A 57,671-nucleotide genomic window follows, 5' to 3' on the forward strand; every position below is an offset into this window, starting at 1 on the left:
AGACGTCGATCGTCTGGCCTTCAGCCAGGGTCACAACAGCCTTCTTCACGTCCTTCTGCTTGCCGACGAAACCGCGGAACCGCTTGGTCTTGCCCTTGCGCAGCAGAGTGTTGACAGCCGTGACCTTGACGCCGAACAGCGCCTCGACAGCAGCCTTGATTTCCGGCTTCGTCGCCTGCTTGGCGACATTGAAAACAACCTGGTTGTTTTCGGAGACCAGCGTGGACTTTTCGGTGATCGCCGGAGAGACGATCACATCGTAGTGGCGAAGATCGGTCACTTGAATCGCTCCTCTAGCGCTTCAACCGCAGCCTTGGAAAGCACGAGCTTGCCGCGGCGCACGATGTCGTAAACGTTGATGCCCTGGATCGGCAGAACATCGATGTTCGGGATGTTCTGAGCTGCGAGCTTGAAGTTGCCATCAAGTTCTGCGCCGCCGATGAAGAGGGCGTTGGTCAGGCCGAGCGTCTCGAATACGGACGCGAGAGCCTTGGTCTTGGCTTCAGCGGCAACCAGGTTGTCGATGACGATGACGTCATCGGCCTTGATCTTGGCCGAAAGGGCGTGGCGAAGGCCGAGTGCGCGAACCTTCTTCGGAAGGTCGTGCTCATGGCTGCGAACGACCGGGCCGTGAGCCTTGCCGCCGCCGCGGAACTGCGGAGCGCGAGCCGAATGGTGGCGGGCGCGGCCCGTACCCTTCTGCTTGTACATCTTGGCGCCGGTGCGCGAAACTTCAGCGCGGCCCTTTGCCTTGTGGGTGCCCTGCTGCTTCTTGGCAAGCTGCCAGCGAATGACGCGGGCGAGAATGTCTTCGCGGGGCTCGAGGCCGAAAATCGCATCAGAAAGAGAAACCTTCCCTGCGTCTTTTCCCTCGAGGGTCTTGACGTTGAATTCCATTGGTCCGGCTCCCTTACTTCGCTGCCGACTTGACGGCATCGCGCACGATGATCCAGGCACCCTTGGAACCGGGTACTGCACCCTTGATCAGGATCAGACCGCGATCTTCATCGGTCGAAACCACTTCCAGGTTCTGAGTCGTTACGCGCGTCTGGCCCATGTGACCAGCCATCTTCTTGTTCTTGAAAACTTTGCCCGGATCCTGGCGCGAGCCGGTCGAACCGTGCGAGCGGTGCGAAACCGACACACCGTGCGTGGCGCGGAGACCGCCGAAACCGTGGCGCTTCATGGCGCCGGCAAAACCCTTACCGATCGTCGTGCCCGTCACGTCGACGAGCTGACCGGCTGCAAAGTGACCGGCTTTAAGCTCCGTGCCGATCTCCAGAAGATTGTCTTCCGAGACACGGAATTCCTGAAGCTTCGCCTTCGGCTCGACGTTGGCGACAGCAAAGTTGCCGCGCATCGCCTTCGACGTGTTCTTCACCTTCGCCTGGCCGGCACCGAGCTGAACTGCGGTATAGCCATTCTTTTCGACAGTACGCGTGGCAACGACCTGGACGGCCTCCATGCGCAATACCGTTACCGGGACATGCTCGCCGGCGTCGTTATAGACGCGGGTCATTCCCACCTTCTGTGCAATCACACCTGAACGCATCGGTTCAATCCTTCCAACTCAGCTCGAGCAAGCTCAGAGCTTGATCTCAACATCGACACCAGCGGCGAGATCGAGCTTCATCAGCGCGTCCACCGTCTGCGGGGTCGGGTCTACGATGTCGAGAAGGCGCTTGTGCGTGCGCATCTCGAACTGTTCGCGGCTCTTCTTGTCGATGTGCGGGGACCGGTTGACCGTAAACTTCTCGATGCGGGTCGGAAGCGGAACGGGGCCCCGGACGCTTGCACCGGTGCGCTTCGCCGTCGACACGATCTCGCGCGTAGAAGCATCGAGAATCCGGTGATCGAACGCCTTCAGGCGAATGCGGATATTTTGGCCGTTCATTCGACGTTATCCTTGTGTTTGTTTTCCACGCATCTCTGGGCAAGACACGGGTTGTTCTTTCTTCCTAAGGCGGACCACCGGTTTCAAAGATCGAGAGGGCGCCGATAGCGGAACCCTATCCAGTCTTCAGGGCCTTCTAGCCCACCTTATTGCTTGTTTACTCGCCGCTTTGTCATCCAAAGCAGTGCGCAAATCGCGCTCGCGCGCCATTTGCTATATTTCTGTGTAATAAGCAAGCGGCTTGCGCCGCCTGCTTCATAATAATGTCATCGAATCGGCCACTCCGCCGGAGCGGCCGAAGGAATTACTCGACGATCGAGGCAACGATGCCGGCGCCGACGGTGCGGCCGCCTTCGCGGATGGCGAAGCGCAGCTTTTCTTCCATCGCGATCGGAACGATCAGCTCGACGGCAACCGTGACGTTGTCGCCCGGCATGACCATCTCCGTGCCCTCAGGCAGCGTGACGATGCCGGTCACGTCAGTCGTGCGGAAGTAGAACTGCGGACGGTAATTGGTGAAGAACGGCGTATGACGGCCACCCTCTTCCTTCGTCAGGATGTAGGCTTCCGCCATGAACTTCTTGTGCGGCTTGACAGAGCCCGGCTTGCACAGGATCTGGCCACGCTCGACACCGTCACGGTTCACACCGCGAACCAGCGCGCCGATGTTGTCGCCGGCCTGGCCCTGATCGAGCAGCTTGCGGAACATTTCAACGCCGGTCACCGTCGTCTTCGAGGTCGCGCGGATGCCGACGATCTCGACTTCTTCGCCAACCTTGACGATGCCACGCTCGACGCGGCCGGTCACGACCGTGCCGCGGCCCGAGATCGAGAACACGTCTTCGATCGGCATCAGGAACGGCTGGTCGATCGGACGCTCAGGCGTCGGGATGTAAGAGTCGACCGCAGCCATCAGCTCGCGGATCGCGTCTTCGCCGATCTTCTTGTCGCTGTCTTCGAGAGCGGCCAGCGCCGAACCCTTGACTACAGGGATATCGTCGCCCGGGAAGTCGTAGGACGACAGCAGTTCGCGAACTTCGAGCTCGACCAGTTCGAGAAGCTCGGCGTCGTCAACCTGGTCGACCTTGTTCAGGAACACAACGATCGCCGGAACGCCGACCTGGCGGGCCAGCAGAATGTGCTCGCGCGTCTGCGGCATCGGGCCGTCAGCGGCCGAGCATACCAGGATCGCGCCGTCCATCTGGGCAGCACCGGTGATCATGTTCTTGACGTAGTCGGCGTGGCCGGGGCAGTCGACGTGCGCGTAGTGGCGGGCCGGCGTCTCATATTCGACGTGCGCCGTCGAAATGGTGATGCCACGGGCCTTTTCTTCCGGAGCAGCGTCGATCTGGTCGTACGCCTTGAACTCACCGAAGTACTTCGTGATCGCTGCCGTCAGAGACGTCTTGCCGTGGTCAACGTGGCCGATCGTGCCGATGTTGACATGCGGCTTGTTGCGCTCAAACTTACTCTTTGCCATTTTCGGCTCTCCGTTTTGCTAGTCCCCGAGGGGTTCTAATTCTTGTTATCGGTCAATTGGTATTCCGGTCACTTCTGACCGGAATACTTTGCCTGGATTTCTGTTGCGACGTTCGACGGGACCGGCGAATAGTGATCGAAGGTCATCGTGTACTGGGCGCGGCCCTGAGACATGGAGCGCAGGTTGTCGACGTACTTGAACATGTTCGCGAGCGGGACGTTCGCGTTGATGACGACGGCGATACCACGGCTTTCCTGGCCCTGGATCTGACCGCGACGGGAGTTCAGGTCGCCGATGACGTCGCCGACATAATCTTCCGGGGTCACGACTTCGACCTTCATCATCGGCTCGAGCAGCTGAGCGCCGGCCTTCTTGGCTGCTTCACGGAAGCAGGCACGCGAGGCGATTTCGAAGGCGAGAACCGAGGAGTCGACGTCGTGGAAGGCGCCGTCGATGAGGGTTGCCTTGACGCCGAGCATCGGGAAGCCCGCGAGCGGGCCCGAAGACAGGACGCTTTCGATGCCCTTCTGGACGCCGGGGATGTATTCCTTCGGGACGGAACCGCCGACGATCTTCGATTCGAACTTGAAGTCGTCGCCATCCGGGTTCGGTTCGAAGATGATCTTGACGCGCGCGAACTGGCCGGTACCACCGGACTGCTTCTTGTGCGTGTAGTCTTCTTCGTGCTGGCGCGTGATGGTTTCGCGGTAGGCAACCTGCGGCGCGCCGACGGTTGCTTCGACCTTGAATTCACGACGCATGCGGTCGACGATGATGTCGAGATGCAGTTCGCCCATGCCGGCGATGATGGTCTGGCCGGATTCCTGGTCGGTCTTGACGCGGAAGGACGGATCTTCTGCAGCCAGGCGGTTGAGCGCGAGGCCCATCTTTTCCTGGTCGCCCTTGGTCTTCGGCTCGATGGCGATCTGGATGACCGGCTCGGGGAATTCCATGCGCTCGAGGATAACCGGCTTCAGCGGATCGCAGAGCGTGTCGCCCGTCGTGGTTTCCTTGAGGCCGGCAAGAGCGACGATGTCGCCTGCGAAGGCTTCTTCGATGTCTTCACGCGAGTTGGAGTGCATCTGCAGCATGCGGCCGACGCGCTCGCGCTTGTCCTTGACCGTGTTCATGACCGACGCGCCCTTTTCGAGCTTGCCGGAGTAGATGCGGGCGAAGGTCAGCGAACCGACGAAGGGGTCGTTCATGATCTTGAATGCGAGCATGGAGAGCGGCTCGTTGTCATCGGCATGACGCTCGATGTCAGCTTCCGTCTTGAAGTCGATGCCCTTGATCGCCGGGATGTCCATCGGCGACGGCAGGTAGTCGACGACGGCGTCGAGCAGCGGCTGCACGCCCTTGTTCTTGAAGGCGGTGCCGCAGAACATCGGGTGGAACTTGACGTCGATCGTGCCGCGGCGAACGAGCTCGCGGATCTTGTCGTTGTCGGGCAGAACACCTTCGAGATAGGCTTCCATCGCGGCTTCGTCGATGTCGACGACCGTTTCGATCAGCTTTTCGCGATATTCTTCAGCCTTGGCCTTCATGTCCTCGGGGATCTCGACGACATCCCACTGGGCGCCGAGCGATTCGTCGCGCCAGATGAGAGCGTTCATCTCGATCAGGTCGATGACGCCCTTGAAGTCGCTTTCCGCGCCGATCGGCAGCTGCATGACGACAGCCGTTGCGCCGAGGCGGGTCTTGATCATCTCGACCGAGCGGTAGAAGTCGGCACCGGTCTTGTCCATCTTGTTGCAGAAGATCATCCGCGGGACATTGTACTTCTCAGCCTGGCGCCAGACGGTTTCCGTCTGCGGCTCGACACCGGCGTTGGCGTCGAGCAGCGCGATGGCGCCGTCGAGAACGCGCAGCGAACGCTCGACTTCGATGGTGAAGTCGACGTGGCCGGGGGTGTCGATGATGTTGAAGCGGCGCATCTTGCCGTCACGGCCCTTCCAGAAGGTCGTGGTGGCAGCAGAGGTGATCGTGATGCCACGCTCCTGCTCCTGCTCCATCCAGTCCATGGTGGCTGCGCCGTCGTGGACTTCGCCGATCTTGTGCGACTTGCCGGTGTAATAGAGAATACGCTCGGTGGTCGTGGTCTTGCCGGCGTCGATGTGCGCCATGATACCGAAATTACGGTAGTCTTCGATCTTATATTCGCGAGCCATTGTGGACTGCCTTTCGATACCGTTCGGAATTACCAGCGATAGTGCGAGAATGCACGGTTGGCGTCAGCCATCTTGTGCGTGTCTTCGCGCTTCTTGACGGCGGAGCCGCGGTTGTTGGACGCATCGAGCAGTTCACCGGACAGGCGATCGATCATGGTGGTTTCATTGCGCTTGCGGGCGGCGGCAATCAGCCAGCGAATGGCGAGAGCCTGGCGGCGCTCCGGACGAACATCGACCGGCACCTGATAGGTCGCACCACCGACGCGGCGCGAGCGGACTTCAACGTGCGGAGCAATGTTGTCGAGCGCAGAATGGAATACCGTGAGCGGCTCCTGCTTGGACTTGCCCTGGACGACGTCGAACGCGCCATAGACAATGTTTTCAGCAACGGACTTCTTGCCGTCGAGCATGATGGCATTCATGAACTTGGTGACGACGAGATCACCGAACTTCGGATCCGGATTGATCTCGCGCTTTTCTGCTTTATGACGTCTGGACATAGTTTTCGTCTCTTCAACCGTTAAGGCGCTTCATCACGCGGAGGACCTCGCGCAGCGCCGAATTATTCAAAACCGAATTACTTCGGACGCTTCGCGCCGTACTTGGAGCGGCGCTGCTTGCGGTTCTTGACACCCTGGGTATCGAGAACGCCGCGGATGATGTGATAACGGACACCCGGAAGGTCCTTGACGCGGCCGCCACGGATCATGACGACAGAGTGCTCCTGAAGGTTGTGACCTTCGCCGGGGATGTAACCAATGACTTCGAAGCCGTTGGTCAGGCGGATCTTTGCGACCTTACGCAGAGCCGAGTTCGGCTTCTTCGGCGTGGTCGTGTAAACGCGCGTGCAAACGCCGCGCTTCTGCGGGTTCTCCTGGAGTGCGGGAACCTTATTACGCTTTACGTTCGCCTGGCGAGGCTTGCGGATCAGCTGGTTTACGGTAGGCATTCAACCATCCCTTACGTTTATCTCAGTACCCTTGCGGGCTTGAACTCGCGCCGTCTCCGGCAGTGACGCATGCTTTCCGTCAATGCGCAAAATATGGCCCGATCCGCTTCCGCAGATGGACCACAAGGAGCAGAGGACGCATAAATACGCGTCGTGCGTGCAGCATCATGACTTCAACGTGCGTTTAGAACCTTGTTTGAGGTGAACTTCAGGGCGCGTCGCCCCGAACAGCCAAGCCTCACATGGGATCTGATGGCCGGGGTACTACTGGTTTCCACCCCTCTCGTCAAGGCCGGTTAAGAAATAAACTCGCCGTATCGCCTTGATCTCAGGGCCTAACGGCCTGATTTCATCCTTCTAGACGAAATGGCGGCCATGTACCAAGATAAAAACTTGGGCATCGCGGCAAAAGCAGTTAAGGAATCAGCAATTGCGGCGTGCGGCCCTCTCAGAAGGATTCGAGCGACCGAATCGTCAAAGAGCCGAAGGACAGGCGATGATTACGACACCTGATAACGACAACAATTTCGACGGGCCGATGATCTTCATCATCATCGGCAAGGGCTACGAGTCCGACGACAGCGACGGCATCGACCTGCACATCATGCTGAAGGCGCCCGACGACGACACAGCGGTCCGCGAGGCTTTGAACGCCCTTGCCGAGGAAGGCTTCATCGAGGCCGATCTCGACCAGATCGGCATGCTGACCGAGGTGCCCGCCGAGGAGCCGCACGCCTCTGCCTACCAGGGCGCCGTCGATGGTGAGGTCGCGATCATCCGCTTCAACTGACGGGAGCCGCCGCTGACGCTGCGGGTCGCTAAAGGCAGCATAGGCGGGAGCAGCTCCCTCCCCCAGACTGGCCCCCAAGACTGGCCCCAAGACTGGCCAAACCAGACCAAAAACGAAAACCGCCCGGATCGCTCCGGGCGGTTTTTCAATTCCTGGGCCACCGGGTGGTGGGCAACGGCCGCGGATTATTCCGCAGCCGGAGCCTTTTCGACCATGTCCTGCAGCATCGGCGTGGCAACGGCAGCACCCGTGCCCTTGCGGCGCTCCTCGAGGATCAGCTCGTCGCGCGACGTGGCGATGCGGCGGATCTGGGTCATGGTGCCGCCGGTGCCGGCCGGGATGAGACGGCCGACGATGACGTTTTCCTTCAGACCCTGCAGGCCGTCGGTCTTGCCGGCGATCGCAGCTTCCGTCAGCACCTTGGTCGTTTCCTGGAAGGATGCGGCCGAGATGAAGGACGGAGTCTGCAACGACGCCTTGGTGATGCCGAGAAGAACCGGATCGCCGTAGGCGGGCTTCTTGCCCTGCTCGATCAGGTGATCGTTGACGTCTTCGAGCTCGATCCGGTCGACATTGTCGCCGACGATATAGGTCGAGTCGCCTGCATCGGTGATTTCCACCTTCTGCAGCATCTGACGGACGATCACCTCGATGTGCTTGTCGTTGATGACAACACCCTGCAAGCGGTAGACTTCCTGGATCTCGTTGACGAGGTAAGAGGCCAGAGCCTCTACGCCCTTGATCGCCAGGATGTCGTGCGGAGCCGGGTTACCGTCGAGGATGTAGTCACCCTTTTCGATATAGTCGCCTTCCTGAAGGTGGAAGGGCTTGCCCTTCGGGATCAGGTATTCGACAGGCTCGACACCGTCTTCCGCCGGCTCGATGATGACGCGGCGCTTGTTCTTGTAGTCGCGGCCGAGGCGGATCGTACCATCGATCTCTGCGATGATGGCGTGGTCCTTCGGACGGCGGGCTTCGAAGAGCTCGGCAACACGCGGCAGACCGCCGGTGATGTCCTTTGTCTTGGCGCTTTCCAGCGGCGAACGCGCAAGAACGTCACCCTGAGAGACCTTGGTGCCCGGCTCGACCGACAGAATGGCGTCGACCGAGAGCAGGAAGCGGGCGTCGCCGCCACGCGACAGCTTGGCGACATTGCCGCTGGCATCCTTGATGACGATCGCCGGCTTGAGGTCCGAACCGCGCGGGGTCGAACGCCAGTCGATGACCTGACGCTTGGTGATGCCGGTGGATTCGTCGGTCGCTTCCAGAACCGAGAGACCGTCGACCAGGTCTTCGAACTGAACGGTGCCAGCCACTTCGGTCATCATCGGACGGGTGTAGGGATCCCACTCCGCCAGACGCTGGCCGCGCTTGACCTTGTCGCCTTCGTCGACATGCAGCTTCGAACCGTAGGCGACACGCTGCGAGGAGCGCTCCACACCACGCTCGTCCAGGATCTGGACGGTCATGTTGCGGCCCATGGCAACGAGGTTGCCATCGGAGTTGCGCAGGATGTTGCGGTTCTTGATCTGCACCGTACCTTCGTACGAGGCTTCCAGGAACGACTGGTCGACCACGGTTGCCGTACCGCCAAGGTGGAAGGTACGCATGGTGAGCTGGGTGCCCGGCTCGCCGATCGACTGAGCAGCGATGACGCCGACGGCTTCGCCCATGTTGACAGGCGTACCACGGGCCAGGTCGCGGCCGTAGCAGACCGAGCAGACGCCCGTCTGGATTTCGCAGGTCAGCGCCGAGCGGATGCGGATCGACTGGATACCGGCTTTCTCGATCTCGATGACATCGGGCTCGAGGATCATCTTGCCGGCATCGACGAGGCGCTCACCCGTGACCGGATGATCGATATCGTCGAGCGCCGTGCGGCCGAGGATGCGGGCGCCGAGCGAGGCGACGACCTGACCGGCATCGACGATGGCGGTCATGGTGAGGCCGGTTTCGGTGCCGCAATCGACGTGCGTGACGATGCAATCCTGCGCGACGTCGACGAGACGGCGGGTCAGGTAACCCGAGTTGGCGGTCTTCAAGGCGGTGTCTGCTAGACCCTTACGGGCGCCGTGCGTCGAGTTGAAGTACTCGTTGACGGTCAGGCCTTCCTTGAAGTTCGAGATGATCGGCGTCTCGATGATTTCACCCGACGGCTTGGCCATCAGGCCGCGCATGCCGCCTAGCTGGCGCATCTGGTTCGGAGAACCGCGGGCGCCGGAATGGCTCATCATGTAGATCGAGTTCATCGGCTTCTGACGGCCGGTGTTCTCGTCGAATTCGACCGCCTTGATGCGGGCCATCATTTCTTCGGCGACCTTTTCGGTGGCCTTGCCCCAGGCGTCGACAACCTTATTGTACTTTTCGCCCTGGGTGATCAGGCCGTCATTGTACTGCTGCTCGTATTCCTTCACCAGGCTTTCGGTGTCGGCAACGATCTTGGCCTTGGCATCCGGAATGACCATGTCGTCCTTGCCGAACGAAATGCCGGCGCGGCAGGCATGGGAGAAGCCGAGCTGCATGATGCGGTCGCAGAAGATGACCGTGTCCTTCTGGCCGCAATGGCGGTAGACCGTGTCGATCATCTTGGAGATGTTCTTCTTGGTCATTTCCTGGTTGCAGATGTCGAAGGGCACCTTGCCGTTCTTCGGCAGCAGTTCGCCGATGAGCAGACGGCCAGGCGTCGTCTCATAGATCTTCGAATAGGGCTTGCCATCCTCGTCGACCGACTTGAAGCGGCCGCGGATCTTGGTGTGCAGCGTCACGACCTTGGTTTCGAGGGCGTGATGCAGCTCGCCGAGGTCGGAGAAGGCCATGCCTTCGCCCGGTTCGTTCTGGTTCAGGATCGACAGGTAATAGAGGCCGAGAACCATGTCCTGCGAGGGAACGATGATCGGCGCGCCGTTGGCCGGATGCAGGATGTTGTTGGTCGACATCATCAGCACGCGGGCTTCGAGCTGGGCTTCGAGCGACAGCGGCACGTGAACGGCCATCTGGTCACCGTCGAAGTCGGCGTTGAAGGCCGTGCAGACGAGCGGGTGCAGCTGGATCGCCTTGCCTTCGACCAGGGTGGGTTCGAAGGCCTGGATGCCCAGGCGGTGCAGCGTCGGCGCGCGGTTCAAGAGAACCGGATGCTCGCGGATGACCTCGTCGAGGATATCCCAGACCTCGGGCTTTTCCTTTTCGACCAGCTTCTTGGCCTGCTTGACGGTCGAGGAGTAACCCTTGGCGTCGAGGCGGGCGTAGATGAACGGCTTGAAGAGCTCAAGCGCCATCTTCTTCGGCAGGCCGCACTGGTGCAGCTTCAGTTCCGGACCGGTAACGATGACCGAACGGCCGGAATAGTCGACACGCTTGCCGAGCAGGTTCTGGCGGAAGCGGCCCTGTTTGCCCTTCAGCATGTCGGACAGCGACTTCAGCGGACGCTTGTTGGCGCCGGTGATGACGCGGCCGCGGCGGCCGTTGTCGAACAGCGCGTCAACCGATTCCTGCAGCATGCGCTTTTCGTTGCGGATGATGATGCCGGGCGCACGAAGCTCGATGAGGCGCTTCAGACGGTTGTTACGGTTGATGACGCGGCGGTAGAGATCGTTCAGGTCCGACGTCGCGAAACGGCCGCCGTCGAGCGGAACCAGCGGACGCAGGTCCGGCGGAATGACCGGAACGACCTTCATGATCATCCATTCCGGACGATTGCCCGACTCCATGAAGTTCTCGACGATCTTCAGGCGCTTCATCAGCTTCTTCTGCTTGAGATCCGACGTGGTGTCGGCAAGCTCGGAGCGCAGGTCGCCGGCGATCTTTTCGAGGTTCATCGAGGCCAGCATCTCGTAGATCGCCTCAGCGCCGATCATCGCGGTGAACTGGTCTTCGCCATATTCGTCGACGGCGAGCATGTACTCTTCTTCCGAGAGGAGCTGGTGCTCCTTCAGGGCCGTCAGGCCCGGCTCGGTGACGATATAGTTTTCGAAATAGAGGACGCGCTCGACATCCTTCAGCGTCATGTCGAGCAGCGTCGAGATGCGCGACGGCAGCGACTTCAGGAACCAGATATGGGCAACGGGAGCGGCGAGCTCGATATGGCCCATGCGCTCACGGCGAACGCGCGACAGCGTCACTTCGACGCCGCACTTTTCGCAGATGATGCCCTTGTACTTCATGCGCTTGTACTTGCCGCACAGGCATTCGTAGTCCTTGATCGGCCCGAAGATGCGCGCGCAGAACAAACCGTCGCGTTCCGGCTTGAACGTACGGTAGTTGATGGTTTCCGGCTTCTTGATCTCACCGTAGGACCAGGAGAGGATCTTCTCCGGAGACGCGATCGAAATCCGAATGGAATCGAAATTCTGTGCAGGCACCTGCGGATTGAAAAGATTCATGACCTCTTGGTTCATGCCTGTCTCCTTCATGGGCTAAAGCGCCCTCAAAATGCGATGGCCGGCGGCAAATTCCCGGGAGCCGCCTCCCTCGCTTAAACGAGAATAACCGCAAGATGCGGCGAAACTTCCCTGCAGGGCCGATATGGATACGGCGCCCGGCGGGACCGGCGTGCGCCGCATTGGCAGCGCACGCCCTATCAGGTGCTTACTCGGCCGCGTCGGGCAGCTGCGCTGCCTGCGCCTCGTCAAGCTTGGTGTTTTCGAGCTCGACGCTAAGGCCCAGCGAGCGCATTTCCTTGACGAGAACGTTGAAGCTTTCCGGAATACCGGCTTCGAACGTGTCGTCTCCGCGGACGATGGCTTCGTAGACCTTGGTGCGGCCGGCGACGTCGTCCGACTTCACCGTCAGCATTTCCTGCAGCGTGTAGGCCGCGCCGTATGCTTCGAGCGCCCAGACTTCCATTTCGCCGAAGCGCTGTCCGCCGAACTGCGCCTTGCCGCCCAGCGGCTGCTGGGTCACGAGCGAGTAAGGTCCAATCGAGCGGGCATGGATCTTGTCGTCGACCAGGTGGTTGAGCTTCAGCATGTAGATGTAGCCCACGGTCACCTGGCGGTCGAACTGCTCGCCGGTACGGCCGTCATAGAGCGTCGACTGGCCGGTGTCCTTGAGACCTGCCAGACGCAGCATGTCGTTGACGTCGCCTTCGTTCGCGCCGTCGAAAACAGGCGTTGCAATCGAAACGCCGCGCTTCCACTGGTCGGCGAGACGCAGAACGGATTCGTCGTCGAACTCGTGGACCTGTTCGGCCTTCGGACCGTCACCGACGACATCGCCGATGGTCTTGCGCAGCGGCTCGATGTTGCCATTGGCCTTGTATGCCTCGATCAGTTCGCCGATCTGGCGACCCATGCCGGCGCAGGCCCAACCCAGGTGGGTTTCGAGAATCTGGCCGACGTTCATGCGCGAGGGAACGCCGAGCGGGTTCAGAACGACGTCGACATGCGTGCCGTCTTCGAGGAACGGCATGTCCTCGACAGGCACAATGCGCGAGACGACGCCCTTGTTCCCGTGACGGCCGGCCATCTTGTCGCCCGGCTGGATCTTGCGCTTCACGGCGACGAAGACCTTGACCATCTTCATGACGCCAGGGGGCATTTCATCGCCGCGCTGGACCTTCTCGACCTTGTCCATGAAGCGCTGTTCAAGGCGCGACTTGGATTCGTCGTACTGGCCGCGGAGCGCTTCGAGCTCGCTCTGAACCTTCTCGTCCTCGACGGCGAACATCCACCACTGCGAGCGGGGATATTCGGAGACGACGGCGTTCGAAAGCTCGGTGCCCTTCTTGAAGCCCTTCGGGCCGGCGATGGAAGCCTGGCCGCGCAGCATGTCGATCAGACGGCCGTAGACGTTACGGTCGAGGATCGCCTGCTCATCGTCGCGGTCCTTTGCCAGACGCTCGATCTCTTCGCGCTCGATCGCCATCGCGCGCTCGTCCTTCTCGACGCCATGGCGGTTGAAGACGCGCACTTCGACGATCGTGCCGTAAGTGCCGGGCGGCATGCGCATGGATGTATCGCGCACGTCGGAGGCCTTTTCGCCGAAGATGGCGCGCAGAAGCTTTTCCTCAGGCGTCATCGGGCTTTCGCCCTTCGGGGTGATCTTGCCGACGAGGATATCGCCCGGCTGAACTTCGGCGCCGATATAGACGATGCCGGCTTCGTCGAGGTTCTTCAGCGCTTCTTCCGAAACGTTCGGAATATCGCGGGTGATTTCCTCAGGGCCAAGCTTGGTGTCGCGCGCCATCACTTCGAATTCCTCGATGTGGATGGAGGTGAACACGTCGTCGGCTACGATACGCTCGGAGAGCAGGATCGAGTCTTCGTAGTTGTAGCCGTTCCAGGGCATGAACGCGACGAGCGCGTTGCGGCCGAGCGCCAGGTCGCCGAGATCGGTCGACGGGCCGTCGGCGAGAATGTCGCCGCGGTTGACGACGTCACCGACGGTGACCAGCGGGCGCTGGTTGACGCAGGTGTTCTGGTTCGAACGCTGGAACTTCTGCAGGCGGTAGATATCGACGCCGGATTTGCCGGCTTCGAGGTCTTCGGTGGCGCGGATAACGATACGCGTCGCGTCGACCTGGTCGACCACGCCGCCGCGGCGGGCGCCGATGGCGGCACCCGAGTCACGGGCAACGACCGGCTCCATGCCGGTGCCGACGAACGGGGCTTCGGCGCGCAGCAGCGGCACGGCCTGACGCTGCATGTTCGAGCCCATGAGGGCGCGGTTGGCGTCGTCGTTTTCCAGGAACGGGATGAGCGCGGCTGCGACCGAAACGACCTGCTTCGGCGAAACGTCCATCAGGTTCATGCTGTCGCGGGGTGCGAGCATAACTTCGCCGGCATGGCGGCAGACGACGAACTCATCGACGAAGGAACCGTCGGCGTTCATTTCGGCGTTGGCCTGGGCGACGTAGTACTTCGCCTCTTCCATGGCGGAGAGGTAGAGCACGTCGCTCGTCACCCTGCCGTCGACGATGCGGCGGTACGGGCTTTCGATGAAGCCGTACTTGTTGACGCGGGCAAAGGTCGCAAGCGAGTTGATCAGACCGATGTTCGGGCCCTCAGGCGTTTCGATCGGGCAAATGCGGCCGTAGTGGGTCGGATGAACGTCGCGGACTTCGAAGCCGGCGCGCTCACGGGTCAGACCGCCCGGGCCAAGAGCCGAAAGACGGCGCTTGTGGGTGATTTCCGAGAGCGGGTTGACCTGGTCCATGAACTGCGAAAGCTGCGAGGAACCGAAGAATTCGCGCACCGCGGCAGCCGCCGGCTTGGCGTTGATCAGATCCTGCGGCATGACCGTGTCGATCTCGATCGAGGACATGCGTTCCTTGATCGCGCGCTCCATGCGCAGCAGGCCGAGACGGTACTGGTTTTCCATCAGCTCGCCGACCGAACGGACGCGGCGGTTGCCGAGGTTATCGATGTCGTCGATCTCGCCCTTGCCGTCGCGCAGTTCGACCAGCATCTTGACCACGGCCAGGATGTCGTCCTTGCGCAGGATGCGGACGGTGTCTTCGACGGTCAGGTCGAGACGCATGTTCATCTTGACGCGGCCGACGGCGGAGAGGTCGTAACGCTCCGCATCGAAGAACAGCGAGTTGAACATGGCTTCGGCCGATTCCATGGTCGGCGGTTCACCCGGACGCATGACGCGGTAGATGTCGAACAGAGCGTCCTGACGGTTCTCGTTCTTATCGGCCGAAAGCGTGTTGCGAATATAGGCGCCGACATTGATGTGGTCGATGCCGAGAACCGGGATCTCGTCGAAACCGTTCGCCAGGATGATACCGAGCGTCTTCTCGTCGATTTCGTCGCCGGCTTCGAGATAGATCTCACCGGTGGAGTAGTTGACGATGTCTTCGGCGAGGTAGTTGCCGTAGAGGTCGTCGTCGCCGGCCTTAAGCGCCTTCAGGCCCTTTTCGGACAGCTGGCGCAACAGGCGCGGGGTCAGCTTCTTGCCGGCTTCCACGACGACTTCGCCGGTATCGGCGTCGACCATCTCGGTGATCGCCTTGGCGCCCTTCAGCGTTTCCGGCTTGAAGGGAATGCGCCAGCCGTCGCCGGCGCGCTTGTAGAGCGACTTCGTGTAGAAGGTGTCGAGGATTTCCTCGCCATCCATGCCGAGCGCCATCAGCAGCGACGTGACAGGGATCTTACGGCGACGGTCGATACGGGCGTAGACGATGTCCTTGGCGTCGAATTCGATATCGAGCCAGGAGCCGCGATAGGGGATGACACGGGCGGCAAAGAGCAGCTTGCCGGAAGAATGGCTCTTGCCCTTGTCGTGGTCGAAGAAGACGCCCGGCGAACGGTGCATCTGGGACACGATGACGCGCTCGGTGCCGTTGACGATGAACGTGCCGTTGTTGGTCATGAGCGGCATGTCGCCCATGTAAACGGACTGTTCCTTGATGTCCTTGATCGACTTCGCGCCGGTATCCTCGTCGATATCGAACACGATCAAGCGCAGCGTCACCTTCAGCGGCGCAGCATAGGTCAGGTCGCGCTGACGGCATTCGTCAACGTCGAACTTCGGCGGCTCGAATTCGTAGGACACGAATTCCAGCATGGAAGCGCCGGAGAAATCGGTGATCGGGAAAACCGACTTGAAAACGGCCTGAAGGCCCTCGTCGGGCCGGCCGCCTTTCGGCTCTTCAACCATCAGAAACTGGTCGTAGGACGCCTTCTGAACCTCGATGAGGTTCGGCATTTCTGCGACTTCGGGGATCTTACCAAAAAACTTGCGTACGCGCCTGCGACCGTTGAACGAAAGGGTCTGAGCCATCGTCGCTCCTTCAAAATCTTGCACCCGGGCCTGCAACGGACGGGAACCGATGGCCAGTCGATCCCGTCTATCAATGGGTCGTTCAATCTCGTCAGACACCCGAAAACGCTCAGCTCGGATTGCTGTGCTGCCCTCGGTGCGAGACTATCCTTTTGAAGAACCCATTACCCAAAAGCCGGTTTGACGCGGCTTTTGGGTAATTCGTTCAGAAAAACGGCAAATGGGAGGCAGCAGAGACTGCCTCCCAAAAGCGTTTCAAGATTACTTGACGTCGGCCTTGGCGCCAGCGTCTTCAAGCTTCTTCTTGATGTCAGCGGCTTCAGCCTTGTTGACGCCTTCCTTGACAGCCTTCGGAGCGCCTTCGACGAGGTCCTTGGCTTCCTTGAGGCCGAGACCGGTGATGGCGCGGACTTCCTTGATGACGTTGATCTTGTTGGCGCCGGCGTCGACGAGGATAACGTCGAATTCGGTCTTTTCTTCTTCAACGACAGCCGGGCCAGCACCACCAGCAGCGGCAGCAACAGCTACCGGAGCGGCAGCGGAAACGCCCCACTTTTCTTCGAGAAGCTTCGACAGTTCTGCAGCTTCCAGAACGGTCAGCGAGGAGAGGTCGTCAACGATCTTTGCGAGATCAGCCATTTTACTAGTTCCTTTTGTTCGGTTCGAACCGGTTGATTATAAACAGCGAAAAACCGCCTTAAGCGGCTTCGTCCTTCTTGGCGTAGGCCGCAAACACGCGGGCAAGCTGGCTTGCCGGTGCTGCAACAACCCCAGCGATGCGGGTAGCCGGTGTCTGGATCATGCCCAGCAGCTTCGCACGCAGCTCATCGAGCGAAGGCAGGGTCGCAAGCGACTTGACTGCATCGGCGTTGAGCGTGGTTGTTCCCATGGCGCCGCCCAGAACAACGATCTTGTCGTTGGTCTTGGCGAAATCCATGACGACCTTCGGAGCGGTGATCGGATCGGTGCTGTATGCAATCAGCGTCTGACCCTTGAAGAGATTGGTAATCCCTTCCGCTTCCGTACCCTGAAGGGCAATTTTGGCCAGGCGGTTCTTCGCGACTTTGACGGTACCGCCAGCTGCACGCATCTTCGAACGAAAATCGTTCATCTGCGCGACTGTAGCACCAGCATAGTGGGCCACGACGACTGAGCCAGAAGCCTTGAAGACTTCGTTCAGTTCCGTGACGAATTCGCGTTTTTCCGCTCTTTCCACTGCCTATCTCCAGTTGGCGGGACCGAAAACGGGCCCGCCGGGTTGCCTTTTGCCTCCCGGGATCATGCGAGATCCCAAGCGACGCTTGAGGATCCTGTCCCCCCGCGCTCCCGCGCCAATCAAGGCTAAAGAGGCACAAGGCATCCAAGGCTCGAACCGATTTCCTAGAAGCGAACTTCATGAAATTCGGGTCTTACCCGTCTCATGCAGGCGAAGTGATTAAGGGAAAACCACCTGCAATCTCGGACAGGATTCCGGATTTCTCCGGAATATCCGGCCCCTTGCGAGGCCGGAATTCAGTGACCGGACCGAGGTCCGGCAATCAACTTATGCAGTCGGACCTGCGGTGACCGAGCCGACTTCGATCTTGACGCCCGGGCCCATGGTCGACGAAATCGCGACGCGCTTGACATAGTTGCCCTTGGCGCCAGCCGGCTTCGCCTTGATGACGGCGTCAGCGAAGGCGCGGATGTTTTCTTCCAGAGCCTTGGCGTCGAAAGAGGCCTTGCCGATGCCGGCATGGACGATACCAGCCTTCTCGACGCGGAACTCGACAGCGCCGCCCTTGGAAGCCTTGACGGCTCCGGCGACATCCATGGTGACGGTGCCGACCTTCGGGTTCGGCATCATGCCGCGCGGGCCGAGAACCTTACCGAGACGACCGACCAGCGGCATCATGTCGGGGGTGGCGATGCAGCGATCGAATTCGATCTTGCCGCCCTGGACGATTTCGACGAGGTCTTCAGCACCGACGATATCGGCACCGGCAGCCTTGGCTTCATCGGCCTTGACGCCACGTGCGAAGACGGCAACGCGAACCGTACGGCCGGTGCCGTTCGGCAGGTTGACGACGCCGCGAACCATCTGGTCCGCATGGCGCGGATCGACGCCGAGGTTCATCGAGACTTCGATGGTTTCGTCGAACTTGGCGACAGCCCGTTCCTTGACCATGCCGATAGCCAGGGAGAGAGCATAGAGCTTGGTGGGATCAACACCTTCGTTGATCTTCTGCGTGCGCTTACCAGCCATGATCTTAACCCACCACTTCCAGGCCCATGGCGCGGGCAGAGCCCTCGATCATCGCCATTGCACCTTCGATATCCGCTGCGTTCAGATCCTTCATCTTGGCTTCTGCGATCGTCTTGATCTGAGCCTTGGTGAGGGAACCGGCCTTCGGACCCTTGCCCGGGGTCTTGGAACCGGACGTGATCTTCGCTTCCTTCTTCAGCCAGTAGCTGACCGGAGGCTGCTTCATCGCGAAGGTGAAGGACTTGTCCTGGTAATAGGTGATGACGACCGGGATCGGCATACCCTTTTCCATTTCCTGCGTGGCGGCATTGAACGCCTTGCAGAATTCCATGATGTTAATGCCACGCTGACCAAGCGCCGGACCAATCGGCGGGGACGGGTTAGCCGATCCTGCCTTGACCTGAAGCTTGAGCTGGCCTGCAACTTTCTTAGCCATATCTCTCTGCCTTTCATGAACAGCCGGTTGCCCGGCCCGTGATGCCGGATCTCTCCGGCGGCTGCGGTTGCGTGGTGCGGATCATTAGGGTCCGGCTAAGACCCCTCACCTTCCACGCGGGTGCGGACAAGGTCCGCAGGAAACCGGCCGCAAGGCCTGCTTCCAATCTCTTACAATCAGACCTTCTCGACCTGAGCGTATTCCAGCTCGACCGGCGTTGCGCGGCCGAAGATCGACACTTCAACCTTCAGGCGCGAACGCTCTTCGTCCACATCCTGAACCGTGCCGTTGAACGACGCGAACGGGCCGTCGGAAACGCGTACCTGCTCGCCGATCTCGAAGGTGATGGAGGCCTTCGGCCGCTCGACACCTTCCTGGACCTGGCCGAGAATGCGCTCAGCTTCATAATCCGGAATCGGAACGGGCTTATTGTCGGAGCCGAGGAAACCTGTGACCTTCGGCGTATTCTTGATCAGGTGGTAGGCCTCGTCCGTCAGGTTGGCGCGAACCATGACATAACCAGGGAAGAACTTGCGCTCGCTGTCGACCTTGCGGCCGCGACGCACTTCCACCACCTTTTCGGTCGGCACGAGGATCTTCTCGAACAGGTGCTCAAGCCCCTTCTGGCGAGCCTTGTTCTCGATGTCTTCAGCGACCTTCTTTTCAAAATTTGAATATGCGTGGACGATGTACCAACGTGCCGCCATTTTCATCTCCACCCGTATCAGTTGCCGGTATTCAGCACGAAGCTCAGAACCCAGCCGATCAGCTGGTCAGCGGCAAAGAAAAACAGCGCAGCGAAAACCACCATCACAAGCACCATAACCGTCGAGATCATCGTCTCGCGGCGCGACGGCCATGTAACTTTGGACGTCTCGGAGCGAACCTGCTGCAGAAACGCAAATGGATTGGATTTGGATGCCATCGACTGCCCACGCAATTACGGCGCGTAAAGCTGAAACTATCAGCCCCACGCACCGCGTGTCTGTTGAACCCTAAATAAACACCGATTTCCGAATACACAAGAGGGAAACCGAAGTTTAACGAAATTAGTCATCACCCATCAATCCCCGGCCGGAATGCCGCGAGCATGTCCGCGCTGTCCCGCATCAAGGAAAATGGCAGGGGCAGTAGGGCTCGAACCTACGACCTGCGGTTTTGGAGACCGCCGCTCTACCAACTGAGCTATACCCCTTCATACCGATCATTCAGCGCCGGGCCAAGGCCCGCAAATCGCTGCTGAAAAGCATGGCGCACCCTTTAAGACGACGACGGCGGATTGGCAAGCACGATTTTCGATTTTCATAGCCATTCTGCGGATATGCGAGCGATCGGCCTGCTCATCGCGCCGAAAGGATCCGTTCAGACCTTCACATATTTCCGCCAATCGTGCTCTTCCCTAAACCCCAGCATCTCGCGAATCTTGCGGTTGGAGAGCAGGCCTTCATATTCACCGATCTCGCGGGTGAAGGGCACGTTCGGAAAGAATCGCTTGGCAAGCTCCTTCGACGGCGTGTTGGCCGAGACGGTGTCGTTGGCCGCGTTGAACACCTGATAGCCGAGACCGTCCTTTTCGATGCAGAGATGGCAGATCTGCCCGAGATCGCGGGCATCGATATAGCTCCAGGCGATGCGCTTGCGCATCTCGGGATTGGCGAAATAGGTGGGGAACCGCTCATATTCGTGCGGCTCGATGACATTGCCGATTCGCAGCGCATAGATGTCGAAGCCCGACCGTTCGGCAAAGGCGCGGGCCGTCTTTTCGTTGACCACCTTGGAAAGCCCGTAGGAATCCATCGGATTGACGTCGTAGTCTTCCTCCAGCGGGAACTGGTGAAAATCGCGGTGGCCTTCGGCGAAGCAGACGCCGTAGGTCGTCTCGCTCGATGCGACGATAATCTTCCTGATGCCGAGCTTCACCGCCGCCTCGATGACATTATAAGTGCCCATCGTGTTGATGCGGAAAGTCTCATTGTCCGGTTTGATCAGGATCCGCGGGATGGCGGCGAAATGCACGACGGCGTCGAAGGGCTGCACGCCCCTGCCCGCGTCGAGATCGGGAAAATCGCGATGCATCGACAGCGCATTGAAAACCTGACCGCTGTCGGTGATATCGGCAATGAGATTGGTGACGCCGGGACTGTCCAGCGGCACGAGATCGAGGTTGTGAACCTCGTAACCTGATTTGACGAGCCATGGCACGGCATGGCGACCCGCCTTGCCCGAACCGCCCGTGAACAGAATTCGCTTCTTCATGGAATATCCTCCGCGTCATCAAATCGGAGGCATAGTTAGACGCTTCCGCGCGAAGAGCAAGCGAGCGTCCTGCAAGGGTTCACCCCCGCGTCGCCAGGAGCATCCTATCCGGGAGCGCCTGGCCGATCATTTCCGATCATCGCAGCCCTTAAGGAACTGCGCTAATCATCACTTAACGACACTTACCTCGCCGATCTGCACGCCGGCCGCCTGAACAACCTCCTGCGGAATGGCAGCGATGAAAAACATCGTGAAAACATACATTGCGAATATCGTCGCAGCGAATGTGGCCTTTGGAATCATCCGGGCTCTCCTCTTTGCATGAAGGAGTCTGGACTAAAATGAACCAATCACAACCGGTTTCTGAATGTGAGATGAACAAAATACTGTGACGGGCACATTTAACGATATTTTTACAACACCTGTTAACCCCCCGAACAGGCATCAAAACGAAAAAACCCCGCCGTTTCCAGCGGGGTTTTTCCTGAATTTCGGGTAATCCCAGGATTACTCGACGATCGAGGCAACGATGCCGGCGCCGACGGTGCGGCCGCCTTCGCGGATGGCGAAGCGCAGCTTTTCTTCCATCGCGATCGGAACGATCAGCTCGACGGCAACCGTGACGTTGTCGCCCGGCATGACCATCTCCGTGCCCTCAGGCAGCGTGACGATGCCGGTCACGTCAGTCGTGCGGAAGTAGAACTGCGGACGGTAATTGGTGAAGAACGGCGTATGACGGCCACCCTCTTCCTTCGTCAGGATGTAGGCTTCCGCCATGAACTTCTTGTGCGGCTTGACAGAGCCCGGCTTGCACAGGATCTGGCCACGCTCGACACCGTCACGGTTCACACCGCGAACCAGCGCGCCGATGTTGTCGCCGGCCTGGCCCTGATCGAGCAGCTTGCGGAACATTTCAACGCCGGTCACCGTCGTCTTCGAGGTCGCGCGGATGCCGACGATCTCGACTTCTTCGCCAACCTTGACGATGCCACGCTCGACGCGGCCGGTCACGACCGTGCCGCGGCCAGAGATCGAGAACACGTCTTCGATCGGCATCAGGAACGGCTGGTCGATCGGACGCTCAGGCGTCGGGATGTAAGAGTCGACCGCAGCCATCAGCTCGCGGATCGCGTCTTCGCCGATCTTCTTGTCGCTGTCTTCGAGAGCGGCCAGCGCCGAACCCTTGACGACCGGGATATCGTCGCCCGGGAAGTCGTAGGACGACAGCAGTTCGCGAACTTCGAGCTCGACCAGTTCGAGAAGCTCGGCGTCGTCAACCTGGTCGACCTTGTTCAGGAACACAACGATCGCCGGAACGCCGACCTGGCGGGCCAGCAGAATGTGTTCGCGCGTCTGCGGCATCGGGCCGTCAGCGGCCGAGCATACCAGGATCGCGCCGTCCATCTGGGCAGCACCGGTGATCATGTTCTTGACGTAGTCGGCGTGGCCGGGGCAGTCGACGTGCGCGTAGTGGCGGGCCGGCGTCTCATATTCGACGTGCGCCGTCGAAATGGTGATGCCACGGGCCTTTTCTTCCGGAGCAGCGTCGATCTGGTCGTACGCCTTGAACTCACCGAAGTACTTCGTGATCGCTGCCGTCAGAGACGTCTTGCCGTGGTCAACGTGGCCGATCGTGCCGATGTTGACGTGCGGCTTGTTGCGCTCAAACTTACTCTTTGCCATTTGAATGCTTCCTGTGAACGAAATGGTGGGCCCCGGCGAACCGGTTTAGTGCCGCCGTTTAAGGCTTTCGGCGAAATTGCGCAAGACTTAATTGCAGACGCCATTCTTGGTGTGACAGCGCATATGGGGGACAATTCGCCGCCTGCAAGGTGATTCGCCGAAGCCCCCTCTAAAATCACTGAAATCCTTGGAGAAAATCGCGTGGGCTGGCGGAGATCAGCTACCGCGCCCGGCGCCGAGCGCCCTCGCCTGCCGGTCGATGCGCGCTATCGCCGGCCTCTTCGGAAAACATCCGCATGCCGAATGATCGCCGCGGTGCCGGTCGCATGAATTGGGCTTGGAAGAACTGGAGCGGGTAGCGGGAATCGAACCCGCGTATTCAGCTTGGAAGGCTGCTGCTCTACCATTGAGCTATACCCGCGGGGTGGTCCGATCCGATGACGAATGGTGGAGAGAGTTGGATTTGAACCAACGTAGGCTGAGCCAACGGATTTACAGTCCGTCCCCTTTAACCACTCGGGCATCTCTCCAGTTTTTCGTCCGGATCTAGAAGACCAAGTTTGTCAGACTTCGAAGCGTTGCCGCCCGTCGTCTGCGCCGCGTATATGACCGGAGCATTTCCGTCTGTCAACACGATGACCACGGAAAAAACACGAAAAATTTCATTCGCGGCCGAAAGCCGGCATATGAAAGAAAGCCTATGCGGCGGCGAGCGCCATGGCTATAAAGCCGCATGAGCAAAGACAAAAAACCCGGCGGCAAGACCGCGACAGACCCATCGGCCAAGGATACGCATTACGCCACGCTGCGGCGCGCCCACCGTGACGCCAAGCGCGAACGCGGCGAGATCCCGACCCCTCAGCCGCAGAAGCGCAAGCGCGGCGGCGACGACTGGAAGCCGCCGGCGCTGGCGCCCGACCAGGTGCATCTTTACGGCCTGCATACGGTGCGCGCCGCCCTCGACAATCCCGAGCGCAAGAAGATCAAGCTCTTCGTGACGCAGAACGCGCTGGCGCGGCTCGAAGTCGACGCCGAAACGCTCGGCATTCCCTTCGAGATCGTCTCGCCGCAGGATATCGACAAGGTGCTCGGCCCCGAGGCGATCCATCAGGGCGTGATGCTGGAAACGCGGCCGCTGCCGGTCCGCCGTCTCGAAGCCCTGAAGGACAGCCCGCTCCTGCTCGTCCTCGACCAGGTCACCGATCCCCATAATGTCGGCGCGATCATGCGCTCGGCCGTCGCCTTCAATGCCGGCGCCGTTATCACCACTCAGAGACATAGCCCGACCGAGTCAGGCGTGCTCGCCAAATCCGCCTCCGGCGCGCTGGAACTGATACCTTATATACAGGTGACCAATCTCGCCGATGCCCTCGGTGAACTGCACAAGCTCGGCTTCTCCACCATCGGCCTCGATTCGGAAGGGCCGGCGCCGCTCGAGGGCACGTTCTCGGGTGAGAAGGTGGCGCTGGTGCTCGGCTCGGAGGGCAAGGGGCTCAGGCAGAAGACGCGCGAGACCGTTACTGCGCTTGCCCGTCTCGACATGCCGGGCGCGATCAAATCGCTGAACGTTTCGAATGCTGCGGCAATCGCGCTTTATGCGGCGCGGCTCTTTTTGAAAGCATAGGCCGGTCCACGGCGGGCCCGCGACAAAAAGGAACTGTCATGACCCGTTTCGTCCTTCGGCTCGCGGCTCCGGCAGCGGCATTGCTTTTCTGCGGCATGGCCCATGGGCAGGATATCGATCCCGATATTCTGAAGGCCCAGGCAGGGACCTATCTCGTTGCGCCGGAAGACGGGCGCGCGGGATGCCGGATGACGTTCGAAACCGACATGGCGATCGGCGGTCATTCGCTGTCCGGCCAGGACGCCTGCGCCAAGCCGCTGCCGGCTCTTGCCGAAGCCGCTGCCTGGAATTTCGACGGCAATGGCGGCATCATCCTGATCGATGCGACGCGCAAGGTGCTCGCCCGTTTCGTCGAGAACGAGGGCTCGCCGATGAAGACTGAGGACGGCGCACCGCTTTTGCTGATCACCGCGCCTGACGGCATCGATCGCCTGCCGAGCTTCAGCAGCCTTGCCGGAACATGGACGATGCAAAGACCGGACGGCGAAAGGCTCTGCGGTGTGACACTCGACGGCCATGCCGATGCGGACGGCAACGCGCCGCTGTCGCTCTCCGGCGACTGCGCCGCCAATGTCGCCAGGCTGAAACTCGCGGTCTGGCATATCGAGGGTTTCGGCCTGACGCTGATGGGCAGCGACGGCGCATCGCTTGGCTTCGACATGCGCGCCGACGGCAATTTCGACAAATCGAAGGAAGAAGGCGGCAAGCCGCTGTCGCTCGTGCGTCAATGATTCGACAGTAGCGGCGCATCCCGCCAACACGCTGGTCAGCTCGGTAACCGGCAGGCCGTCGTTCCTTCCAACGCCCGGCGCGCCGTGTCGCCTGCCGCATAGGCAACCTCGACAGGATAGACGATCACGCTCGGCAGCTTCCCGATTTCGCCGGCATGGTCGGGACTGCGTTTGATTTCCGCCTTGTAGGCGGCGGTGCAATCCGGCAGTTGCGACAGACCGGTATCGGCGACGATCGTCTTCGCACAGGCAGCACGCTCCAGATAGAGCGAACAGGACGCCGTGTAGACGCGACGGAAATCGAGGGTCAGCTCCCCCTTCCCACTCCTGATCGCGGCAAAACCGTCGCCCTCGAGGGAATCGTCGAGCAGCCGCTCGCCTGTCGCCGCATCGTAGACGACGAAAGGCAGCCCGCCGTTCCACCCGTCCGCTGCACGAAAAAGGACGAAACCGCCGCTGACGCCCATGAGATAGCCGGCGGTATCGTCCGCAATCACCCGTTCGCGCTCGCCGGCGCGCTCACACGGCGCATCGGGGGCAAGCAGCGCCAGCTTTTCGGCGCCGACTTCGCCGAGATCGACCTCCTTGACCATGAAGGCGGGGTAGCGGCTGCAGGTGATCTTCGGTTTCGCATCGGGATTGAGCTCATCCTTCGGCAACGCGACCACATCGACTTTTATCGGCTTGTCGAAAGCGCGCGCGTTTTCCGAGGCTTCGGCGAAGGAGACGAATGCCGCGACAATGACCGATGCTGTAACCGTGCGTTTCATGACGTCCGTCCCCAACTGTTTCAGGCATCCCTGACACAGTTCAACCCGCTGCGACAGATGGAAAACGGATGGCTGCGATAGCCCCGCAAGGCTCGCGCGATGCCGGAGAAATTCGATTTTGCCTTGGAAAGACCTCCTGGAGCACTATGATCGGGCGATGACCGATCGCAACGACCGGTCGGAAGCAAGAAGGAACGATCCCCATCATGGCTATTCGACCGCTGATTTTCGGTATCCTCTTCATCGCGGTCTTCGTCGGGATCATTCTCAGCATCATCTGGGTGGACACCTCGCACCCGGTCCACCAGCCCGATCCCCTGTCACCGACGGCGCCCGGCCCCGCGACGCCGGGGACGGTGCAATAGTGCATGTCATCAGGAAGTGTGCCGCGGTTCCGGGGTAACGACATGCATAAAAACAAAAGGCTAAAGCGCGTAGCATGAATCAAATTCGATGCGGCGCGCTTTAGCCCCGATAGGAACGCGGACGACAATGGCGCGTTAATCCCCACTGAACGAGGATTGAACGCCTATGCGCATAATGATTGCCGTCGTCGCCTTCATGGTCGCCTCCGTGCTCAGCATCGCAATCCTGTCGCCGTCGGGCGCCGGCGAGACCGGCAACGGCAGCAAGCTCGAGGCAAGCGTCAACGAACCCGTCAGTCATTGAAAAACGGCCCGGATGGGGCCGTTCTCTCGCCGCGCGTCTCGGGCGCGCAATGGACGCTGTCGCAGAATGCGTTGGCGTCAGCCGCGGTAGAGCCAGAAAGGCATGCCACGATCGCGATGGCGCCACTCACGGCGTTCCTGCCAACGCTCGGCACGCCACCGGCGCCAGCGCCAGTCGTCACCGCGCCAGTCGGACCGGCGCCAATCGCGCTGATGGCGCCAACCGCGGTCGTCACGCTCATCACGCCAGCCGCGGTCGTCACCGTCGCGATCATGGCGCCAGCCATCACGGACTTGAACGATATCGCCCTGGGCCGACACGGCCGGCCGGTCGACGGGCATGGCGGCGGCCGGGGCGACGGACGAAAAAGCCGCACCGACGGACACGGTTGCGGCGAAAAAGAGATGTGCGAGCTTCATGGCTGTTTCCTCAGTGATGATGAGGCGAAGTTAAGCCGGCGCGGCTGAATTGGCGCTGAAGCAGCCCTTCAGACAAGGTTCATCCAGCGATGTGCGATGGCTGGAAAAATCTGCCGGTGCGATCGGGCGAAGCGAGGTCGAACCACAGCTATCGTCTGGGCAGGGATATCGCGCGGAAAAAGATGGTGCCCCCGGCAGGGTTCGAACCCGCGACCCCCTGATTACAAATCAGGTGCTCTACCAACTGAGCTACAAGGGCAATAGGTGCCCAACTAGCAGATTCTATGATTCTGTAAAGGAAAATTCGTGTCTGTGCGGAGAGGTCGGCTGCCGCTCAAACGCCTGGCGATAGAAAACGTCCTTGTCGCGCCAGCCCTTTATCCGTTAGCTAGAGCAGCTTCACAAAGGGCATTGCATGGGCCGTTCATTTCAAACTCTTTCCTTTATCGCTTCGCCGACGACGGAGGCGCTCGCCGCGCGCGAGGAGTTGATTCGCATCTATGGCGACGTGCCGGCCGATGATGCCGATGTCATCGTTGCGCTCGGCGGCGATGGTTTCATGCTGCAGACGCTGCACAACACCATGAACTCCGGCAAGCTGGTCTACGGCATGAACCGCGGCTCGGTCGGCTTCCTGATGAACGACTATCGCAGCGAACAGCTTCAGGAGCGCATCTGCGTCGCCGTCGAAAACGTCTTCCGGCCGTTGCAGATGACGACGGCCAACGCCGACGGCACCAATTCGACGGCGCTCGCCATCAATGAGGTCTATCTTTTCCGCCAGTCCTATCAGGCGGCGAATCTGAAGGTGACGGTGGACGGGCGCGTGCGCCTGGAGGAGCTGATCTGCGACGGGCTGATGGTGGCGACCCCTGCCGGGTCGACGGCCTATAATCTTTCCGCCCATGGCCCGATCCTGCCGCTCGAGGCGCCGCTGCTCGCCATGACGCCGGTCAGCGCTTTCCGGCCGCGGCGCTGGCGGGGCGCACTGCTGCCGAACAAGGTGACCGTCGATATCGACGTTCTCGAGCCGGTGAAGCGGCCGGTCAATGCGGTGGCCGACAATACCGAGGTCAAATCGGTGCTGCATGTCCGCATTGCCCAGTCGGAGCATATGACGGCGCGCATTCTTTCCGATCCCGACCGCTCCTGGTCCGACCGTATTCTCGCCGAGCAGTTCAAGGATTGAGACGATGGCATTGCGACGGATATTGATGACCACCGTTTTCCTCATCGGATGGTCGGCCGCGGCCTTGCCGGCGCAGGACGTCATCCTGCCGGCATCGGTGATTTTCGCGACCAGCACCGGCTATTGGGAGGATGACGGCAACGCACCTGAAGTCGAGCGGGCGCCGACAGCCGCCGAGAGCGTTGCCAACCCGCAAGCAAAGGCCACGCAGCGCCACGGTTACTACAAGCTCTTTGCCGTCCGCCAGGCAGACAGGACCTCGAAGGTCTACCTGCAGCAGATTGCCCAGACCGAGACCGGCCCGGCGATCGCTTCTACCGTCGAACTGCAGGAGTTCAGCGACCTGAAGCCTTATATTACCGACATCCGCCCCGAGAATTCGAACGGCATCATCAAGCAACCCGGGCTGTTCGCGACGATCTATCTGAAGACCGACCCCAATGCCGAGCCGGATGGCTGGACCGTGCTGATCGACGAATTCGGCGACATCACCGTCGAGAAGGCGACGAATTGAACCGCGGGGAATCGTTCGGGAAGGTGCAGAAGAGATGAAACTCGGCTTCCGCGACGGCGTCCTTTACGACGAAAACAGGCCGAACTGGGACGCAGACGGCCCCAGACCCATCAGCTGGTCGCTGTGGTATCCCGCCGCCGATGCGGCGCGGGAAAACGAGACGGCGGAAAGAAGCTGGTTCAAGAAGGCACTCGTCGCCCGCGACGCAGCCATCCGGCCACAGGCCCGGCCCTATCCCCTCGTGCTGCTGTCGCATGGCACCGGCGGATCCGCGGCGGGATTAGAGTGGCTGGCGCGACGGCTCGCCGAGCGCGGATTTGCAGCCATCGGCGTCAACCATCACGGCAATACCGGCAACGAGCCCTATCGCGCCGAAGGCTTTGCCTGTCTTTGGGAGCGGGCACCGGATCTGAGCTTCATGCTCGACCATAGAGATGACTGGCTCGGCGATCTCTCCTGTCATATCGATACGACCCGTGTATTCGCGGCCGGATTTTCGGCCGGAGCCTATAGCGTCGCGCTGCTTCTTGGTGCGGTCGCCCAGTTCTCGCAGTTCGAACCATCCAGGATGAAGCCGGGCGGGGCGCGCGGACCAAGGGAGTTTCCCGACCTTGCCGATCATATCCCGACCTTGCTTCGCACCAGCGAGGTGTTTCGCGATTCATGGTCGCGCATGTCGAAGTCTTACCGGGACGACAGAATCAAGGCCGCGCTCCTGTGCGCGCCGGGCCGGTCCATTCTCGGTTTCAGCGAGGAAAGCCTGAAAGCCGTCGACGCGCCCGCCCTGATTCTGGTCGGCGATGCCGACAGGGCGGCACCGGCCGAGGAATGTTCGGCATGGCTGCATGCGCGGCTCGCCCACAGCCGTCTTAAAATCTTCGGCGGCGGGCTTGGACATTATGTCTTCGTGCCTGAAGGTACCGCCCTCGGCATGGCCTTTGCGGCGGAACTCTTCACCGATCCCCCTGATATCGAGCGCGCCGCCATTCATGACGAGATTGCCGATCTGTCGGCCGCGCTGTTCCAGGACAGCGCCGTCAAAACAATCGCCTGAGCATCAAAAAAGCCCCGTCTCCGGGGCTTTTTCGTTTTAATCCTGCTATCTCTTTGTTCTTACGCAATTCCGGACGCAAAACCGCTGCGCACTTTTGCTGGAATTGCTCTATCAGTCCACGTCGTCGACGACCGCGTCGGCAGCGCCGCTGATGCGGTGGGCAAGGGCTGCTTCCATGAACTCGTTGAGTTCGCCGTCGAGCACGTCGTCCGGCGCGGTGCTGGCGACGCCGGTGCGCAGGTCCTTGACCAGCTGGTAGGGCTGCAGCACGTAGGAGCGGATCTGGTGGCCCCAGCCGATATCCGTCTTGGAGGCGGCTTCGGCGTTGGCGGCGTCCTCACGCTTCTTCAGCTCGGCTTCGTACATGCGGGCGCGCAGCATGTCCCAGGCCTTGGCGCGGTTCTTGTGCTGCGACCGCTCCTGCTGGCACTGCACGACGATGCCGGTCGGCATATGCGTGATGCGCACGGCCGAGTCGGTGGTGTTGACGTGCTGACCGCCGGCGCCCGACGAACGATAGGTATCGATGCGGCAATCACCTTCGTTGATCTCGATCTGGATCGAGTCGTCGACCACGGGATAGACCCAGATCGACGAGAAGGAGGTGTGGCGACGCGCGTTGCTGTCGTAAGGCGAGATGCGCACCAGCCGGTGCACGCCCGATTCCGTCTTCAGCCAGCCATAGGCATTGTGTCCCTTGACGAGCAGGGTCGCGGATTTGATGCCCGCCTCTTCGCCGTCATGGACTTCGAGAAGCTCGACCTTGAAACGCTGGCGTTCGGCCCAGCGGGTGTACATGCGCAGCAGCATGTTCGCCCAGTCCTGGCTTTCGGTGCCGCCGGCGCCGGAATGAACTTCGAGATAGGTGTCGTTGCCGTCGGCCTCGCCGGAGAGCATGGCTTCCACCTGCCGGCGCGCAGCCTCGGCCTTCAGGGCCTTCAGCGTATCCTCGGCTTCCCTGACGACGCCTTCGTCGCCCTCTTCCTCGCCGAGCTCGATCAGCTCGATATTGTCGTTCAGCTGCTGTTCCAGCTGCTTGACGCCATTGATGCCGTCATCGAGCTGCTGGCGCTCGCGCATCAGCTTCTGGGCTTCCTGCGCGTCGTTCCAGAGGCTCGGATCCTCTGCCTTGTTGTTCAACCAGTCCAGCCGTCTTATCGCCTGGTCCCAGTCAAAGATGCCTCCTCAGCAGGGTGATAGCCTGCTTGGTTTCATCGACCACGTTTTCGATTTCGGCTCGCATTTTCCTGCTTTTCTGTAACGGTCTTCTTCAGATTCTGGTGAATAGAGACGCCCGCCGCGGATGTAAAGAGCCGCGGCGGGCGTTCAAAATTCGGCGATGGTCAGAACAGGCCGGGCGTGCCGGTCTGGACGGCCTGGTTTGCCTGCGGCGAGGTCTTCAGGATCTCTTCCGGCGCCATGGTGCTGTCCATGCCGATGACGTTGAAGCTGTCGGCCGGGCCGGTGCCTGGTTTGAAGGCCTCGATGATGGTGTTCGGATCGCCGTCGACGGCGGCCATACCGGTCTTGCGGTCGATCGAAATCAGGTTCATGCCCGGCGGAATGACGAACTTCGATTCCGGCGTGTCCCTGACGGCGGCCTGCATGAATTCGTTGAAGATCGGGGCGGAGAGACCGCCGCCCGTGCCGCCGCGGCCGAGCGGGCCCGGCGTATCGAAGCCCATATAGAGGCCGGCGACCAGATCCGGCGTGAAGCCGACGAACCAGGCATCCTTCTCGTCGTTGGTGGTGCCGGTCTTGCCGGCGACGTCGCGGCCGCCGAGATCGATCTTGCCGGCGGCGGTGCCGCGCTGAATGACGCCCTGCATCATCGAGGTGATCTGATAGGCGGTCATCGGGTCGAGAACAGTTTCGCGGTTGTCGACGACATTCGGCTCTTCCTGGTTCTGCCAGTCGCCGGCATTGCAGCCCTCACAGAGACGCTCCTCATGCTTGAAGATCGTCTTGCCGTAGCGGTCCTGAATGCGGTCGATCAATGTCGGCTTGATCTGCTTGCCGCCGTTGGCGATGACCGAATAGGCCGAGACCATGCGCAGCACCGTGGTGTCGCCGGCGCCGAGCGACATGGAAAGAACCGGCAGCATGTGATCGTAGATGCCGAAGCGCTCGGCATATTCGGCGACGATGTTCATGCCGAGATCGTTGGCCAGGCGCACCGTCATCAGGTTGCGCGAATGCTCGATGCCCGAACGCAGTGTCGACGGGCCGCCAGATTCGCCGCCGTAGTTTTCCGGCCTCCAGACCTGGCCGCCCGAGACGATTTCGATCGGCGCGTCCATGATGACGGAGGCCGGCGTATAACCATTGTCCATCGCCGCCGCATAGACGAAGGGCTTGAACGACGAGCCCGGCTGGCGCATCGCCTGGGTGGCGCGGTTGAATTCGGACTGCGAATAGGAGAAGCCGCCGACCATGGCGAGCACGCGGCCCGTCTTCGGATCCATGGCGACCAGGCCACCCTGCACCTTCGGCGGCTGGCGCAGGCGATAGGAGGTCGACGCCTCGTCACCGAGCTTCTCGACATAGACGACGTCACCGGGGGCCACGGCGCCGACCGGCGATTTCGTGGACTTGCGGGTGGCGTCGGCCGAACGGAAGGCCCATTGCATGTTCTTGGCGTCGATCGTGCCGCGTTGACGATCGGGCGAAACCTTGCCGCTTCCATCCTTGGCCGGCTGCAGGCCGATATCGACATTGCTGTCGGAAACGGCAAGCACGACGGCAAGCCGCCATTCCGGCACGTCGGCAAGTGCCGGAATATCGGCAAGCGCCTTGCCCCAATCGCCGCTGGCATCGATCTGCTTGATCGGGCCGTGGAAACCGCGGCGCTCGTCATAGGTCACCAGACCGTCCTGCAGCGCCTTGCGGGCCGCGAGCTGCATCTGCGGATCGAGCGAGGTGCGCACCGAAAGGCCACCCTCATAGAGGACCTTCTCGCCATATTGGTCGATCAGCTGGCGGCGCACGGCTTCGGCGAAATAGTCCGAAGCAAAGAGCGAGGGGCCGGTGGTACGGGCGGTGACGCCGAGCGGCTGCTTCTTGGCTTCCACGCCGTCGCTCTGGCTGACATAGCCGTTCTCGACCATGCGGTCGATTACCCAGTTGCGGCGCTCGAGCGCAGCTTCCGGATGGCGGAACGGATGATAATTGGCCGGGCCTTTCGGCAAGGATGCCAGATAGGCGGCCTCGGCGACGGTCAGTTCGGTGACGGATTTGTTGAAATAGGTCAGCGCGGCGCCGGCGATGCCGTAGGAATTCAGGCCGAAGAAGATCTCGTTCAGGTAGAGCTCAAGGATCTTGTCCTTGCTGTAGGCCTGCTCGATGCGGAAGGACAGGATCGCTTCCTTGATCTTGCGGTCGATCGTCTGGTCGGAGCTCAGAAGGAAGTTCTTGGCCACCTGCTGGGTGATGGTGGAAGCGCCGACAGGGCGGCGGCCGGAACCGAAATTCTGCAGGTTGACGAGGATGGCGCGGCCGAGACCGGTGAGATCGACGCCCGGGTGATTGTAGAAATTCTTGTCTTCGGCCGACAGGAAAGCCGCCTTGACGCGGTCGGGGATGGCCTGGATCGGCAGGAAGAGACGCTTTTCCTTGGCGTATTCAGCCATCAGTGCACCGTTGCCGGCGTGGACACGGGTGGTCACCGGCGGCGCATAGCTGTTCAGAACGGCATAGTCAGGGAGATCCTTCGCGACGTTGGCGAGATAGATGGCAACACCCGCCGCCGCGACCAGAAACAGGACGCAGGCCATTCCGAAGAAATATCCAAAAAGTCTAACCATATTTTCAGCTACCGGTCTCTTCGATCTTCAATCGGCGCAGAACGCAACGATTGCACGGATCAAGGCAATTTGCACGTTGCGCGGCTTACTCCATGAGCGCTACCGCCACAAGCCGATTCCGCGCCACAGGCTTACGAAACATAAGCCGGAGTAACGGCGCGATTGTGAGGAAAATAGGGCTCTGCCCGCCGCATTCACCGCTATATCGGCGTTTCATCAGGACTGTCACATCCAAGCAACGCCCGTCCCCGCCGCCCATCCGAGCCGTCCTGCTCAGAATTTGAGTCAGGCAAGGCGCATTAAGTCGTTGTTTTCACGGATAGCGCCGACCCGAAACCCCTATGGATTTATGGGGCGGCAAGCATCAGCCGCCATTCGCCATGACGGCGGCGCGGTAGCGCTTCACTGCCTCGGTCAAAAGACCGACGATTTTGCCGCGCCAGGTCTCGTCGAGCAGCAGTTTCTCGTCCTCGGCATTCGAGAGGAAGCCGAGTTCGAGAAGGATCGACGGCACGTCGGGGGCCTGCAGCACGCGGAAGCCGGCATGACGGTGCGGATTGTTGATGGTGCCGACCTGATCCTTGAAGGAATTCAGCACGCTCTCGGCCAGCGAGATGGAGAAAGCCTGGGTCTCGCGCCGTGTCAGATCGAGCAGGATATCGGCGACCTCGGGCGGCTCGGCGACCGTTTCCTTGCCGGCGATCTGATCGGAGAGATTTTCGCGTTCGGCAAGGTCGGCGGCGAGCTTGTCGGACGCCTTGTCGGAGATGGTGTAGACGGTGGCGCCGCGGATATCCTTCTGCTTCAGCGTGTCGGCATGCAGCGAAATGAACAGCCCGGCATGGTTCTGGCGGGCGATCAGCACGCGCTGCGACAGCGACAGGAACTCGTCGTCTTCGCGCGTCAGGAAAGCCTTGATGCCCGGCTCCTTGTTCAGCCGCTCGGTCAGGGCCTTGGCAAAGGCAAGCGTCACCTGCTTTTCCTCGGTCTTGGTGTCGACGCCGATCGCGCCGGTATCGATGCCGCCATGGCCGGCGTCGACGGCGATGACGAAATCGCCGGGGGCGGCTTTCTCAGCCGCCGGAATGGCGCTCGTCGTCTGGGCCGCCTCGCTCCGATCGTTCCAGGCCCGATCGTTCCAGGTTTGCGTCTTGACCAGTTCGGCGAAGGCCTGCTTGTCAATCATCTCGGCATCGAGCACGAGGCGATGACCCTTGCCGGCCTCGTCGGCCTGCACCTTGGCGAGCGCCAGTTTCACCGGCCCTGCCGTCGTGAGCACGATGCGCGCGCTTTCCTCGTCCATCTTGCCGTAGCGGATATCCTTGAAGAGGCCGCGGGCGGCGAGATCCTTGGCCGGAAAACCGAAGGCGGTCGCCGGCAGGTCGATGACGATGCGTTCCGGATTGGCGATATAGTGGACGGAGAAACGCGGTTCGTGATCGAAATCGATGACGATACGTGTCCTTGCATCGTCGCCGACGATGCGCGCGCCATAGGCAAGCAACGGATCGCCGGCCTCGACGGAACCAGCAACGGCCGGCAGCAGACTGACGGCCAGAAGCGCCGTCAGAACCCCTCTTGCGAATGTCGATCGCCGCACTGCGGAATTCGCCGCGATCCGAGCCCTCTTAAACAATAACCCGCCACACCCTATCTGTTGCTCCGATGGAGCCGATGCGGCCGCGTCGAACGTCGCTTGGACGAAACACCCTTTGCGGCCAGCCGAATCACGACCACTTTATTCCCAGCTTCTATGCGTTACGAAATCCATCAATATTATGGCACATTTGGCTTTTCCCTTGCTATTGTGACACAGAAAACATACAACGAATTTTAGGGTAAAGTGTTGACGGGATAGAGTCGCCGCAAAGGCTGCCAGCCAGATCAGGACCTGGCGCCACACCGGTCATCGTCCGCCGTCTCATGCGCTTCATCCCTAGAACTGGATCCTGATTTTCCGGCTTATTGTCGGAATTCATTGGTGGATCAGCCACCACGCTCTCAGGGAGCAAACTCATCGGACCCGAACGGGTCTTCGTATTTGTCGATCACGCTTGGTTGTTGATGGTTTCGCAGCAGGTTTTATCTGAAGTGTACAGGCCCCGGACCGAAACGGTTCCGGCTGCGGTCTGGCTGCTGCCCTCCCCCTCGCACCAGGCGCGACTTTCATTATCCGGCGCGGCTACAGTGGACCGCATTCCTTCTGTTTCAACAGCAGTCGGGAATGCGCTCTCGCGGCCACGCCGAGGAGCACAGCTTACATGGCAGACAAAATGCTTATCGATGCGTCTCACGAGGAAGAGACGCGCGTCGTTGTCGTTCGCGGGAACCGCATAGAAGAATTTGACTTCGAGTCCCAGCACAAGAAGCAGATCCGCGGCAACATCTATCTGGCAAAGGTAACGAGGGTCGAGCCCTCGCTGCAGGCCGCTTTCGTCGACTACGGCGGCAACCGGCACGGCTTCCTGGCCTTCGCCGAAATCCATCCCGACTATTATCAGATACCGCTTGCCGACCGTCAGGCGCTGCTTCGGGCCGAAGCCGAGGAGCATCGCCGCGACGAAGACGTCGAGCATGTCGAAACCGCGCCGATGGTCGATCTTTCCAAGCAGGATCAGCCGGATGTCGGCATCGTTCCGGCTGAGGCGCCGGAAACGGCTGCCGTGACGGAAGAGCCGGCAGCGGTAGAGGCAGCGGCATCGCCCGAGGCCGCTGAGGAAGCGCCGGCCAAGAAGGCCAGACCGCGCCGCAGCCGCAAGAAGGCAGCCGAGCCGGCTGCCGAGACGACGGCGACCGAGGACGCCGTTCCCACTGATGTCGAGGCCGAAGGCGCTTCGGGCGTCGACAACGAGGATGACGGCTCGACCGGCGGCACGATGGCCGCCATGGTGGAAACAGACTCGATCTCCGAGGACGTCGATACCAGCAAGCGTCGCCACGATGATGACGACGACGATGACGATCACGGCGAAGAGGAAGTCATCGAATCCGTCGGCGCCGAAGACGCGATGGAAGAAGTGCCGGACCGCGTGCAGCGCAAGCCGCGCAAACAGTACCGCATCCAGGAAGTCATCAAGCGCCGCCAGATCCTGCTCGTGCAGGTCGCCAAGGAAGAGCGCGGCAACAAGGGCGCGGCGCTAACCACCTATCTGTCGCTTGCCGGCCGCTATTCCGTGCTGATGCCGAACACGGCGCGCGGCGGCGGCATTTCCCGCAAGATCACCAATCCTGCCGACCGCAAGCGCCTGAAGGAAATCGCGCGCATGCTCGAAGTGCCGCAGGGCATGGGCGTCATCCTGCGCACCGCCGGCGCCAACCGCACCAAGGTCGAGGTCAAGCGCGACTTCGAATATCTGATGCGCCTGTGGGAGAACGTGCGCACGCTGACGCTGGCGTCCACCGCGCCCTGCCTCGTCTATGAGGAAGGCTCGCTGATCAAGCGCTCGATCCGCGACCTCTATAACAAGGATATCGGCGAGATCATCGTTGCCGGCGAAGACGGCTATCGTGAAGCCAAAGACTTCATGAAGATGCTGATGCCGAGCCATGCCAAGGTGGTTCAGCCCTATCGCGACATCCACCCGATCTTTTCGCGCTCCGGCATCGAAGCCCAGCTCGACCGCATGCTGCAGCCGCAGGTGACGCTGCGTTCCGGCGGCTACCTGATCATGAACCAGACGGAAGCGCTGGTTTCGATCGACGTCAACTCCGGCCGCTCGACGCGCGAACACTCGATCGAGGACACCGCGCTGCAGACCAACCTCGAAGCCGCTGAGGAAATCGCCCGCCAGCTTCGCCTGCGCGACCTTGCCGGCCTGATCGTCATCGACTTCATCGACATGGAAGAAAAGCGCAACAACCGCGCCGTCGAGAAGAAGCTGAAGGAATGCCTGAAGAACGATCGCGCCCGCATCCAGGTCGGCCGGATCTCGCATTTCGGCCTGCTCGAAATGTCGCGCCAGCGTATCCGCGCCTCGGTTCTCGAATCGACGACGCAGGTCTGCTCGCATTGCGGCGGCAGCGGCCATGTGCGTTCGCAGTCCTCCGTCGCGCTGCATGTCCTGCGCGGTATCGAGGAATATCTGCTCAAGAATACCACGCACAACATCAGCGTACGCACCACGCCTGACATTGCGCTCTACCTGCTCAACCACAAGCGCCAGACGATTATCGACTACGAAAACCGTTTCGGCGTCGCTATCGTCATCGATGCGGATGGTTCGGTCGGCGCGCAGCATTTCGCCATCGATCGCGGCGAGGCCGTGGAAAACCCGGTCAAGATCGAGACGCTCTTCAACTTCGCAGCCATTCCCGAGGATGACGACGACGACATCGTCATCGAAATGGATGAGGACGAAGACGAGGAGATCGAGGAAAAGCCGGCCGCCGCCGAGCGCCCCGTTGCGGCGCGCTCGGAAGGCGAAGGTGACGGCAACCGCAAGCGCAAGCGCCGCCGGCGCCGGCGCGGTCGCAACGGCAATGCCGAGCAGCCGGCATCGACGGCTGGCGAAGCTGGCGACGAGGATGAAGACGGCGACGACGAGGGCGGCGAAGGTGATGAAAACACCGAAGGCACGCCCGAGACGCTGGCTGAAAGCGAAGAATCGCAGCGCCGCAAGCGCCGCCGTCGCGGCAAGCGCGGCGGTCGCCGCAACCGCGCCGAGGATGGTTCCGAACTGACGGCCGGCGAAGCCGGTGAAGACAATGGCGCTGAAGAGGGCGAAGGCGACGTTTCGAACGATGGCGCTCCCGGGGAAGCCGAAACTGTCGAAGCGGTAGCCGAGCAGGCTGGCGAAAGCCAGGCCGCAGCCGCCGCTGTCGAGGCTGCGGCGGTCGTCACCGAGGATGTCAAGCCCGCCCGTGGCCGCGGCCGCCGCAAAGCCGCAGCAGCGCCGGTCGAGGAGCCCGTGGTAGAAGCGGCTCCTGTCGCCGAAGCCGAGCCGGAACTGGTCGAGGCCTCCGCCGATCTCGAAACGCCCGCCCAGGAAGAAGCGCAGGAAGAGACGAAGCCGGTTCGCGCCAACCGCGAATCCAACATCACCTCCTCCGAGCCGACGGTGAAATCCACCCGCAGCGAAAATGGCGAAAGCGACGACGGCAAGCCGAAGAAAGCCGGCTGGTGGCAGCGCCGTGGCTTCTTTTGAACGCTGATTTTCGGACGTAAATGATCAATCCGGCCGCGGCGACGCGGCCGGATTTTTTGTTTGTGGCGGTTGGGCAAAGTTGAACCCGGAGGGCTGGGCGTGTACCTTCACGATATTGGTGCAATCGAGGTGGTCATGCCGACGATGATCGATATCGATGACGGCTTGCTCGACGCAGCAATGATCGTCACGGGATTGGCGACAAAGGAGGCCGCCGTCGAACAGGCTTTGCGACTCCTCATCGAGAGGCACCGCCGGAAAAATGCGATCGCAGATCTCGCGGGGACAGGCTGGGAAGGCGACCTGGAGGAGATACGTTGCGACCAGCCGGACGGCAGACGGTGATCGTCGTTGACAGTTCGAATTTGGATCGGTGCATCTGCGCGGGATAAGTGCGGTCAGCCCGGTCCGGGCGATCGCCGATGCCGGCCCCTCATCCGCCTGCCGGCACCTTCTCCCCGTAAACGGGGCGAAGGAGGATAGCCGCGACCTCTCCGTTCCCTACCGACCTCTCGCAGGGCACGTCCCCTCGCCCCGTTTACGGGGAGAGGGTTAGGGTGAGGGGCAGCCATGGGTACAGCGCTTCGCTATCGCTCGGATCGACAGGAGACGAACACAATATCCCGCCTGCGGTCAGGCGGCCGGGGGATAGAGCAGGTCGACGATGTAGCTGGCGTCGAAGCGGGAATCGAGCATGCCGTAGGTGGAGCGCCAGCCGCCGGCAAGGCGCGTCTCAATGAAGGCATCGGCAATGCGCCCAGCGCCCAGCCGATAGAGTTCGGCAGCACCTGCGGCAAGCGCCAGCTGCTCGACGAGCAGGCGTGCGGCCCCCTCATCCTGTTCGCAGAGGGCGATTGCGGCGCGCAGCACGTCGATCGTCTTCTTGCCGGCCGGGCCGAGATCGCGGGCAAGGCCTGCGAAAACCGTTTCGAACAGATCCTTGCCGCGGTTGAGCACGCGCAGCACGTCGAGCGCCATGACGTTGCCGGAACCTTCCCAGATGGCGTTGACCGGCGCTTCGCGGTAATGGCGGGCGATCGGGCGTTCTTCGATATAACCGTTGCCGCCGATGCATTCCATCGCCTCATAGATCAGCGCCGGCGCGATCTTGCAGCACCAGTATTTGGCGACCGGCGTCATGACGCGGGCATAGGCCGCCTGCTCGGCATTGCCGCGCGCCTTGTCGAAGGCGTCGGCAAGGCGGAAGGAGAGAGCGGTGGCGGCGGCGACATCGAGCGCCATGTCGGCCAGCACGCGCGTCATGATCGGCTGGTTGACGAGCATCTTGCCGAAGACGCTGCGGCCGCGGGTGTGGTGCACGGCCTCGGCCAGCGAGGCACGCATCATGCCTGATGAGGCCAGCGCGCAGTCGAGCCGCGTCAGCGTCACCATGTCGAGAATGGTGCGGATGCCGGCGTCGGAGCCGCCGAGCAGGAAGCCGAAGGTGTCTGAGAATTCGACTTCGGCAGAGGCGTTGGAGCGGTTGCCGACCTTGTCCTTCAGCCGCTGAAACTGCAAGCCGTTGGCGGAGCCATCCTCCAGCAGGCGCGGCACCAGGAAGCAGCCCATGCCCTCCTTCGTCTGCGCCAGCATGATGAAGGCATCGCTCATCGGCGCGGACATGAACCATTTGTGGCCGGAGAGCCGGTAGATACCTTCGCTGACCTTTTCGCCAGCGCTGCGGTTGGCCCTGACATCCGTGCCGCCCTGCTTTTCCGTCATACCCATGCCGATGGTGACGGCGGATTTCTGCATGGCCGGCTTGTTCGACGAATCATATTTGCGCGAGAGGATCTTCGGCGCCCAGTCCTTCTGCACCGCGGGCGAAGCCGAAAGCGCAGCAACCGAGGCGCTGGTCATCGTCAGCGGGCAGAGATGGCCGGATTCCAGCTGCGCCGTCAGATAGAAGCGGGCGGCGCGAACCTTGTGGGCTTCATCCTTCGCATCGGCATCGGCCTGCGGATCCCAGACGGAAGAATGCAGGCCGACCGACATGGAGCGGCGCATCAGCGCATGCCAGGCGGGGTGGAATTCGACGACATCGAGGCGCTCACCGCGCGGACCATGGGTGCGCAGCTGTGGCGTGCCCTGGTTCGCCATGCGCGCCAACTCCTGCGCCTCCGGCGAGGTGACGTAGCGGCCCATGTTTTCCAGGTCTTCGCGGATGCCGCGCGGCAGGGCCGCCGTCAGATCGACGATCAGCGGATCGGACCGATAGGCGTTGATGCCGGACCACAGGCTCGGCTGGTTGAGTTCTGCGAGTTTTTCGTCAGTCCGGTTGGCGGAGGTCATAATTCGCTTCTAGTGTAAGAACCCGGCAAAGGGAAACCGGAAGTTATGATTCGGTTCATTCTGCTCTATCGGAATTCCGGCGAAAATGCATGGGGACATAAGCCTTTGCCCACAGCGCATGCTTGCCCCGGCGGGCCGCACTCTTTATAGACCCGCCAGAGACAGCAAGAGGCAGGGTCATGGTCTTTTTCCCCCACCGCCACCTCATCGGCATCAAGGGCCTCACCGAGCAGGATATCACCTATCTGCTCGACAAGGCCGACGAAGCCGTCAAGATCAGCCGCCAGCGCGAGAAGAAGACGTCGACGCTGCGCGGACTGACACAGATCAACCTGTTCTTCGAGGCATCGACCCGCACGCAGGCCTCCTTCGAGCTTGCCGGCAAGCGGCTCGGCGCCGACGTGATGAACATGTCGGTCGGCAATTCCTCGGTGAAGAAGGGCGAAACGCTGATCGATACGGCAATGACGCTGAATGCGATGCGCCCCGACGTGCTGGTCATCCGCCATTCGAGCGCGGGGGCGGCCGCCCTTCTCGCCCAGAAAGTCTCCTGCTCGGTCGTCAATGCCGGCGACGGGCAGCACGAACATCCGACCCAGGCGCTGCTCGACGCGCTGACGATCCGCCGCGCCAAGGGCAAGCTCTCGCGCATCATCGTGGCGATCTGCGGCGACGTGCTGCATTCGCGTGTGGCGCGCTCCAATATCCTGCTGCTCAATGCGATGGGTGCGCGCGTGCGCGTCGTCGCGCCCGCCACGCTCCTCCCCGCCGGCATCGCCGATATGGGCGTCGAGGTCTTCCATTCGATGAAGGAAGGGCTGAAGGACGCCGACGTGGTGATGATGCTGCGGCTGCAGCGCGAGCGCATGTCCGGCGCCTTCGTGCCGTCGGTGCGCGAATACTATCATTTTTACGGGCTCGACGCCGAAACGCTGAAAGCGGCGAAGGAGGATGCGCTGGTCATGCATCCCGGCCCGATGAACCGCGGCGTCGAGATCGCCTCCGAGGTGGCCGACGGTCCGCAGAGCGTAATCGCCGAACAGGTGGAAATGGGGGTCGCCGTGCGCATGGCGGTGATGGAGACGCTGCTCGTCTCGCAGAACCAGGGTCCCCGAACCGATGGATTGAAGGCATGAGCAACCCGATCGTCCTCCAGAACGTCCGCATCGTCGATCCCTCGCGCAATCTCGACGAGGTGGGCACGATCATCGCCGAAGGTGGCGTGATCCTGGCCGCCGGCAGCGCCGCCCAGAACCAAGGCGCGCCCGAGGGTGCCGATATCCGCGACTGCACCGGCCTTGTCGCCACACCGGGCCTTGTCGATGCGCGCGTCCATATCGGCGAACCCGGCGGCGAGCACCGCGAGACGATCGCCTCGGCAAGCCGGGCAGCGGCAGCCGGCGGCGTCACCTCGATCATCATGATGCCGGACACCGATCCTGTTATCGACGACATCGCGCTCGTCGAATTCGTCAAGAAGACGGCGCGCGATACCGCCGCCGTCAACGTCTATCCGGCCGCCGCCCTCACCAAGGGTCTTGCCGGCGAGGAGATGACCGAGATCGGCCTGCTGATGCAGGCAGGCGCCGTCGCCTTCACCGATGCCCATTCCAGCGTCCACGACACCCAGGTGCTGCGCCGGATCATGACCTATGCGCGCGAGTTCGGCGCCGTCATCTGCTGCGAAACCCGCGACAAATATCTCGGCGCCAACGGCGTCATGCATGAGGGGCTTTTCGCCAGCTGGCTCGGGCTCTCCGGCATTCCAAGGGAAGCCGAGCTGATCCCGCTAGAACGCGATCTCAGGATCGCAGAGCTGACACGCGGGCGTTATCATGCCGCGATGATCTCGGTGCCGCAATCGGTCGAGGCGATCGAACGCGCCCGCGGCCGCGGCGCCAAGGTGACCTCGGGCATCTCGATCAACAATCTGGCGCTCAACGAAAACGACATCGGCGAATACCGCAGCTTCTTCAAACTCTATCCGCCGCTGCGCCCCGAAGACGACCGGGTGGCGATGGTCGAGGCGCTGGCAAGCGGCGCGATCGATATCATCGTCTCCTCGCACGACCCGCAGGACGTCGATACCAAGCGCCTGCCCTTCGGCGAAGCGGCGGACGGTGCGGTCGGCCTCGAAACCATGCTGGCGGCAGCGCTCAGGCTTCACCATGGCGGCCAAGTGAGCCTGATGCGCCTGATCGACGCCATGTCCACCCGCCCGGCCGAGATTTTCGGCCTCGCCGCCGGCACGCTGAAGCCGGGAGCTGCGGCCGATATCGCACTGATCGATCTCGATGAGCCTTGGCTTGTCGCCAAAGACATGCTTCTCTCCCGCTCGAAGAACACGCCGTTCGAAGATGCGCGCTTCAGCGGGCGGGCCGTCGCGACATATGTCTCGGGAAAGCTTGTCCACGCACTTTAAGAAACCGCGTACTTCAGAAACGGCGTATTGGGGATAGGCTACGGAGGGCTGAGGCGGCATATGTTATCCAATCTCATGTCATGGCAGATCACGCTGCCGGTCGCGCTTGCCGCCGCCGTCATCGGCTATCTCTTCGGCTCCATTCCTTTCGGCCTGATCCTGACGCGCGCCGCCGGCCTCGGCGACGTGCGCAGCATCGGCTCCGGCAATATCGGCGCGACCAACGTCTTAAGAACCGGAAACCGCAAGCTTGCCGCGGCGACGCTGCTGCTCGATGCGCTGAAGGCATCGGCTGCGGCCTGGGTCGTTGGCTATTTCCTCGGTGAGGAGGCTGCGATCATCGCCGGCTTCTTCGCTTTCATCGGCCACCTCTTCCCGGTCTGGATCGGCTTCAAGGGGGGCAAGGGCGTCGCCACCTACATCGGCACCCTGCTCGGCGTCGCGCCGATCATGGTCGTGCTGTTTGCCGTCATCTGGCTGGCCGTCGCCTTCACCACCCGCTACTCCTCGCTGTCGGCGCTGGTGGCCATGCTTGTCATTCCGGTTGCACTGTGGATACTGGGCAATGAAAAGGTTGCGGCCGTCATGGCGATCATGACGCTGATTTCCTACTGGAAGCACAGGGCGAATATTTCCCGGCTGATGGGCGGGACGGAAAGCAAGATCGGGGCGAAGGGATAATGGATGCGCTGAGCGCGGGACCAAAAGGCACTGTGCTGAGCGAACGGCAGAGAATTGCCTGGCTGCGCCTCATCCGTTCCGACAATATCGGCCCGGCGACCTTTCGCGACCTCATCAATCATTTCGGTTCGGCCGAGGCAGCGCTTGCGGCGCTGCCCGAGCTTTCGGCGCGCGGCGGCGCCACGCGGGCAATCCGCATCGCCAGCGAGGCCGAAGCGCATCGGGAGCTGGAAGCGGCGCATCGCTTCGGCGCCCGCTTCGTCGGCATCGGCGAGCCGGACTATCCGCAGGCGCTGAAACAGATCGACGGCGCGCCGCCGCTCTTGGCCGTCAAGGGCGCGCTTGCCGCCGCCAAACGGCCGGCCGTCGGCATCGTCGGCTCTCGCAACGCCTCGATCGCCGGCGCCAAATTCGCCGCGATGGTGGCGCGCGACTGCGGCCGCGCCGGTTATACCGTCGTCTCGGGTCTCGCGCGCGGCATCGATACCGCGGCGCACCGGGCAAGCCTGGAGACGGGCACGATCGCGGCCCTTGCCGGCGGTCTCGACCAGCCCTACCCGCCGGAGAATATCGGCCTGCTCGAGGAGATCACCGGCGGCAACGGCCTGGCGGTCAGCGAGATGCCTTTCGGCTGGGAACCCCGCGCCCGTGACTTCCCGCGCCGCAACCGGCTGATCGCCGGCATCGCGCTCGGCCTCGTGGTCGTCGAAGCGGCAACGCGCTCGGGATCGCTGATCACCGCACGGCTTGCCGGCGAATTCGGCCGGCTGGTGTTTGCCGTGCCCGGCTCACCCCTCGATCCGCGCTGCCATGGCACCAACGGCCTGCTGAAAGACGGGGCTTCGATCGTCACCACACCCGCCGATGTCATCGAAGCCTTGGCGCCGCTGGCGCAATTCGAGCTGTTCCCCTCGTCGATGGCGGAGGAACCGCCGCGTGACGGCGGGGCAATGACGATGCCGCCCGGCGATACGGATCGCAACCGCATCATCGATGCGCTCGGGCCGACGCCGGTGGAGATCGAAGATATTATCCGCCACACCGGCCTCTCGGCATCGGCGGTCTATCTCATCTTGCTGGAGCTCGACATCGCAGGCAGGCTGCACCGGCATCAGGGCGGTCTCATCTCGCTTTCCGACTGAGGCCTGCACGATACGAGCGGGCCGTTTTGCAGCGGCTGCAAGACGTAAAATTGTAGCAAACCCCTTGACCGCAGCGATTTCCCTGTCCATGTCGGAGGGCCGGTATCCATGTTGCGGTGTGTGTTGCGCTGGCTTCAACGCCGGCGTCGTTTCCTTTTTTAGAGAATCATCATGAATGTTGTAGTGGTGGAATCGCCTGCCAAGGCCAAGACGATCAACAAGTATCTGGGTTCGGGATACAAGGTGCTCGCCTCCTTCGGCCATGTGCGCGATCTGCCTGCCAAGGATGGCTCGGTCCTCCCCGATCAGGATTTCGAAATGCTTTGGGAGGTCGACGGGGCCTCGGCCAAGCGGATGAAGGACATCGCCGACGCGGTGAAATCCTCCGACAGCCTGTTTCTCGCGACCGACCCGGATCGCGAAGGCGAAGCGATTTCCTGGCACGTCCTCGACATGCTCAACAAGAAGCGGGTGCTGAACGGCAAGCCGGTCAAGCGCGTCGTCTTCAACGCGATCACCAAGAAAGCGGTGCTCGACGCGATGGCCGATCCGCGCGACATCGACGTGCCGCTGGTCGACGCCTATCTCGCCCGCCGCGCGCTCGACTATCTCGTCGGCTTCAATCTGTCGCCGGTCCTCTGGCGCAAGCTGCCCGGCGCGCGCTCTGCCGGCCGCGTCCAGTCTGTGGCGCTTCGCCTGGTCTGCGACCGCGAATCCGAAATCGAGCGCTTCATTTCGGAAGAATACTGGAACCTCTCGGCGCTGCTGAAGACGCCGCGCGGCGACGAGTTCGAGGCAAGGCTAGTTTCGGCAAACGGCAAACGGCTGCAGCCGCGCGCGATCGGCAACGGCGAGGATGCGGGCCGGCTGAAGGCGCTGCTGGAAGGCGCGAGCTATGTCGTCGACACGGTCGAGGCCAAACCGGTCAAGCGCAACCCGGGACCGCCCTTTACGACCTCGACCCTGCAGCAAGCCGCCTCCTCCAATCTCGGCTTCTCCGCCTCGCGTACCATGCAGATCGCCCAGAAGCTTTATGAAGGCGTCGATATCGGCGGCGAGACCGTCGGTCTCATCACCTATATGCGAACCGACGGCGTGCAGATGGCGCCCGAGGCGATCGAAGCCGCGCGCCGCGCCATCGTCGATCAGTTCGGCGAGCGTTACATGCCTGAAAAGGCGCGCTTCTATTCCACCAAGGCCAAGAACGCCCAGGAAGCGCACGAGGCGATCCGCCCGACCGATTTCTACCGCTCGCCCGACCGCGTGCGCCAATTCCTCGATGCCGACCAGATCCGGCTCTACGACCTGATCTGGAAGCGCGGCATCGCCAGCCAGATGGCCTCGGCCGAAATCGAGCGCACGACGGCTGAAATCACCGCCGACAACAAGGGCGAGAAAGCCGGCCTGCGCGCCGTCGGCTCGGTCATTCGCTTCGACGGCTTCATCGCCGCCTATACCGATCAGAAGGAAGACGGCGAGCAGAGCGACGACGGCGACGAGGATGGCCGCCTGCCGGAGATCAATGCGCGCGAGACGCTCGCCAAGCAGAAGATCAATTCGACGCAGCATTTCACCGAGCCGCCGCCGCGCTACTCGGAAGCCTCGCTGATCAAGAAGATGGAAGAGCTCGGCATCGGCCGCCCCTCCACCTATGCGGCGACGCTGGCGACGCTGCGCGACCGCGACTATGTGACGATCGACAAGCGCAAGTTGATCCCGCAGGCCAAGGGCCGGCTGGTGACGGCTTTCCTCGAAAGCTTCTTCACCAAATATGTCGAATACGATTTCACTGCCGATCTCGAGGAAAAGCTCGACCGGATTTCCGCCGGCGAGCTGAACTGGAAGCAGGTGCTGCGCGACTTCTGGAAGGATTTCTTCGCCCAGATCGAAGACACCAAGGAACTGCGCGTCACCAATGTGCTCGATTCGCTGAACGAGGCGCTGGCGCCGCTGGTCTTCCCGAAGCGGGAGGATGGCAGCGATCCCCGGATCTGTCAGGTTTGCGGCACCGGCAACCTGTCGCTGAAGCTCGGCAAATACGGCGCCTTCGTCGGCTGCTCGAACTATCCTGAGTGCAATTACACCCGCCAGCTCTCCTCCGAAAACGGCGGTGAAGCGGATGGTGCCGCGCTCAACGAACCGAAGAACCTCGGCACCGATCCGACGACCGGCGAGGAACTGACGCTGCGTTCCGGCCGTTTCGGCCCCTATATCCAGCGCGGCGACGGCAAGGAAGCCAAACGCGCCTCGCTGCCGAAGGGCTGGAAGCCTGAGGAGATCGACTACGAGAAGGCGATGGCTTTGATCTCGCTGCCGCGCGATATCGGCAAACATCCGGAATCGGGCAAGATGATTTCGTCAGGCATCGGCCGCTATGGGCCTTTCCTGCTGCATGACGGGTCCTATGCCAATCTGGAAACCGTCGAGGACGTGTTCTCGGTTGGCCTCAACCGCGCCGTGACTGTCATCGCCGAAAAGGCGAACAAGGCGCCAGGCCGGGGTGCCCGCGGCACGCCGGCGGCGCTGAAGACGCTCGGCGATCATCCCGATGGCGGCGCCATCACCGTTCGCGACGGCAAGTACGGGCCTTACGTCAACTGGGGCAAGGTCAACGCCACCCTGCCGAAGGGCAAGGATCCGCAGGCAATCACCGTCGAGGAGGCGCTTGCGCTGATCACCGAGAAGGCCGGCAAAGCGCCTGCTGGAAAACCGGCCAAGGCGAAGGCCAAGCCGAAGGCGGCGGCCGCCGAAACCAAGACCACCAAGACGGCGGCCAAGCCGAAGACAACGAAGGCGAAAGCGCCCGCGAAATCGAAAAAGAGCTGACGTGAGCAGAATACCGCGCGACAGAACGAACCCTGCGGGCAAGCGCCCGGGCAAGATCGGCCGTGCCGGCAAGGATGCTCCGGCCGTCGAGCCGCTGAACATCGTCCACGGCGCGCTGCCCTCGCGCGAGGTGATCCTGCGCTTCATCGCCGATCATCCGCAGAAAGCTTCCAAGCGTGAACTCGCCAAGGCTTTCGGCCTGAAGGGCGACAATCGCGTCGAACTCAAGCACATGCTGCAGGAGCTCGAGCAGGAAGGCATGCTGCAGAAGAACCGCAAGTCGCTGATCCGTCCCGGTGCACTGCCGCCGGTCACCGTTCTCGATATCACCACGCGCGACAAGGACGGCGATCTGATCGGCCGGCCGGCGGAATGGCCCGAGGATCAGGGTGTCGCACCCGCCGTCGCAATCCGCCAGCAATCGCCTGCCGGCCGCCAGGGCAAGAGCAAGGCGCCCGTCGCCGGCCTCGGCGACCGCATTCTGGCAAAGATCTTCCCGGCCGTCGATCGCGGCGGGCCGGCCTATACGGCCCGGATCATCAAGGTGATCGACAAGCGCCGTGGCGCCTCGATGGGCGTTTTCCGCGCCGCACCGGGCGGTGGCGGCCGGCTGCTGCCGATCGAGCGGCGCGGCGAGGAGATGGTGATCGATCCAGACTTCACCGGTGGTGCTGCGGACGGCGACCTGGTCGAGATCGAAGTCGCCCGCCTCGGCCGCTTCGGCCTGCCGCGCGCCAAGGTGCTTTCCGTCGTCGGTTCGGTCGGCTCGGAAAAGGCGATCTCGATGATCGCCATCCATGCGCATGGCATTCCGCATATCTTCCCGCCCGCCGTTATCGCCGAGGCGGAGGAAGCAAAGCCCGCCACGATGTCGCATCGCGAGGACTGGCGCGACGTGCCGCTGATCACCATCGATCCGGCCGATGCCAAGGACCACGACGACGCCGTCTACGCCGAACTCGACCCCTCGCCCGACAATCCCGGCGGCGTCATCGTCACCGTGGCGATTGCCGACGTCTCCTGGTATGTCCGCCCCAAGTCACAGCTCGACCGTGAGGCGCTGAAGCGCGGCAACTCGGTCTATTTCCCGGATCGCGTCGTGCCGATGCTGCCGGAGCGCATCTCCAACGATCTCTGCTCGCTGAAGGAAGGCGTCGACCGGCCGGCGCTTGCCGTGCGCATGAGCTTCTCCGGCGAAGGCCGCAAGATCGGCCATACCTTTCATCGCATCATGATGAAGAGCGCGGCCAAGCTCTCCTACCAGCAGGCGCAGGCGGCGATCGACGGCAAGCCGGACGATAAGACCGGGCCGATGCTCGAGTCGATCCTGAAGCCGCTCTGGCACGCCTATGAGGTGATGAAGCGCGGCCGCGACCGGCGCCAGCCGCTGGAACTCGACATGCCGGAGCGCAAGATCCTGCTGAAACCCGACGGCACCGTCGACCGGGTCCACGTGCCGCCGCGGCTCGACGCGCACAAGCTGATCGAGGAGATGATGATCCAGGCGAACGTCGCAGCCGCCGAGACCCTGGAAAAGAAACGCCAGCCGCTGATCTACCGCATCCATGACGGCCCGACGCTTGCCAAGCAGGAAATCCTGCGCGAGTTCCTGGCGACGCTCGGCATCCCGCTTGCCAAGGGCGGCAACATGCGCGCCAACAATTTCAACGGCATTCTGGCGAAGGCGGACGGCACGCCGCACCAGACCATGGTCAACGAGATGGTGCTGCGGTCGCAGAGCCAGGCGATCTACGGGCCGGAGAATATCGGCCATTTCGGCCTCAATCTGATGAAATACGCGCATTTCACCTCGCCGATCCGCCGTTACGCCGACCTCATCGTGCATCGCGCCCTCGTCGGCTCGCTCGGCTTCGGCGACGGCGGCATCACGACTGAGGAAGAGGCTGTTCTCGACGATATCGCCGCCGAAATCTCGACCTTCGAGCGCCGGGCGATGGCAGCCGAGCGCGAGACGGTCGACCGGCTGATCGCGCATCATCTCAGCGGCCGCGTCGGCGAGGAATTTGCCGGGCGGGTCTCGGGCGTTACGAAATCCGGGCTTTTTATCGCCCTGCCGGACTATGGCGCCGACGGTTTCGTCCCCATATCGACGCTCGGAAGCGATTATTACATCTATGACGAGGCGCATCAGGCGCTCTCGGGTGAAAGGACCGGGCTCGGCTATCGCCTCGGCGACAACGTCACGGTGAAGCTTGCCGAAGCGATCCCGCTTGCCGGCGCGCTGCGCTTCGAGATGATCAGCGAGGGCCGCGAGATGCCGACGGCGGCGCGCTCCTTCCACAAAGCGGGCCGCCGCGACAGGGGCCAGGTCCGCAAGAAGCCCGGAACGAGACCGCCGCGCGGGCGGCGTTAGGGTATTCTGCGACACTGCATCGGGCATGAATCACAGGCGCATGCTGTCGGCCTAAAAGAGGAATTTACGATGGGCACATCGACCGATCCGACCGTGCGCTACGGCGATAGGCCGGAGGCCGAGCGGCCGCTGGGGCGCTCCATCCTGCGCGGGCTGATGAACCGCTGCCCGGCCTGCGGCAGCGGCAAACTTTTCCGCGCCTTCCTGAAGCCGGTCGATCATTGCGCGGCCTGCGGCGAGGCGATGCATCACCAACGCGCCGACGACCTGCCGCCCTATATCGTCATCCTCGTCCTCGGCCACGTCGTGGTCGGCGGCTATATGCTGACCGACCTGACTTTCGTGCTGCCGGTATGGGTGCATATTGCCATCTGGGCGCCGATCACCGTCATTACCGCGCTTGCCTCGATCCAGCCGATCAAGGGCGGCGTCATCGGCCTGCAATGGGCGCTGCGCATGCACGGTTTCGGCGGCGAGAGCGACGGTCCTGATGATTACGACATCCCCGGACGCCCGGATTGAGCGCCTTCACCTTCCAGACATATTTGACGTGTAGTGCCAGCGCTCCACCGACCACCACCCGAATGCGGCAGCCGACGATCCTCAACGACCCGACATGGTAAGCATTTCTTGGCCGAACGGGCTTTACATTCCGCAGATGGTCACTCACATCGGAAATACTGCGAAGCGGCATCCGTCACCCGGATTTGGCACGTCTGTGTCTATCCATCCGACGGGAACCGGCCGATTCGCTCGCGCAGCTCTCTAAGGATGGATAAATGTCTCAGCCGAGAAACGGCACACCGGGCGATGTCGAGGAAATCCATTGGCCTTCTCTGGTGGCAGCCATCTCGTCCATATCAGCCGTCGGCATAGCAATCGGCCTCGGACTTCCGCTTCTCAGCATCATCCTGGAAAAACGCGGCATCTCGTCCACCCTGATTGGGCTCAACACGGCGATGGCAGGCGTCGCGGCGATGGCCGCCGCGCCGATTACCACCAAGCTCGCGCATAAATACGGCGTTGCGCCGACGATGCTCTGGGCGGTGCTGATTTCGGCGCTGAGCGCACTCGGTTTTTATTATGCCGAGGATTTCTGGATGTGGTTTCCGCTGCGTTTCGCCTTCCATGGGGCAACGACGACGCTGTTCATCCTTTCCGAATTCTGGATCAACGCCGCCTCGCCGCCGTCCAAACGCGGCTTCGTGCTCGGCATCTATGCGACCGTGCTTTCCCTCGGCTTCGCAGCCGGGCCGCTCCTGTTTTCGATCCTCGGCAGCGACGGCATCTTCCCCTTCCTGATCGGCGCCGGCGCCATCCTGCTTGCCGCCATTCCGATCTTCATCGCTCGCGACGAAAGCCCTGTGCTCGAGGAAAAACCGGAGCTGCATTTCATGCGCTACGTCTTCCTGGTGCCGACGGCGACGGCGGCGGTCTTCATCTTCGGCGCGGTCGAAGCCGGCGGGCTGTCGCTGTTCCCGGTCTTTGCCGTGCGCGCCCATTTCACCGAATCGCAGGCAGCGCTTCTGCTCACCATGATGGGCGTCGGCAACGTCATCTTCCAGATCCCGCTCGGCCTGCTTTCCGACCGCGTCGCCGACAAGCGGCCGCTTCTGGCCGGCATGGCGCTGATGGGCTTCATCGGCTCGATGCTGCTGCCGCTGCTGCTCGACAACTGGCTGCTGATGGCCGGGCTCCTGCTTTTCTGGGGCGGCTGCGTCTCCGGCCTCTATACGGTCGGCCTCAGCCATCTCGGCTCACGGCTGACGGGTTCCGATCTCGCCGCGGCCAATGCCGCCTTCGTCTTCTGTTATGCGATCGGAACCGTGGCCGGGCCGCAGGCGATCGGCGCAGCGATCGATGTCGCCGGAAATAACGGTTTTGCCTGGGCGATTGCCGCCTTCTTCGGCTTTTACGCCCTACTTTCCGGCATCAGACTGATGTTCATTCGAAAACGGACTTGACTTTTCGGGCGGGATTCGTAGTTTCGCGCCAGAATTTGCCGTGGAGCCCATCCGGCTTCCACGGCTTTCATTTTCTTAAAGGCAGGACGACCATGGCCAAGGCTACAACAATCAAGATCAAGCTGCTGTCGACAGCCGACACCGGTTTCTTCTACGTCACGACGAAGAACAGCCGTACGATGACGGACAAGATGACGAAGACGAAGTACGACCCGATTGCTAAGAAGCATGTCGAGTTCAAGGAAACCAAGATCAAGTAATCGCTTGATCTGAGGATTTCGCAAAAAGCGCGCGCCCTCGGGTTGCGCGTTTTTTATTGCCCGAAATGACCCTCTTTGAACATGACAGCGCAAACAGAAAAACGCCGCCCTTCCATCTTCGGGAAGTGGCGGCGTTTTCTTGAAAGGGGGTCGGCCAGCATGCAAAGCGGCACGAGGAACCGCTATAACTTGCCTACTAGCCGACCGACCCCACGACCCAGGAGATGCGGCGGACCTGAGCATCATGGGGTATCGACAACTCCTCAGCGGGAGCGCTTCTCTTATGAGCCGATAATTTGCGCAAAAATGAAAGAAAATCAACAAATTCTTAATGATGATTTTTGCGGACTTGATTCTATGGTTAAAAGTCCAGTTTTGGTACATACAAAGATTTATCGCCTCTGCTTTGGGATGAAGCCTAGACGTCGACCCATCGAAGAAATTCGACAATATAGCTTAATAACTTACACCTCCCCTTCCCCTAGGTGAGGTGGGGCCGCGGAACTCTATTCTCCCCAATCGGCAGAAGGCGCTTTTTATAGTCGCCATTTCATTTTTAGCTATGGCCGGACGCTTTCAAAACTATCGGGCAGCGGCACATCCGCAGCAAAGCCGAAAATCCTTTTTTGGGCTATTTGATTGCAAATTTTTCACGCCACGCTGTGAGGGCGAGCATTAAAAATGTGTAACAATCCGCTTACCACGGTGGAAAACCCATAAACGGCACATAAGGGGGCAGATGATTCGTCAGGCGGCCGCAGCGACGACGCGATTGCGGCCGGTGTTCTTGGCTTCGTAAAGCGCAAGATCCGCCTGTTTCATCAGCTGATCGGGGGTCAATACCGAGCCGATACGCGAGGCGATGCCGAAGGACGCGGTGACATTCAACGCCTCTCCCGCATGTTTCAGCTGGAAGGGTGCACTCTCGACGGCCGCGCGCAGCCGCTCGGCGACAGTGGCGGCAATCTCAGGCGAGGTATCCGGCATGACGACGACGAACTCCTCTCCGCCGTAGCGGCAGGCGAGGTCGGCGCCGCGAATGGTCGAGCGGACGCGATTGGCAAATTCCCGCAGCACCTCGTCGCCGCCGTCGTGGCCATAGGTGTCGTTCACCTGCTTGAAGCGGTCGATATCGGTGATCAGCACCGAAAGCGGCCGGCCCCGCGCCATCGAACGGTTGAAGAGCACGTTCAGGTGATTGTCGAGATAGCGCCGGTTATAAAGGCCGGTCAGCGGATCGGTCACGGCAAGCTCGATCGTCTGCTTGACGCTGGCGCGCAGGCGGTCGTTGCAGCGCTTGCGGCGGATCTGCGTCAGGCTGCGGGCAACCAGCTCGTTGGGATCGACCGGGCGGATGATGTAATCGTTGACGCCGAGATCGAGCGCCCGCACGACCATCTCGTCAGCGCCCTGCTCGGTGATGATCAGGATCGGCAGGAAGCGCGTGCGCTCCAGCGAGCGCAGCTGCGAGCAGAGGCGCAGCGGATCGTAATCATCGAAATTGGCGTTGACGATGACGAGATCGAACGGGCTTTCGGCCGCTTCGAAGAGGGCTGCCTGCGGATCGGAAAGGGCAAGCACGTCGGCAACGGGCTTCAGCGCCTTGATGATGCGCTCCTGCGAATTGGCGCGGCCGTCGACGAGCAGGATCTGACCCGTCTCGTCGGCGCGGCCCTCGCCTGCCCGCATGAGGTCGTCGATGCCCATCGTATGGGCGGTATCGGCGCGGATGCGCAGCTCGTCGCTCAACGTCTTCAACCGCAGCAGGCTCTTCACCCGCGAGATCAGTTGCAGATCATTGACCGGCTTGGTGAGGAAATCGTCGGCGCCGGCCTTCAGGCCGCGGACGCGATCGGCCGGCTGATCCAGTGCCGTGACCATGACGACGGGAATATGGGCGGTCTTGCGGCTGGCCTTCAGCCGCTCGCAGACCTCGAAACCGTCTATGCCGGGCATCATGATGTCGAGCAGGATGAGATCGACCTGGTTGCGCTCGCAGATCGCCAGCGCCGTGTAGCCGTCGGCTGCGGTCATCACGTCGAAATACTCCGCAAGCAACCGCGCTTCGAGCAGCTTCACATTGGCCGGAATATCGTCAACCACCAGTATTCGCGCAGTCATAGCTGTCTTTCCGATGCGTCAGGCATCGCCCAGATAGGTCTTGATCGTCTCGATGAATTTCGGAACCGAGATCGGCTTGGAAACATAGGCCTCGCAGCCGCCCTGGCGGATCCGCTCCTCATCGCCCTTCATTGCGAAAGCCGTGACGGCGATGACGGGAATCACGTGCAGCTCGTCGTCTTCCTTCAGCCATTTCGTGACTTCGAGGCCCGAGACCTCGGGAAGCTGAATATCCATCAGAATGAGGTCGGGGCGATACTTGCGCGCCAGATCCAGCGCTTCCATGCCGTTTCTGGTCTGGATCGTGGTATAGCCGGACGCCTCGATGAGGTCGCGAAAGAGCTTCATGTTGAGCTCGTTATCTTCTACAATCATCACCTGTTTGGGCATGACAAGCTGTCCCTACGTCCGTTCGCGCAGCGGTTCGTCCCATGAGAAAGGCACATGCGGATGAAGAGCTCCGTGAAACCGATAGCGCACGCTAGCGGTATTTGGTTGAAGAAAAGGTAACTTACCCCTCGAAATGCAAAGCAACTTCAAGACTTCGAAACAACAGGCCGCCGACCCGCACGCAACCGCGATCGCCGTGCTCGGCTGGCTTGCCGACGATCCCGACATGTTCAGCCGCTTCCTTGCGCTGACGGGTGTGGCCCCCGGCCAGGTGCGCAGCGCCGTCAACGATCCCGGCTTCCTCGCCGGCATGATGGATTTCCTGATGAACCACGAACCGACGGCGATGGCTTTCTGCGCGGCGAGCGGCATCAGCCCGGAAACGGTGACCGCCGCCTGGCAGCATTTCTCCTCGCCCGGCCTCGATTCCGGGGAATACTGACGGTGACCGGCGTGAGGGAACTCGATATCTCGCATATCCGCCTCGGCGAGAGGCCGCTGATCGTCTGCGACGTCGACGATGTGGTGCTGCAATTCATCGGCCCGTTCCAGCTTTTCCTTGAAAGCAAGGGTCACGCCTTCCTGCCGCGCTCGTTCCGGCTCCACGGCAACATCGTCGCGCAGGCGGATGGCGCGGAGATCGAAGACCAGGAGGTCAGCCGGCTGATCGAGGAATTTTTCGAGGCGCAGGAGCTGTGGCAGACGCCGCTCGACCGCGTCGTCGAAACGCTCGGCCGGCTTTCGCAACAGGCAGACGTGCTTTTCCTGACGGCCATGCAGCCGCGGTTCCAGGACCAGCGCCGCCGCCTGCTCGACCGGATCGGCCTCATTTTTCCGCTGCTTGCCAGCGAAGAGCCCAAGGGGCCGATCGTTCACGCATTGCATGCCAGCCGCTCCCTTCCCGTCGTCTTCATCGATGATATGGCGCGCAATCTGCATTCCGTCAGGGACCATGTTGCCGATTGCCTGCTGATTCACCTGATGCCCGACTCGCCCGTCCATCGTTTCGCGCCGGCGGCGGCCGACGACATCACCCGCGTCAGCGACTGGGCGCATGCGGCCGCGCTGATCGAGGCGCATTTCCTTGCCGGCGCGTTCAACCCCGCAGTTCCAGCCGCATGAGCGGACGGCCGTCCTTGCGCCGCGCCACCGTTTCGAAGCCGGCCGCATCGAAGATCGCCGTCGAGCCGATGCACAGCGTCACCGATTTCGACTGCTTCACATGATCGATCGGACAGGCTTCGAGCAACCGCGCGCCCTGGCGCCGGGCGTGATCGATGGCGCCGGCGAGCAGGCGATGGCTCATCCCCTTGCCGCGCAACCTCGGCAGCAGGAAGAAACAGCTGACGGCCCAGATCGACGGATCATACGCATCGCCCTCCTCCAGCGGCCGCGAGACTGTGCGCGGCGAATTGAACTGCGGCACGTCGTGGCGCGGCCCCACCTGCACCCAGGCGACCGGCGCGCCATCGGCATAACAGAGAATGCCCGGCGGCGGCCCAGCCTCGATTCGCTCCTGCATATGCACCTTGCGCTCATCGGCCGTCATCTTCGTTCTTGTCGCATGCGGCAGACGAAGCGCCACACACCAGCAATTGTAGAAAGCACCCTGCGGCCCGAACAGGGTTTCGAAATCGCCCCAGCGTTCCGCCGTTACCGGCTCGAAACGAAGATCGTTATCCAAAGGCAAAGCTCCCGCCTCTCTTGAGACTCGGAAGCTTAGGGCGTAATGTCGCGGCGTTCAACCTTTGTTCTCATGATGACGCCCGCGCCCGACAAGACACCCGGCTTCTGTCGCGACTGCCTTGCCGAGCAGAAGGGCGAGGCGCGCCGCTGCCTGTCCTGCGGCAGCCCGCGTCTGGTGCGTCATCGCGAGCTCTACGCATTGACGCTGGCGCATATCGATTGCGACGCCTTCTACGCGGCCGTCGAGAAGCGCGACAATCCCGAGCTTGCCGACAAGCCCGTGATCATCGGCGGCGGTAAACGCGGCGTCGTCTCCACCGCCTGCTATATCGCCCGCATCCACGGCGTGCGTTCGGCCATGCCGATGTTCAAGGCGCTGGAGGCATGCCCGCAGGCGATCGTCATCCGCCCCGACATGGAAAAATACGTCCGGGTCGGGCGCCAGGTGCGCGCCATGATGCAGGATCTGACGCCGCTGGTGCAGCCGCTGTCGATCGACGAGGCCTTCCTGGAACTTGGCGGCACCGAGCGGCTGCATCACGATCCGCCGGCGCGCACGCTCGCCAAATTCGCCCGCCGGGTCGAAAAGGAGATCGGCATCAGCGTGTCGGTCGGGCTTTCCTATTGCAAATTCCTCGCCAAGGTCGCCTCCGACCTGCAGAAGCCGCGCGGCTTTTCCATCATCGGCCGTGAGGAAGCGGTCGAGTTCCTGGCGCCGCGCCCGGTCACCACGATCTGGGGCGTCGGCAAGGCCTTTGCCGCGACGCTGGAGGCGGACGGTATCCGCACCATCGGCCAGTTGCAGCAGATGGAGGAGAACGACCTGATGCGCCGCTATGGCAGCATCGGCCAGCGGCTCGCCCGGCTATCGCGCGGGATCGACGACCGTGAAGTGCACCTCAACGATGCGGCCAAGAGCGTTTCATCGGAGACCACCTTCTTCGAAGACATCTGGCGTTACGACGATCTGG

Annotated in this window: 51 protein-coding genes and 4 tRNA genes (2 of these 55 only partly in view); 23 read left to right on the forward strand and 32 right to left on the reverse strand. The window is 61.7% G+C overall.

Annotation, left to right across the window (positions count from 1 at the left end; translation table 11 throughout):
• From QMO80_RS04485 to rpsL, 8 genes are all read right to left on the reverse strand, one after another.
• Positions 1-280: the 5' portion of a 50S ribosomal protein L23 gene (locus QMO80_RS04485; RefSeq protein ID WP_003547550.1), read on the reverse strand. It extends 14 nt beyond the left edge of the window; 280 of the gene's 294 nt are visible here — the first part of the coding sequence; its start codon is at positions 278-280; the stop codon falls past the left edge of the window.
• The gene (gene rplD / locus QMO80_RS04490; RefSeq protein ID WP_003578669.1) at positions 277-897 is read right to left on the reverse strand and encodes a 50S ribosomal protein L4; all 621 of its coding nucleotides are present in this window, start codon (positions 895-897) and stop codon (positions 277-279) included. Before rplD ends, QMO80_RS04485 begins: the two co-directional genes overlap by 4 nt.
• Positions 898-910: 13 nt before the next feature.
• The gene (gene rplC, locus QMO80_RS04495) at positions 911-1,552 is read right to left on the reverse strand and encodes a 50S ribosomal protein L3 (protein ID WP_003573801.1); all 642 of its coding nucleotides are present in this window, start codon (positions 1,550-1,552) and stop codon (positions 911-913) included.
• Between the two features lie 33 nt (positions 1,553-1,585).
• Positions 1,586-1,894 (reverse strand): 30S ribosomal protein S10, encoded by a 309-nt coding sequence (gene rpsJ, locus QMO80_RS04500; protein WP_003547547.1) that lies wholly within the window; start codon positions 1,892-1,894, stop codon positions 1,586-1,588.
• 304 nt (positions 1,895-2,198) lie between these two features.
• Positions 2,199-3,374 carry an elongation factor Tu gene (gene tuf, locus QMO80_RS04505; protein WP_010069472.1) on the reverse strand — a complete coding sequence of 392 codons (1,176 nt, stop codon included), beginning with the start codon at positions 3,372-3,374 and terminating at the stop codon, positions 2,199-2,201.
• Positions 3,375-3,442: 68 nt separating this feature from the next.
• Positions 3,443-5,542 (reverse strand): elongation factor G, encoded by a 2,100-nt coding sequence (gene fusA, locus QMO80_RS04510; RefSeq protein ID WP_283199045.1) that lies wholly within the window; start codon positions 5,540-5,542, stop codon positions 3,443-3,445.
• A 29-nt stretch (positions 5,543-5,571) separates the two neighbouring features.
• Entirely contained in the window at positions 5,572-6,042 is a 471-nt protein-coding gene (rpsG, locus tag QMO80_RS04515) for a 30S ribosomal protein S7 (protein ID WP_003573807.1), read from the reverse strand.
• 77 nt (positions 6,043-6,119) lie between these two features.
• The gene (rpsL, locus tag QMO80_RS04520) at positions 6,120-6,491 is read right to left on the reverse strand and encodes a 30S ribosomal protein S12 (RefSeq protein ID WP_003547537.1); all 372 of its coding nucleotides are present in this window, start codon (positions 6,489-6,491) and stop codon (positions 6,120-6,122) included.
• Between the two features lie 496 nt (positions 6,492-6,987).
• Between rpsL and QMO80_RS04525 the strand changes: the two genes are divergently transcribed.
• Complete coding sequence (locus QMO80_RS04525; protein WP_049734097.1) at positions 6,988-7,281, forward strand: hypothetical protein; 294 nt, start codon at positions 6,988-6,990, stop codon at positions 7,279-7,281.
• A gap of 185 nt (positions 7,282-7,466) precedes the next feature.
• Here the strand turns inward: QMO80_RS04525 and rpoC are convergent, their stop codons facing one another.
• From rpoC to QMO80_RS04595, 14 genes are all read right to left on the reverse strand, one after another.
• The gene (rpoC, locus tag QMO80_RS04530; RefSeq protein ID WP_283199046.1) at positions 7,467-11,675 is read right to left on the reverse strand and encodes a DNA-directed RNA polymerase subunit beta'; all 4,209 of its coding nucleotides are present in this window, start codon (positions 11,673-11,675) and stop codon (positions 7,467-7,469) included.
• Between the two features lie 190 nt (positions 11,676-11,865).
• Positions 11,866-16,005 carry a DNA-directed RNA polymerase subunit beta gene (gene rpoB / locus QMO80_RS04535; RefSeq protein WP_283199047.1) on the reverse strand — a complete coding sequence of 1,380 codons (4,140 nt, stop codon included), beginning with the start codon at positions 16,003-16,005 and terminating at the stop codon, positions 11,866-11,868.
• 261 nt (positions 16,006-16,266) lie between these two features.
• A complete protein-coding gene (gene rplL / locus QMO80_RS04540) occupies positions 16,267-16,644 on the reverse strand; it encodes a 50S ribosomal protein L7/L12 (protein ID WP_283199048.1) in 378 nt (125 codons plus the stop codon).
• A gap of 58 nt (positions 16,645-16,702) precedes the next feature.
• On the reverse strand, positions 16,703-17,221 hold the full coding sequence (gene rplJ / locus QMO80_RS04545; protein WP_064801896.1) for a 50S ribosomal protein L10: 519 nt from the start codon (positions 17,219-17,221) through the stop codon (positions 16,703-16,705).
• 327 nt (positions 17,222-17,548) lie between these two features.
• Positions 17,549-18,250, reverse strand: a complete 702-nt coding sequence (gene rplA / locus QMO80_RS04550; RefSeq protein ID WP_283199049.1) for a 50S ribosomal protein L1 — start codon at positions 18,248-18,250, stop codon at positions 17,549-17,551.
• Between the two features lie 4 nt (positions 18,251-18,254).
• A complete protein-coding gene (gene rplK / locus QMO80_RS04555; protein WP_064706969.1) occupies positions 18,255-18,686 on the reverse strand; it encodes a 50S ribosomal protein L11 in 432 nt (143 codons plus the stop codon).
• 176 nt (positions 18,687-18,862) lie between these two features.
• Positions 18,863-19,393 (reverse strand): transcription termination/antitermination protein NusG, encoded by a 531-nt coding sequence (nusG, locus tag QMO80_RS04560; protein ID WP_003547516.1) that lies wholly within the window; start codon positions 19,391-19,393, stop codon positions 18,863-18,865.
• 17 nt (positions 19,394-19,410) lie between these two features.
• On the reverse strand, positions 19,411-19,611 hold the full coding sequence (secE, locus tag QMO80_RS04565) for a preprotein translocase subunit SecE (RefSeq protein ID WP_003573826.1): 201 nt from the start codon (positions 19,609-19,611) through the stop codon (positions 19,411-19,413).
• A gap of 194 nt (positions 19,612-19,805) precedes the next feature.
• Positions 19,806-19,881, reverse strand: a tRNA-Trp gene (locus QMO80_RS04570).
• A gap of 167 nt (positions 19,882-20,048) precedes the next feature.
• On the reverse strand, positions 20,049-20,942 hold the full coding sequence (locus QMO80_RS04575; protein ID WP_283199050.1) for an NAD(P)-dependent oxidoreductase: 894 nt from the start codon (positions 20,940-20,942) through the stop codon (positions 20,049-20,051).
• A 168-nt stretch (positions 20,943-21,110) separates the two neighbouring features.
• A complete protein-coding gene (locus tag QMO80_RS04580; RefSeq protein WP_257784958.1) occupies positions 21,111-21,245 on the reverse strand; it encodes a hypothetical protein in 135 nt (44 codons plus the stop codon).
• Positions 21,246-21,449: 204 nt separating this feature from the next.
• Positions 21,450-22,625, reverse strand: coding sequence for an elongation factor Tu (gene tuf / locus QMO80_RS04585; RefSeq protein WP_010069472.1), 1,176 nt, complete (start codon positions 22,623-22,625; stop codon positions 21,450-21,452).
• Between the two features lie 347 nt (positions 22,626-22,972).
• Positions 22,973-23,046 (reverse strand) — tRNA-Gly (locus tag QMO80_RS04590).
• A 24-nt stretch (positions 23,047-23,070) separates the two neighbouring features.
• Positions 23,071-23,155: transfer RNA gene (locus tag QMO80_RS04595), tRNA-Tyr, on the reverse strand.
• 30 nt (positions 23,156-23,185) lie between these two features.
• Here QMO80_RS04595 and QMO80_RS04600 point away from each other — a divergent pair.
• From QMO80_RS04600 to QMO80_RS04610, 3 genes are read left to right on the forward strand one after another with little or no spacing between them, the layout of a single operon-like run.
• The gene (locus QMO80_RS04600; protein WP_283199051.1) at positions 23,186-23,362 is read left to right on the forward strand and encodes a hypothetical protein; all 177 of its coding nucleotides are present in this window, start codon (positions 23,186-23,188) and stop codon (positions 23,360-23,362) included.
• Positions 23,359-24,249, forward strand: a complete 891-nt coding sequence (gene rlmB / locus QMO80_RS04605) for a 23S rRNA (guanosine(2251)-2'-O)-methyltransferase RlmB (RefSeq protein WP_283199052.1) — start codon at positions 23,359-23,361, stop codon at positions 24,247-24,249. Before QMO80_RS04600 ends, rlmB begins: the two co-directional genes overlap by 4 nt.
• A 38-nt stretch (positions 24,250-24,287) precedes the next feature.
• The gene (locus QMO80_RS04610; RefSeq protein WP_283199053.1) at positions 24,288-24,980 is read left to right on the forward strand and encodes an AprI/Inh family metalloprotease inhibitor; all 693 of its coding nucleotides are present in this window, start codon (positions 24,288-24,290) and stop codon (positions 24,978-24,980) included.
• Between the two features lie 35 nt (positions 24,981-25,015).
• On the opposite strand, the gene QMO80_RS04615 is transcribed toward QMO80_RS04610, so the two are convergent.
• Positions 25,016-25,750 (reverse strand): hypothetical protein, encoded by a 735-nt coding sequence (locus QMO80_RS04615; RefSeq protein ID WP_283199054.1) that lies wholly within the window; start codon positions 25,748-25,750, stop codon positions 25,016-25,018.
• Positions 25,751-25,956: 206 nt separating this feature from the next.
• Between QMO80_RS04615 and QMO80_RS04620 the strand changes: the two genes are divergently transcribed.
• Positions 25,957-26,115, forward strand: a complete 159-nt coding sequence (locus QMO80_RS04620) for a hypothetical protein (protein ID WP_003587211.1) — start codon at positions 25,957-25,959, stop codon at positions 26,113-26,115.
• Positions 26,116-26,281: 166 nt separating this feature from the next.
• Entirely contained in the window at positions 26,282-26,419 is a 138-nt protein-coding gene (locus QMO80_RS04625; RefSeq protein ID WP_283199055.1) for a hypothetical protein, read from the forward strand.
• Positions 26,420-26,496: 77 nt separating this feature from the next.
• Here QMO80_RS04625 and QMO80_RS04630 read toward each other — a convergent pair whose 3' ends face one another.
• Complete coding sequence (locus tag QMO80_RS04630; RefSeq protein ID WP_283199056.1) at positions 26,497-26,838, reverse strand: hypothetical protein; 342 nt, start codon at positions 26,836-26,838, stop codon at positions 26,497-26,499.
• 183 nt (positions 26,839-27,021) lie between these two features.
• Positions 27,022-27,097: transfer RNA gene (locus tag QMO80_RS04635), tRNA-Thr, on the reverse strand.
• A gap of 156 nt (positions 27,098-27,253) precedes the next feature.
• Between QMO80_RS04635 and QMO80_RS04640 the strand changes: the two genes are divergently transcribed.
• The 3 genes from QMO80_RS04640 to QMO80_RS04650 are packed head-to-tail and all read left to right on the forward strand — an operon-like array spanning position 27,254 to position 29,595.
• Entirely contained in the window at positions 27,254-28,027 is a 774-nt protein-coding gene (locus tag QMO80_RS04640; protein WP_283199057.1) for an NAD kinase, read from the forward strand.
• Between the two features lie 4 nt (positions 28,028-28,031).
• A complete protein-coding gene (locus tag QMO80_RS04645) occupies positions 28,032-28,541 on the forward strand; it encodes a hypothetical protein (RefSeq protein WP_283199058.1) in 510 nt (169 codons plus the stop codon).
• A gap of 34 nt (positions 28,542-28,575) precedes the next feature.
• On the forward strand, positions 28,576-29,595 hold the full coding sequence (locus QMO80_RS04650; RefSeq protein WP_283199059.1) for a dienelactone hydrolase: 1,020 nt from the start codon (positions 28,576-28,578) through the stop codon (positions 29,593-29,595).
• Between the two features lie 111 nt (positions 29,596-29,706).
• Here the strand turns inward: QMO80_RS04650 and prfB are convergent.
• The 3 genes from prfB to QMO80_RS04665 form a co-directional block, all read right to left on the reverse strand.
• A protein-coding gene (gene prfB / locus QMO80_RS04655) for a peptide chain release factor 2 (protein WP_283199060.1) occupies positions 29,707-30,838 on the reverse strand; the annotation gives its coding sequence in 2 pieces (ribosomal slippage) (positions 29,707-30,768 and positions 30,770-30,838; 1,131 coding nt in all).
• Between the two features lie 100 nt (positions 30,839-30,938).
• Positions 30,939-33,398: a penicillin-binding protein 1A gene (locus QMO80_RS04660; RefSeq protein WP_283199061.1), complete on the reverse strand. Its 2,460-nt coding sequence runs from the start codon at positions 33,396-33,398 to the stop codon at positions 30,939-30,941.
• A gap of 364 nt (positions 33,399-33,762) precedes the next feature.
• On the reverse strand, positions 33,763-35,034 hold the full coding sequence (locus tag QMO80_RS04665; protein ID WP_283199062.1) for an N-acetylmuramoyl-L-alanine amidase: 1,272 nt from the start codon (positions 35,032-35,034) through the stop codon (positions 33,763-33,765).
• Between the two features lie 625 nt (positions 35,035-35,659).
• On the opposite strand from QMO80_RS04665, the gene QMO80_RS04670 reads away from it, so the two are divergent.
• Together QMO80_RS04670 and QMO80_RS04675 are read left to right on the forward strand one after the other, a co-directional pair.
• The gene (locus QMO80_RS04670; protein ID WP_283199063.1) at positions 35,660-38,542 is read left to right on the forward strand and encodes a ribonuclease E/G; all 2,883 of its coding nucleotides are present in this window, start codon (positions 35,660-35,662) and stop codon (positions 38,540-38,542) included.
• A 135-nt stretch (positions 38,543-38,677) separates the two neighbouring features.
• Complete coding sequence (locus QMO80_RS04675; RefSeq protein WP_283199064.1) at positions 38,678-38,887, forward strand: type II toxin-antitoxin system VapB family antitoxin; 210 nt, start codon at positions 38,678-38,680, stop codon at positions 38,885-38,887.
• A gap of 288 nt (positions 38,888-39,175) precedes the next feature.
• On the opposite strand, the gene QMO80_RS04680 is transcribed toward QMO80_RS04675, so the two are convergent.
• Positions 39,176-40,834 carry an acyl-CoA dehydrogenase family protein gene (locus QMO80_RS04680; protein ID WP_283199065.1) on the reverse strand — a complete coding sequence of 553 codons (1,659 nt, stop codon included), beginning with the start codon at positions 40,832-40,834 and terminating at the stop codon, positions 39,176-39,178.
• A gap of 179 nt (positions 40,835-41,013) precedes the next feature.
• Here QMO80_RS04680 and QMO80_RS04685 point away from each other — a divergent pair, with 179 nt between their 5' ends.
• From QMO80_RS04685 to rpmG, 9 genes are all read left to right on the forward strand, one after another.
• A complete protein-coding gene (locus QMO80_RS04685; RefSeq protein ID WP_003587231.1) occupies positions 41,014-41,970 on the forward strand; it encodes an aspartate carbamoyltransferase catalytic subunit in 957 nt (318 codons plus the stop codon).
• Positions 41,967-43,256, forward strand: coding sequence for a dihydroorotase (locus QMO80_RS04690; protein ID WP_283199066.1), 1,290 nt, complete (start codon positions 41,967-41,969; stop codon positions 43,254-43,256). The genes QMO80_RS04685 and QMO80_RS04690 overlap by 4 nt, the downstream gene beginning before the upstream one ends.
• Before the next feature lie 60 nt (positions 43,257-43,316).
• Complete coding sequence (gene plsY / locus QMO80_RS04695; RefSeq protein ID WP_283199067.1) at positions 43,317-43,937, forward strand: glycerol-3-phosphate 1-O-acyltransferase PlsY; 621 nt, start codon at positions 43,317-43,319, stop codon at positions 43,935-43,937.
• The gene (dprA, locus tag QMO80_RS04700) at positions 43,937-45,079 is read left to right on the forward strand and encodes a DNA-processing protein DprA (protein WP_283199068.1); all 1,143 of its coding nucleotides are present in this window, start codon (positions 43,937-43,939) and stop codon (positions 45,077-45,079) included. The genes plsY and dprA overlap by 1 nt, the downstream gene beginning before the upstream one ends.
• A gap of 171 nt (positions 45,080-45,250) precedes the next feature.
• Positions 45,251-47,905: a type I DNA topoisomerase gene (gene topA, locus QMO80_RS04705; RefSeq protein ID WP_283199069.1), complete on the forward strand. Its 2,655-nt coding sequence runs from the start codon at positions 45,251-45,253 to the stop codon at positions 47,903-47,905.
• A gap of 1 nt (position 47,906) precedes the next feature.
• Complete coding sequence (gene rnr, locus QMO80_RS04710; RefSeq protein ID WP_283199070.1) at positions 47,907-50,279, forward strand: ribonuclease R; 2,373 nt, start codon at positions 47,907-47,909, stop codon at positions 50,277-50,279.
• Between the two features lie 69 nt (positions 50,280-50,348).
• Positions 50,349-50,801 carry a DUF983 domain-containing protein gene (locus QMO80_RS04715; protein WP_283199071.1) on the forward strand — a complete coding sequence of 151 codons (453 nt, stop codon included), beginning with the start codon at positions 50,349-50,351 and terminating at the stop codon, positions 50,799-50,801.
• Positions 50,802-51,058: 257 nt separating this feature from the next.
• Positions 51,059-52,243, forward strand: coding sequence for an MFS transporter (locus QMO80_RS04720; protein ID WP_283199072.1), 1,185 nt, complete (start codon positions 51,059-51,061; stop codon positions 52,241-52,243).
• Positions 52,244-52,335: 92 nt separating this feature from the next.
• On the forward strand, positions 52,336-52,503 hold the full coding sequence (gene rpmG, locus QMO80_RS04725; protein ID WP_003587245.1) for a 50S ribosomal protein L33: 168 nt from the start codon (positions 52,336-52,338) through the stop codon (positions 52,501-52,503).
• Between the two features lie 747 nt (positions 52,504-53,250).
• Here the strand turns inward: rpmG and QMO80_RS04730 are convergent.
• Positions 53,251-54,624 carry a PleD family two-component system response regulator gene (locus QMO80_RS04730; RefSeq protein ID WP_283199073.1) on the reverse strand — a complete coding sequence of 458 codons (1,374 nt, stop codon included), beginning with the start codon at positions 54,622-54,624 and terminating at the stop codon, positions 53,251-53,253.
• An 18-nt stretch (positions 54,625-54,642) separates the two neighbouring features.
• A complete protein-coding gene (locus QMO80_RS04735) occupies positions 54,643-55,014 on the reverse strand; it encodes a response regulator (protein WP_010065708.1) in 372 nt (123 codons plus the stop codon).
• A gap of 133 nt (positions 55,015-55,147) precedes the next feature.
• Here QMO80_RS04735 and QMO80_RS04740 point away from each other — a divergent pair, with 133 nt between their 5' ends.
• Together QMO80_RS04740 and QMO80_RS04745 are read left to right on the forward strand one after the other, a co-directional pair.
• Positions 55,148-55,456, forward strand: a complete 309-nt coding sequence (locus QMO80_RS04740; RefSeq protein ID WP_283199074.1) for a DUF3572 domain-containing protein — start codon at positions 55,148-55,150, stop codon at positions 55,454-55,456.
• A gap of 2 nt (positions 55,457-55,458) precedes the next feature.
• The gene (locus QMO80_RS04745) at positions 55,459-56,136 is read left to right on the forward strand and encodes a hypothetical protein (protein ID WP_283199075.1); all 678 of its coding nucleotides are present in this window, start codon (positions 55,459-55,461) and stop codon (positions 56,134-56,136) included.
• Here QMO80_RS04745 and QMO80_RS04750 read toward each other — a convergent pair.
• Positions 56,111-56,698 (reverse strand): GNAT family N-acetyltransferase, encoded by a 588-nt coding sequence (locus QMO80_RS04750; protein ID WP_283199076.1) that lies wholly within the window; start codon positions 56,696-56,698, stop codon positions 56,111-56,113. The genes QMO80_RS04745 and QMO80_RS04750 overlap by 26 nt on opposite strands.
• Positions 56,699-56,773: 75 nt before the next feature.
• On the opposite strand from QMO80_RS04750, the gene QMO80_RS04755 reads away from it, so the two are divergent.
• A protein-coding gene (locus tag QMO80_RS04755; protein WP_283200111.1) for a DNA polymerase IV crosses the window boundary here: on the forward strand, positions 56,774-57,671 show its 5' portion. The gene runs 395 nt beyond the window's last position; the window shows 898 of its 1,293 coding nt (coding positions 1-898); it begins with the start codon at positions 56,774-56,776; its stop codon lies off the right edge, out of view.

The organism is Rhizobium sp. BT03, assembly GCF_030053155.1.
Lineage (GTDB): Bacteria > Pseudomonadota > Alphaproteobacteria > Rhizobiales > Rhizobiaceae > Rhizobium.

Excerpts from the sequence above, each read along its gene's own strand:
- tuf (WP_010069472.1), bottom strand. The coding sequence starts at position 3,374 with ATGGCAAAGAGTAAGTTTGAGCGCAACAAGCCGCATGTCAACATCGGC.
- QMO80_RS04680 (WP_283199065.1), bottom strand. The coding sequence starts at position 40,834 with ATGACCTCCGCCAACCGGACTGACGAAAAACTCGCAGAACTCAACCAG.
- fusA (WP_283199045.1), bottom strand. The coding sequence starts at position 5,542 with ATGGCTCGCGAATATAAGATCGAAGACTACCGTAATTTCGGTATCATG.
- QMO80_RS04645 (WP_283199058.1), top strand. The coding sequence starts at position 28,032 with ATGGCATTGCGACGGATATTGATGACCACCGTTTTCCTCATCGGATGG.
- QMO80_RS04525 (WP_049734097.1), top strand. The coding sequence starts at position 6,988 with ATGATTACGACACCTGATAACGACAACAATTTCGACGGGCCGATGATC.
- QMO80_RS04660 (WP_283199061.1), bottom strand. The coding sequence starts at position 33,398 with ATGGTTAGACTTTTTGGATATTTCTTCGGAATGGCCTGCGTCCTGTTT.
- QMO80_RS04625 (WP_283199055.1), top strand. The coding sequence starts at position 26,282 with ATGCGCATAATGATTGCCGTCGTCGCCTTCATGGTCGCCTCCGTGCTC.
- rplK (WP_064706969.1), bottom strand. The coding sequence starts at position 18,686 with ATGGCTAAGAAAGTTGCAGGCCAGCTCAAGCTTCAGGTCAAGGCAGGA.
- dprA (WP_283199068.1), top strand. The coding sequence starts at position 43,937 with ATGGATGCGCTGAGCGCGGGACCAAAAGGCACTGTGCTGAGCGAACGG.
- rplC (WP_003573801.1), bottom strand. The coding sequence starts at position 1,552 with ATGCGTTCAGGTGTGATTGCACAGAAGGTGGGAATGACCCGCGTCTAT.
- QMO80_RS04720 (WP_283199072.1), top strand. The coding sequence starts at position 51,059 with ATGTCTCAGCCGAGAAACGGCACACCGGGCGATGTCGAGGAAATCCAT.
- rpoC (WP_283199046.1), bottom strand. The coding sequence starts at position 11,675 with ATGAACCAAGAGGTCATGAATCTTTTCAATCCGCAGGTGCCTGCACAG.
- QMO80_RS04610 (WP_283199053.1), top strand. The coding sequence starts at position 24,288 with ATGACCCGTTTCGTCCTTCGGCTCGCGGCTCCGGCAGCGGCATTGCTT.
- tuf (WP_010069472.1), bottom strand. The coding sequence starts at position 22,625 with ATGGCAAAGAGTAAGTTTGAGCGCAACAAGCCGCACGTCAACATCGGC.
- QMO80_RS04675 (WP_283199064.1), top strand. The coding sequence starts at position 38,678 with ATGCCGACGATGATCGATATCGATGACGGCTTGCTCGACGCAGCAATG.
- QMO80_RS04690 (WP_283199066.1), top strand. The coding sequence starts at position 41,967 with ATGAGCAACCCGATCGTCCTCCAGAACGTCCGCATCGTCGATCCCTCG.
- QMO80_RS04580 (WP_257784958.1), bottom strand. The coding sequence starts at position 21,245 with ATGATTCCAAAGGCCACATTCGCTGCGACGATATTCGCAATGTATGTT.
- QMO80_RS04740 (WP_283199074.1), top strand. The coding sequence starts at position 55,148 with ATGCAAAGCAACTTCAAGACTTCGAAACAACAGGCCGCCGACCCGCAC.
- rpmG (WP_003587245.1), top strand. The coding sequence starts at position 52,336 with ATGGCCAAGGCTACAACAATCAAGATCAAGCTGCTGTCGACAGCCGAC.
- rlmB (WP_283199052.1), top strand. The coding sequence starts at position 23,359 with ATGAGCAAAGACAAAAAACCCGGCGGCAAGACCGCGACAGACCCATCG.
- rplA (WP_283199049.1), bottom strand. The coding sequence starts at position 18,250 with ATGGCTGGTAAGCGCACGCAGAAGATCAACGAAGGTGTTGATCCCACC.
- QMO80_RS04735 (WP_010065708.1), bottom strand. The coding sequence starts at position 55,014 with ATGCCCAAACAGGTGATGATTGTAGAAGATAACGAGCTCAACATGAAG.
- plsY (WP_283199067.1), top strand. The coding sequence starts at position 43,317 with ATGTTATCCAATCTCATGTCATGGCAGATCACGCTGCCGGTCGCGCTT.
- QMO80_RS04630 (WP_283199056.1), bottom strand. The coding sequence starts at position 26,838 with ATGAAGCTCGCACATCTCTTTTTCGCCGCAACCGTGTCCGTCGGTGCG.
- rplD (WP_003578669.1), bottom strand. The coding sequence starts at position 897 with ATGGAATTCAACGTCAAGACCCTCGAGGGAAAAGACGCAGGGAAGGTT.
- rplL (WP_283199048.1), bottom strand. The coding sequence starts at position 16,644 with ATGGCTGATCTCGCAAAGATCGTTGACGACCTCTCCTCGCTGACCGTT.
- secE (WP_003573826.1), bottom strand. The coding sequence starts at position 19,611 with ATGGCATCCAAATCCAATCCATTTGCGTTTCTGCAGCAGGTTCGCTCC.
- QMO80_RS04640 (WP_283199057.1), top strand. The coding sequence starts at position 27,254 with ATGGGCCGTTCATTTCAAACTCTTTCCTTTATCGCTTCGCCGACGACG.
- QMO80_RS04615 (WP_283199054.1), bottom strand. The coding sequence starts at position 25,750 with ATGAAACGCACGGTTACAGCATCGGTCATTGTCGCGGCATTCGTCTCC.
- rpsL (WP_003547537.1), bottom strand. The coding sequence starts at position 6,491 with ATGCCTACCGTAAACCAGCTGATCCGCAAGCCTCGCCAGGCGAACGTA.
- QMO80_RS04715 (WP_283199071.1), top strand. The coding sequence starts at position 50,349 with ATGGGCACATCGACCGATCCGACCGTGCGCTACGGCGATAGGCCGGAG.
- rpsJ (WP_003547547.1), bottom strand. The coding sequence starts at position 1,894 with ATGAACGGCCAAAATATCCGCATTCGCCTGAAGGCGTTCGATCACCGG.
- QMO80_RS04620 (WP_003587211.1), top strand. The coding sequence starts at position 25,957 with ATGGCTATTCGACCGCTGATTTTCGGTATCCTCTTCATCGCGGTCTTC.
- QMO80_RS04650 (WP_283199059.1), top strand. The coding sequence starts at position 28,576 with ATGAAACTCGGCTTCCGCGACGGCGTCCTTTACGACGAAAACAGGCCG.
- QMO80_RS04685 (WP_003587231.1), top strand. The coding sequence starts at position 41,014 with ATGGTCTTTTTCCCCCACCGCCACCTCATCGGCATCAAGGGCCTCACC.
- QMO80_RS04670 (WP_283199063.1), top strand. The coding sequence starts at position 35,660 with ATGGCAGACAAAATGCTTATCGATGCGTCTCACGAGGAAGAGACGCGC.
- QMO80_RS04730 (WP_283199073.1), bottom strand. The coding sequence starts at position 54,624 with ATGACTGCGCGAATACTGGTGGTTGACGATATTCCGGCCAATGTGAAG.
- rpoB (WP_283199047.1), bottom strand. The coding sequence starts at position 16,005 with ATGGCTCAGACCCTTTCGTTCAACGGTCGCAGGCGCGTACGCAAGTTT.
- nusG (WP_003547516.1), bottom strand. The coding sequence starts at position 19,393 with ATGGCGGCACGTTGGTACATCGTCCACGCATATTCAAATTTTGAAAAG.
- QMO80_RS04575 (WP_283199050.1), bottom strand. The coding sequence starts at position 20,942 with ATGAAGAAGCGAATTCTGTTCACGGGCGGTTCGGGCAAGGCGGGTCGC.
- topA (WP_283199069.1), top strand. The coding sequence starts at position 45,251 with ATGAATGTTGTAGTGGTGGAATCGCCTGCCAAGGCCAAGACGATCAAC.
- rpsG (WP_003573807.1), bottom strand. The coding sequence starts at position 6,042 with ATGTCCAGACGTCATAAAGCAGAAAAGCGCGAGATCAATCCGGATCCG.